Raw genomic sequence first — 57,671 nt, 5'->3', positions numbered from 1 at the left:
TATCGTTGCGTTCGCCTATTTCGTAGGCCACAATTTCGTTATTAAACAGATCCTTTATAGCTGAAAGATATATCCAGCGCTCTCCCACACGATACTGGGTAATGTCCGTTACCCATTTCTGATTCGGTTTTTCTGCACTGAAGTCTCGCTTCAGGCAGTTCTCTGCTACTCGCTGCGCAGGTGCATACGGGCCACTGGAGCGTCGTTTACGACGAATCCTGGATTGAATACCGAGCATTTGCATCAGGCGGAGCACCTTTTTATGGTTCATCCAAGTCCCCTGATCTTGCCAAAGGAACAACTGGAGTTGTCGATAACCATATTTCCCTTCATATCGTTGATAGGTTTGAAGTACTTGGTTCATCGCCTTTGTATCGCGGTCAAATCGTTTACGTTTTATGTAGGCATAAAATCCACTCCGTGACACGCCAAATACATCACAAAGTTTCTGGATATCCCCGTATGCCGCTACTTTTTCTATGATCTGAAATCTTTCTTGTTTGCTTCCTCCTTCCAGATGACCAAGCACTTTTTTAGCAACGCATTCTCCCGTTTCAGTTTTTGGACATAACGGTCTTGGTCCAAGTATTCTTTACGTCGCCCTCGCTGATCCATCAGTCCAAACTCACCTTGTTCCCGATATTTTCTCATCCAGCGCTTCATTCGTCCTGGGTCATGAATTCCCAGATGCTCATTAATCTTTCGATAAGTCCAGCCCTCAACCGTGTGCAGACGAATAGCCTCATTTTTCAACGTCTCCGAATACGTTTTAAACTTTTGTCCCTTAATCGCCATAAAAAATACACCCCCTAGAATTTCATCGGTTAAACCCAGGGGTTTTTCCAATGTCTATTCTAAGGGGTGCACTTCAGGACGCTGTACGGTCTTCTTTTAGTTGTTTTATCGAAACTGATCATCTGTTAACCTGTAATGAAACCTCTGCTTGCAGGGCTGCGCTGCACCTCATAACGAATGGATATGATCTGTCCAAGTGTTTGAGTACGAACCATTTTGAGGAGCGCAGGTGAGGTACCTTTAGGAAATAAGGGGATTCCCTCGCCGAGCACCTTGGGTATGACCGCTACCTCAATTTCATCCAGCAGCTGTGTTTCCATCACGGATTGAACAAGCAGGCCGCCGCCTACAATCCATACATCTCCCTCGGAAGTCTCTTTGAGCCGGGGAATAAGTGTCTCCATATGCTCGGTTGTGAATTGTACATGCGGTGCAGGCGGATGCTCTGAGCGGGAAAGGACATAGGCTGGACGATCTGCGTAAAGGAATTCCTCTGATAAGGTAAGAACCTCCTCGTATGTGGAACGTCCCATAACAACGCTTCCTATTGTCTGATAAAATGCAGCATATCCGTTATCTCCGCCGTCACCTTCAACATCAAAAAGCCAGTCTACAGAACCGTCCAACCGGGCAATATATCCATCCAGGCTCATGGCAATGTAGAGAATTGTTTTTGAAGCATTCACTTGTACATCGCTCCCTTCCTTTGATACCTTTAGGATACCACTTAACTATGACATATCATGTCGTAGTTTGTGTGCTGGCTCAAAAATTAAAGGAAGGAATTGTACTACCACCAACAATGCACTATTTTCACTATAAGCAATGAATCAGCGGACACTACTCTGCAGCGGACTGTCTTTCAATTCATAGATTTTCTGCAGTGTTCGAGCATACTGCTCCTTTGCTTCCGCGGCTTCGGCATGGAGATACCCCTCTATAAGTCTGTATCCAAACACGATCAGAATCATCTCGTACACGCAGTGATCTGCAATGGATGGAGCATCAGCATACTCCGCAAAACCTTGGTAATACGCAGGAATACAGCGCTGATAGTACTCCACCATATGATCAATATCTGTTTCATCTGCGATCAGGCTGGCCAGATCCTCTCCAAGGTAACCCCATCCGGATGTATCCCAATCAATGAGCGCAATTTTCCCATCGGCATAAAATATATTGGTCACCCAGAAATCCCGGTGGTTCAGCACGACGGGCAGCTGCTCGATTCGGGCAAAGATGTTGTCCGAGTTCTCATCTATATCGATTAGCATTTGCCGGACATGCGGCGGGAAATCACAATTTTCGGAACGGATATAATCATACACAAGCGGCCAGGAGCGATAATAAAGATACGTGTTTTTCATCAGATCGACATGGCTCAAGTTGGTCAGATTCTGCAGCACGGCGGGCTGCTCCGCATACAGTTTGCCATGATAGCGACCTAACTCCAGCGCAGCCTGTTCATACATATCATCGGACAGCTCTAAACCAGTCACCCCATCGATGTATTCCAGCCACAGCTGATATCCAGTCTCTTCATCATTCATTTCTGCATAGTAGCAAACGGGCCAGCGAAAAGTATCCGAGAAGGTCGTTCCGAGATCAGACATGTAGAGATCATATTCTCGGCGCCAGGAGTCAGGGTCATTGTAACGTTCCCATTTCGACTGAATCTTCAGCACGATTTGATAGGGCAGGTTCTGACCATCAGCAGTTTCGGCAGTACCCGTAACCAGACTTACATTCCCTACTGTTCCGCCATGAAGCGTGATAGTGTCATATTCTACTGTGATTACATCTTGTTTAAAATATTGCTTTAACACCTGGTACAGCGTTTCCATCGTCATATTCATTGTTTGCGGCCTCCATTTTTCTTCGCTTGTTTACTCCACATGGCGTTTGTTTTATCTTTCGCTCTTTTGTCGATAAGATAGCTCGATCTGTGCTGCACAAACCTGTTCTCCTGCTGCTGCGATTGATACTGCTCCCATCGTTCACGGGTCAGCGAACCGCTGTTCAGTGCGGAGAGAACAGCGCAGCCAGGCTCGGTCTGGTGACGGCAGTCTGAGAATCGGCATTGGGAGAACAGCTCTTCGATATCAGTGAAGCTTGCGCTTATACCTTCTTCAGCATCAAATAGACCCAACTCGCGCATCCCGGGCGTATCAATAACCATCGCTCCGGAGGGCAGCATGAATAGTTGACGATGTGTTGTGGTATGTCTTCCCCGGCTGTCGCCTTCCCGAATTTCCTGAACTTTCATGACATGTTTTTCGAGTAACACATTGAGCAGTGAGGATTTGCCCACGCCGGACATACCGAGAAAAACAACCGTTTGACCAGGTATCAGATAATAAGCTAGTTCGTTCAGCCCCAGACCGGAATGACTGCTGATCACGTGAACAGGTACATCGGGTATGCTTTCTTGAACTGCTGCGAGCATGGGAAAATAATCTGCAGCAAGGTCTGCTTTGGTCAGAATAATGACCGGTTGACCACCGCTTTGTCTGGCTTGTGTCAGGTACCTCAAAATACGATTAAGGTTAAAGTCCTGGTTCAGCGAAGTAAGGATGAATACAGTATCGAAATTGGCGGCTACAACCTGTTCCAGTACCGTTTTGGCGTAGCCGGCAGCGTGGCCTGTGTAATCTGCACGTGAGAACTTGGAGCGGCGGGGGAGCACCTTAATGATCAGAGAATCACCGCTTTCGCTGTACCGCAGCAGGACAAAATCACCGACACACGGAAAATCAGTCCGCATATCCGCATGGTAATAAAACGAGCCTTTCAGTAGAGCTGTGACTTCACCTAGTTCAGTCATGACGGTGAAGCGCTCCCGCTGAGATTCTGTGATTCTGCCAGGCAATAACCCATCTAAATTCTCTTCTGTTTCTATATATCCATAAGCTTTCAAATTCATCATTGGTATACAATTAGCTCCTTTAAAGTTGTTTTTGGACGCAAAAATACCGCAGACAAGCAGCCTCTTAAGAAGCTGCTGTTCTGCGGCATCAGGATGCAAAAAAAGATACGACCTTCATCGTATCTTCAAAACAGCAATATTCACGAAAGGTTACTTTGGATGGCATAACAAATAATACGGGAGTTTTCCCGCCTTTTTCAGATATGCCAGCTATTCAGTTTTAAGAACGGACCACCATATCCATATAAGTAGCTGCCATTAAAAACCTCTCCCTTCGTGTAAGGAACTTGCTTATCACTAAGCTGTCTATACAATAACCTGTATTGGAAAATAATTCAATGTTTAATGATGCGGATTTTTATGAATTCCCTACGGTTACGTTCATCGACCCCTGTTTATTGATGATTTGATGAATCATAACGAGCAGCCGAACCGTAAGATCAGCCCGAAAGTTCAGCCGGTATCCACCTCGCACGCGGTCGACAAACCCAAGTTCAATGCATTCTGTAAGGATCTCATCCAGATGTATGGAGTCTGGAAGCTGCTCCCGCAGCATTTCTTCATCTACTGCATATTCAGGCTTCAGATCATCTATATCTCGCAATAAATGAAGTAAAACAAGGCGGACCTCATCAGACAGCAGGTTCAGCGGGAAGCCTGGCTCGCTGCGTAATGTCTCAACAGCTTCTTCCAAGAACGTCGGTGAGGCAATACAAACAAGGCGATCCTTAGCCCAGGCACCCAGCCCTGCTGGCCCAAGGTGAATATGTACAAGAGACGGATGCCCGTCTGAACGAACTGGCAGTGCAGATGCAGGTCCTTCGGTTAGTGTGATAAGCTGCCCAAGAAATTCAATCCGATCGGTTAATTCCAGCTGGTGGAACGTCTCGCGGATTTGAGGAATAAGCGACGTGAGTCCACCTTCGTGTCCCAATAAATAATCCGTCGAGCAGCCAAACGTTTCGGCTAACTTTACAATCAGTGGCAGATCGGGTAAGGAATCGCCATTCTCCCACTTGGACACTGCTTGTGCGGACACGGATAAATGCCTTCCTAACTCCTCCTGGGTCATACTGCTGGACCTCCGAAGCTTTGCAATTTTGGTGCTCATATGCTGAAGATTGTTCATTAGAGAAAACCTCCTTCGAAATGTTATCTATAGCATAACGTCTGTTTTTCATCTCGTGTATGGAGGTGTAGGTGACACTTCAACCAACCGTTGATATTTCTATATCTCTGGTTGAGTGATGACGGACTTATTTACTGTGTACTGTCTGCTGTCTCGTGTGTTTAAGAACGAGTGTAGATGATAAATTGCCCCTCGCTTGCAGATTCACTGCCTACCCAGCCTACGGGCATACCCTGATTTTTATATACTTCAAACATTGCTTCAAAATAAGGGTGCGGTTCCCTGCACAGCAGCCGGGCTTTGGCAATCTGATAGAGGTCGCCGCTGATTATATCTGCGAGAAGGTTAACGTACGCAGGCTGCAGGCTTAGTTCATCAGCCAGTCCAGCTATTCTTTTCTTCATGATGCCATAAAAGTCATGCGCTTCTTCGTACAGAATAAGTGCTCGTGCAAGAGTTCGCTCTTCCTCACTGGAGGCAGGCGGGATATCTCCGGATGCATCTGCGGTGATGTCCAGCAGAAAATAATAAGGCGGAGCTGCATCTTCATCCTGATAAAACAGCAGGGCTTCTTCTAGATTCGTAAACAGACCCGATTTCTCAGAACCTGCTCCATCTACCGTTGTGTTAGGTGCTGCTGAAGAATAAGGGCCCTTCAGCACATCGCCATGCTCAAGGTAATCAATAACCTCACGTACATCTGCTGGAAAGAGTTCTTTGCTGCTCATCGTTGGCTTCAGCTCCCGATATTTAGTGGTGAATGCTCTATATTTCTACATGGGTGTTGGAGGGCCCTGCTTGCATCTCAAACTTATCTCAGGGCCGATGCCCAGATGGGAATTCGTGAAACAGCCCCGATGTGCTACAATTTTCGTGAGACCTAATTTTATTACCTAAAGCGACATAGGTTAAGGTGGGATGATGATGAATCAACGCAGGCTGGCGATGATGCGCCTCATGGATTCCAGACATAAGTTCACGGCACGTGAATTGGCCGAACGGTTCGAGGTCTCGGTGCGAACGATCCAGCGAGATCTGGATGCGCTGCAGGCACTCGGATTTCCCTTATATACGGAGGTTGGAGTAAACGGGGGATACCGGGTGCTTCCAAACCGGATTTTGCCGCCCCTGCAGCTGACACAGCAGGAAGCACTGGGGCTGTTTATGATGCTTGAATATCTGCAGCAGGTTCCTGATTTTCCGTATGGTTCGGTTCGGGAGCATCTGGCGGAGCAGTACTTCTCCACGCTGCCTTCGGATGTACAGGACCGGATTGCAGGGATGAGAGATCATATTGCATTTATGCAGCATCCAGGTGATCATAGCGAGTTCTTAACATCCGAGCTGTTAACGGCTGCTGTTGAGAAGAAAGGCATTGTATTTATGTATCATGCTAGAAGCGGCTGGAAAAAGGTGAGTGTGTATCCTCTGGGTATCTATTATGAACAGGGATATTGGTACATGCCTGCGCGAAATAATGACCGAGTATTGCTGTACCGCGTGGACCGAATGAAGCAGCTTACCGTGCTCGATCAGACGGATGAATCACTGCCTACGCTAAAGGCATGGCTGAAACAGGCAGCGGATCAGGAGGCGGAAGCAGTTGTTCTGCGATTCACCGAATTCGGTGTTAGAATAGCGGCGTCGGATGTGCTGTTCAGAGCGGTGTCCCATCAGGAGTGGCGCGGAATGGTACCTCGAACAGAGTTTGCCTTTACGGCGCGCAGATTGCTTTCTTATGGTCCCGAGGTGGAAGTGGTGTCTCCGCCAGAGCTGCGGGAACAAGTCCGCAATATGCTGCGGCAAAGTTTACACCAGTATCAAGAAGAATAAAGGATTTCGGCTGTTTATGGGGAAATTATGATTAATGAAAGGGGGGCTACCATGATTCGATTCATAATAAATTTGACGACCCGCTCTATGCAGAGTCTACACGAGGACAACGGCGGTTGTTTGCATAGAGCCAGATTCACTTTTCCGCCATCAATGACGTACTAACGTCAGAAGTTTCTCGTACGGCTCTGCTGCCTTAAAGATTACATTTTTTAAGGAGCGGAGTACGATGAAATATGTTAATGCTGATACTATCCTTCCGGAAGAATTGCTGAGAGAAATACAGCGTCATCTTCCCGGCGGATTAATCTACATCCCGAAGCCCAAGGATACCCACAAGAAATGGGGAGAGAAGTCAGGCGGTCGACAGTTGATTCGGTCGCGAAACAACGAGATTCGCGGGCTTCATCGTGAAGGAATCACGATTGATCAGCTTGCAGCACGTTTTTGTTTATCGATCGACAGCATCAAGAAGATCGTATATTGCAAAGATAAACGGTAAAAGGATAAACAAGTAAGTCACATTCGCTCCCTGGATGTGGCTTTTTGGTGTGCATCCATCGATGGGCCAAAACCATCTTTCGGTTCTCAAATACTAAGTTGGTCAATTAGATCGGCGGGTGCTTATCTCTAAGCTGCCCTATTTCAAGGTCATCCAAAAATTGGACTTATCATTGTGATTATTGGATAATTTAAAGTAATTTGGAGATGAAGGGGGACTTATTTATGGTGCGGAGTTCAGGTTCCATGCTGGCTGTGCTGATCCTTATATCCATCCTCATAATTGGCTGTACCTCAACTGAAACAGCAGAACCTTCCAACCAGACCCCTCCGCCAGTCATGGAGAAACTGAATGATGCTGGCGGGGACAAAGCTGGAGTTGAGGAGCAGCAGCAGGCCTTGGAAATGTCGCTTGATTATAAAACCAAAGAGCTTACGGTGGACGGCAAAGATTATGAAGATACATTAACACCAGAAGGGTTATCAGCCAAAGCGGAATCAATGAGATTATTTCTGACCTCCAGAAATTACGAGTCGTACATAATAAATCGCTATATTAGTTTGCCGCTTCACGCAGCAAGTATCGAAAAAGCGAAGCTGCACCCTGAGAACATACAGGCCAAGATTAAAGATCACAAAAGTGACTGGATCCTTGTAGAATATACACTTGATCTGAAATTTACAGATCAGAAAGGTAAAGAGTACAAGTCCATCCCACTCTCAGGCGATATCACCTTTTTGCAGGATGAGGGAGCATGGCGTATTCAGGATGATACGTACAATATGAAGCCCTTCACAGACATCATTAATAATGCGTTATAATGCGTGCTGTGTAATGTGGAGTTTCTGCATCAAGTCGCCTTTTTGGGACTGGAAATTATGCTTTAATGATCGTGGCATCCGGGGTTTGGATGCGGAAGCAGAAATTGGTGTGAACAGCTGATCAGCATAATCTTGAGCTGAGAAATATGGTCTCAAGCTGAGAAGGCCTCCAATCAGGCGAGTATCACCTGATATAGAGGCTCTTTTCACAGCTATGGTTGGGCCCTTGTCATAAAAATGGGCAGCGTGTGCGGAGAAGTGTAGACGCATTGTATAACATACGGTTTCTATTTGTTTAGGCAACTTAGAAATTCATTCGTGCAAACGTTGCATCACCCTTTGTTGTCGCGCTGCTGGCGGCGTTCACAACATCGAGCTGCAGCACATAATCATAATGCCGAATGTACATTCCAGGCTGGCTGTACGACTGCAGAGAGATTTTGGAGCTGTCGGCCCAGCCGGGGCTGATCAGGAATGTGGCATCTCCTTTGTAAGCGTTGGTATTGGTGAAAGCTTCAAGCACGACATGGTTACTGGCGTCGCGTTTCAGGAAATAACCTGGGTAATTGATCGACTCCAGGGATATACCTATAGAGCTTGCGAGACCCGGTACAGTGCGGAACTGTGCATCTGCAGCAGGCGAAACATTGGCATCAATACGAGCGATATAGTTAGCGTGACGGATTGTTCGATCCGGTACATTGTGTGAAGTGAACTGGCTGTAACCTGCAGCTTCCGGGGTGGATGGACCCAGCATTTTGACTTCATGCAGCGTTGGCGTGTACCAGTTCCCCGGATTGTTCCACAAGACAGCATTGACCATGTTGATTCGCACATAACGGGCGGTGAAATGTACTGCATCTGTGGTAAAGCCATAGGTCAGATTGTTAGTGCGGTCCAAGGTGGAATAATTTACGCCATCGTTACTAATCTCGATTTTATATTTGTAATATCCCTCTGAGCCTTTATACATAAACCACGAAATATCAATCTCCGTAATGGTCTTCGGTGCACCAAAATCAACCTGCCACCACGCAGGCCAGCTGTTGGAGGAAGCCGCCCATGAGGTCTGGTAGCTGCCATCATTGGCAAGAGAAGCAGATGAACCGGAAGCGGTGGAACTGGCGGAAGCTGACTTGCCCTGAGCATGATTGACAAGTGCAGGCAGCGTGACCTGACCGGTAGATGCATCTATACTCCATGTCGTATGCCATTCCAGTGAGGCTGTTCCATTAGCATCATTTAATGTGAGCGGCAGCCAGATATGCTTGTGTTCGCCTAGATTCATTGGATTCCAGCGATCAGCCATATAAATATAAGAGGTGGTGCTGCTCCCCTGAATCGTGGCAATATCATGGATCTGTGAGCCGAAGGCAGAAGGATTGCCATAAGGCGTAAGCGGCGACCATGGTCCGGTCATCGATGTGGCCACAGCGTATGCACCCTGATTTGGATACCAGCCTGCAGCCTGGGAAGTGAAGAGGTAATAGCGGTTTCCTTTTTTCACAACGGCAGGGGCCTCACGGTACGCATTCTCGAACAGCCATCCTTCAAAGGACTGTATCCCCGTATAACTCGAATTCATTTTAAAAATAGCCATCGTATCATTGGCACCCCCATTTTTACGGGAGGCTGTCACCAGATACCCTGTACCGTCCGTGTCCACAAAAACGGTCATGTCACGAGATTCATGATCAAGTGGACGAAAGCTGCCTTCATATGTGAATTTACCATTCGGTGTATTACTTGTGGCTACGGCAACGCGCCCCAGATTGTAATCTGTACCGTTCTCATAGTGTGCCCAGAGCACATACTGCCCTGTCGATGCATTGTAGATGACTTTAGGACGTTCAATCTTGCTGGAGGCCAGTTCGGTCGCGGAGTCTTTGGTCAGGATGGCGTTGCTGAAGGTCCAGTTTTTCAGATCTGTCGAGGTGTAGACGTTCACACTGTCAAACTTGCCCCCCACTGCGTGCTCTCCATACAGATAATACGTGGAGCCTACCTGCAGGATGTTACCGCTGTTCGCATGGATGGGGTTTCCGGCTGTATCAAGCCAATCGGTACCATTGGTAATCGTTACACCCGCCGCACTGGTTCGTTCAGGATGCAGACCAAACAAGGTTAATGTCAGTGTAAAAACCAGAAACCAGACCATCTTTTGTTTTCCCACCACGAACACCTCCATAGAGATTGGAAATAAATATAGCGCTTTCATTTATATTCTAGTTGATTTACAATCTTTGGCAAGTGAACATTTTGATGAGAGATGAACAAAGCAGCAGGCCAGAAGGCAAGAGCAGCAAGAGCGAGGACCCGAATGCAAATGAAGCGGAAATGAAGCCAAGGTAGATCGGATGGCGTATACTTCTGTTAGCGTGTTTTTATTTCAAAATAAATCTGGTACAGGGTGCGGGAGGGCTGGTTGTTATGTTGAATCCCTTGTGGTGTGAGGTAAATTCAATAGAGGACTACTTATCAACGATCGAGAGGCTTCCTTACGGGAAGGACGGGTACTATTTTCGCGGAGAAAACGGGCGTTTTGCCTGTCAGAATTCCTGTTTATTGCGCCACACTTTCTCTCGATTACTTCGCGGTAACCCGCAATACTATGCCAATGTCGTGAATGATTATATGCACGATATGGCGGATGAAGCGGGTGTATGGGAACAGGAGCATGTACTGGCATGGTGTCATCAGGAGGGCCAGCCAACGAACCTGCTGGAGCTGACAACCTCTCCGCTGCAGGCTTTATTCTATGCCAGCTTGTATCGAACGAGTGGAAGCCTGAAGCGAGGCCAGGAGATATATGTATATGGATATGCGAAGACGAATACGGTAGATGCAACCCCTTTGATCCTTGAAAATACAAAAATGTCTTCAACCCGTTATAACCTGCTTGAAGATATGAACGATGATCCCCGGTGGAACCGCATGGTTTGGAGTACCGATACCGACAAAGCTATTCCCAAAGAATCACTGCCGGATTTATCCCAATTCCCCTACTTGACCTATGATGTGCCACCCAGAAATAGAAACTCGCATCAACCGAGCAGTCTGTATTTCTATCAATTGTTCCAGCTGCAGTCTGCATCGGACTCTGAATTGCCCTATGACCTCATAATGCAGCGATATACGCCCGCAGTAGTCTTTAAGGTGACTGAAGCCGATCGGATTCGGCGGGAGCTCCAGCTTCGCTCAGAGGATATACGGATGTGATCTACGTATGCTGAACGAATTGACCCTGCCGAATATGAGAGCAACATTGTGTATGTCGTCTCATGATATAACTGTCCTGTGCCCGTGACGGGTGCTACTTAATTCAGTAGGGGGATAACGTATGAACGAGACATGCAGAAGACTGGAAGGACAATTGGCTCTGGTCACAGGAGCGAGCAGAGGCATTGGACGCAGTATTGCAATCCGTTTGGCACAGGAGGGCGCATATGTGCTTGTGCACTTCGGGACGCGGCAAGCCGAAGCGGAGCAGGTTGTGCGGCATATTACAGATCATGGTGGACAGGCCCAAGCCATTGGAGCTGATTTACGCACGCTGGGTGGCATTCATGAATTATTTTCCAAGGTTGATGATGCTATTCGGAAGCATGGACGTGACGACAGGCTGGACATTCTGGTAAATAACGCGGGGATCGGGCAGATTCTCGATCTGGAGCAGACGACAGAGGCTTCCTTCGACGAAGTGATGAACATAAATGTAAAAGCTCCCCTGTTTGTAACGCAGCAGGCAGTCCCGCGCCTGCGGGATGGAGGGCGAATCATTAATATTTCTTCTTTTGTTACACGGGTGGCTTCTCCAGGGGTATTTGCCTATAGCATGACGAAGGGAGCGGTGGATACCTTCACAAAGCTGCTGGCAAAAGAGCTGGGAAGTCGCCAGATTACGGTCAATGCAATCCAGCCGGGCATTATTAATACCGAGATGAATGCAGGAACACTCACGAACTCGCAAGGACAGGCATATGCAGCAGGCTTGTCTGTTCTGAACCGCTGGGGAGAGCCAGAGGATGTTGCAGATGTGGCTGCATTTCTTGCTTCAGCGGACAGCCGCTGGGTTACCGGGCAGTGTCTTGATGCCAGCGGGGGATCACACCTGTAACATGTGAAGTGTAAGCAAGGATTAGAGAAGGGACCTATCTAGGAGAATTACATTGTAATCGTGGGGCATGCTGTTCGGATGTTCTTCCGGAATAGCACGTAAGAAAAAAGGTGAAATTGCATTGATTATTCAATAACTGTGGCAACAAAAGATCCCCTCTGATTCCATAGTGATGGAGGAGGGGATTTATTCAGCATTCTTGATAATGAATGTACTTGCTTATGAGTATCGCAGGTGCAGACGCTAAGCTAGGTGCGCTAGATAAGTTGGAAACATTCATTTACACGTTAACGGAGAGGACAGAAAAAACCTGGAGAAGCGTAGCGGTCGCCTTTATCACCGGATTTTCCCCTTTGGAAGGGAATCAAAAAAATCTGGGGATAACAGCGATGGGAAGGTTATTCTGTCATCGGAGTGGAAGGTGTAAAACCTTTAGTTCAACTTATATAAATGCGAACACTCAACGATTAGCTGGACGTTATTTGGATGTGTTCAAGAGGGCGTTCTCAATGAATTGCAGCTGCGCCTCCAGAGAGATCGGGTCATTATAGAATGAGCCATCTGCGTTGATGAAATAGACGTGTTTGTTTTTTACAGCAGGAAGTGCCTTCCAGACATTGCTTTCGTATACCACATCAGGGTTACCGTCATCCCATCCCCAGTTGCTTGTGAAAATAAAGTCTCCGGCATATTCAGGCAGCTGCTCCAAGGACAGGCTTGCACCTGCACCTTCCCCGTCAATCAGTTCCTTCTGGATCAGGGAGGGGGCTTTCAGGCCGAATTCTCCATATAGAATCTCCCCGCCTCGTGCACCTTTGTTCCCCCACGCGTAGATTCCTTTGGCATAGGGCTGAAGGATAGATACCGTCTGATCGCCAACGACCGCTTGAATCTGTGGTTTAACTTTGGCAATTTTGGCATTCCACTGGTCTATCCAAGCCTGGGCTTCCTTATCTTTGCCCGTCAGCTTACCGAATTCCAGCAATAATTTCTGGGGATTCGCCGCACCATATTTCAGACTCACGACAGGAGCAATCTGGGACAAGGCTTCATACTGGTTGTCCACCAGATAGTCATACGTGATGATCAGATCGGGTTCCAGATTTAGTATGGCTTCCGCATTACTACCTTCCCCCAGATCGACAATGCCTTCCAGCATGCCTTTATGATAAGGATTTCGCATCGCATCATATGTCGATGCTACCGGCTTGACCCCCAGCACCAGTAAATTACCGATGGCACTGCCCGTCAGATCGACAATTCGCTGTGGATGGGCGGGAATGGTGATCGTTCCTCTGCTATCGGTATAGGTCTGAGTCGCTGTTGTGGCTGTCTCGGCTGCTGGAGCCGGCTTTTGTTGAGATATGCCGGATTCTGCTGTTGTACCTGTTCCGGCGTTGTTCGTGGTAGTTGGTCCGCCGGCACATGCCGAGAGAATCATGGTGAAGCACAAGAGCAATGCCGCTGTGGCGATGGATGATGATCGTTTTGTCTTAACCATGGATAAACCTCCGCTTGGATGTAAATGAGAATCGTAATCAATGAAACTATAGCATTGGGTTCCAGTGGCAACAAGGGCAGATCGGGTACGCACCTTGGGCAAATCCGGTATGAAGCTTCCGTTCTGAGCAATAACTGCCCGGTACTGGGTGGGAGTTACGCCATATACTTTTTTGAAACTGCGGCTCAACGTATGGGCATCTGGGTATCCGACGAGTTCAGCGATCTCCTGAAGTGGCGTGTCTGCGTGTGTTAGCATTCGGGCAGCCTGTTGTATGCGAATAATTGCTAGAAGCCGGATGGGGCTTTCCTTTACACGAGATTTGAACAGTTTGGTCAGATAGCTGATGCTGCAATCGAACAGGTCTGCCAGAGATTGCAGCGTGATGGGTTCCATGTAATGCTGTTCCATATAATGTATCACTTGGGCTGGCAGATCAGGAGGGACGGGGTTGATACCTTGCTGCTTCATCTGTGAGAGAAGGGCGTGAACAAACGAATAGAACAGCGCTCGTGCCTGTAACTGATGGAGTCTGTCCTGTATCGTCCAGTGCTCATACATATCTTCCAGCTTGCGCAGTAGCGAAATGGGATATTCCGGGAGGAACGCACACTGATGCAGGAAGGGACTATCGGGCAGCGGTCGTTTCTTCAGAGGATGAGAAGCGGGTAACATTAGAATAGCTCTGTACAGAATTAAATAATATTCAAACCGCTCTTCTGCGGTAATATTTAATAAAGCTCCCCGGCCTCCTTGAAGGACATGGAATCGTCTCAGAGTATACACGTTGTGGTCTAGCTGTAATGTGGCATGACCATCCAGCACATATACAAATGCATGTGCCGGGAGTTGATAACGTTGCAGGTTCTCTCCTGGCTCCAGCACGGCAAGCCGAATATCCATGACCTGGATTGAAGCATAATTCCACCAATAGATGTGATCGTCTAGTGTAAGGGTCATCTGTACCATCCTCCTACCATGAGGGCATTTCTTATATTATATTGATAATGATTCTCAACGTAAAGAGCAGACAAGGGATAACGGGCCACTGGAGACCTGTTATCCCTTGCTCTATAACTGGTTGATGAGGCACATTCCTACTGGGTATGATCTTTCTATCTGTCACCAGAGTTTGCATATTTACCCTCGTATTGAGATTGCATAGCTGCCTTTGGTCTGATTATGCGATGGGATCTGCCTATTTGCGGCCTTTACGCACCTTGAGCTGCATGCGCTTGATCGTAGTATGCTGCATGACTTCCAGCACGAGAGGACCTTTGCCGTTCAGAATCTCCACATCGGTTACGTTATCCAGAATGGTAATAATTCCGATATCGTCTGCGCTTACGCCCTCAATCTTGGCAATCGTGCCTACAAAATCGACTGCACGAAGTTTCTTCTTCTTGCCTCCGTTGAAGTTCAGCTTCATGATCTGCTGGTTCAACTGCTCACGCTTGTCCTTTTTACGTTCAGGCACAATTTTGAGCCGTTTCTCAAACTCTTCTCTGCGGCGATCGACCGCTTCCTCGGAAGGGGCCTTCATAACCGGGATTTCGAATCCAATATACGATTCAATCTCTGCAAGACGTCTGCCATCCTTTGGGGTTACCAAGGTGAAGGCTCTGCCTGTTTTACCTGCACGGCCCGTACGGCCTGTACGGTGCACATAGCTTTCTTTTTCGAGAGGGATATCATAATTGATTACATGGGTGATGTTCGTGATGTCGATTCCGCGCGCAGCAACGTCAGTGGCGATCAGATAACGGAATTGTCCGCGCCGGAAAGCATTCATTACTTCAATCCGTTCATCCTGCTCCATGCCGCCGTGTATACGATCAGCGGGATAATCGAGGTCAGCCATGACCCGGAACAGTTTATCCACATTATCTTGTGTCCGGCAGAATACAATGCAGCTGTCCGGGTTTTCCGTAATAAGCAAATCCTGCAGCAACGCAGTTTTATTCACTTCCGAAGTGTGAATTACGGCATGTTCGATCGTGGCTGTGGTCAGTCCACTGGCCTTGATCTCGATCTCTACAGGTGTGTTCATATACTGCCGTGACAGCTTCGCTACATCTTCCGGGAACGTTGCGGAGAACAGCATCGTTGTACGCTCTTTCGGGAGAGCCTGAATAATGGCCTGTACTGTCTCGATAAAGCCCATGTTCAGCATCTCGTCTGCTTCATCAATGACCAGATAAGCGATGCGGTCCAGCGGCAGTGTGCCCCGTTCAATATGATCCAGAACCCGGCCTGGTGTACCGACAGCCACATGGGTTCGCTGCTTCAGCTCGGCCTTTTGAATGTGAAAAGGAGATTGTCCATATAGTGCGGTGGCTTTAATCCGCTTAAAGCGCCCGATGTTGGTAATGTCCTCATTGACCTGCAGGGCCAGCTCTCGTGTTGGAGTCAGAATCAGAGCCTGCGGTTTATTTTCGTTCCAGTCCACCAATTCGCAGAGCGGAATGCCGTATGCGGCTGTTTTGCCGCTGCCCGTCTGTGATTTCACCACAAGATCCTGATTCTCCAGTGCGACAGGAATGACCCGGGTCTGAACTTCTGTAGGATTCTCGTAGCCCAGGCTGTCCAGTGCTCGGACAATCTCTTCGCCCAAGCCGTAATCTTTAAAATGCTGCTTACTCATCGTTTACCTCTTTTGCGTTTAGTTTGGAATGCTTACAACTGCGCCCATGATACTGGTCCAGCAGCATCTGTCATCTTCTCTTACTACTTACAAGCATTACACCGTACATGTATCATATACTTGCCTTATTATACCTTATGTACGAGAGATGCATATGGTAATTCACAAATCCAGTGTGCTGGCGGAGTTAAAATGAAAAGAAACTTGGCAGCATGCCGTTCATATGATACAGTGCAGCGTTCCACGTGAAACGTTTTGTATCATTTTCAAGAATGCAGTGTGGGAGGAGATACAAATTTGGATATAAGAATTAAGCGAGTGTGGGTGCAGATTGTATGGTCAGCCTTGCTGCTTATGATGTTTACGGTGACTTTAACAGCCTGCAGCACTGCTGCTTTCAAATCACCTCAAGGGGCAGAGCCGAGCAGGTTATCAGCGGAGCGGATACAGGAACTGCGCGATCAATACCCGGTGTACTCCGGTGTTCCGCCATTAATCAACATGAGGGAAGTAAGCTTTCGTGAGATCATGAATTATGCCGATGCAGTTATTGTGGCCGAGGTGATCGGAGACCACCCCCCTTTTAGCGTAGAATTGACTGCAGAGCCAGGCACTTCTGAAGGAGCACTTGCCGAGAAACAGCGAAATCAGGGATTAAGTCCGGATGAACCGGAATTTACAGCCTATCAGGTAAAAGTGCTTGAAGTTGTAAGCGGAGAAGATGTACCCGAAAATACGTTTCTGTTCTACAATGCGGTGTTTGCAGGTATAGAACCGGAGCTTAAACCGGGAATGAGAATAGTTACTGCGGTGGGCAAAGGTACAGCGGGCGGGCAGATCGGAGGATATTCATTCAGCCGTTCCGGCACATACTATATCGTGGATGAGGACTATGTGCTTGCAGCGTATGAAGGCCAAACAGAGGATGTGCGTGATTTTACGGATCAAACGAATGGCATTCGGCTCGGTGCGATGATGCGTATAATCAAGGATATAGGCCGGGAGGCTGCGTCAAACGATAGGCCGCACCCAAGAGGGCGATGCCATCCCATCGTCACTTGGGTGCATCGCCCTTCATATATCCAGCGGTTACTTTAGAATGCTTACATACTTGCCGTATACGTATGCTGTTCTTCCATCCAGCTTCACTTTGACCCAGCCGTAATCATGGTCTGTACTGATGACATCAAGCATCGTGCCTTTTGGTACGGAAGTGATAACTTTGGCCTTCGATGAAGCGCCTGCACGTACGTTCAGGTAATTAGCAGTAACCTTGGCTTGTTTGGCAGGAGTCTTGTTCCCCGGTTTGCCTGGTTTTACGGTGTCTGGCTTCGATGTTCCTGGCGATGTTTCCGGTTTTGGTGCTGGCTTCGGTTTCTCTGGAGCAGTAGGATTCCCAGGAGCAGGTGCAGCCGCATCGTCTTCACTGCCAGTATCATTACCAGCTGCTGTCTTGCGGGCTTTGTTCAACTGCTGATAGAATGTGCCTTTCGTTGGCACACTTTTGAACTGAGCCGCATCTACCCCTGCTTTGGAGGACAACGCTTCGATCTCTTCTGCAGTGACAGCATCCAAAATATTAATGGAGGCAATGTTGGTGTATTTGCCATCTTCCGTGGTTGGCACAGACAGGATGCCATCATTGATGAGTTCCACAACATCTGCACGTTCCGGTGCAGTCAGGTCAACGCCCGTAATTTTCCAATTGTGCTGTATCTTCGGTTCATATACACCTTTCATCACATCTTTCAAATAAGCAATAGAGAGATTGCGAATGGTGCCTTGAATTTCACCGAACGCTGCAGCGTCCTTGGAAGACCAGAGCTGCTTGAACTTGCGTCCTTCGAGTGCTCCTCCTTTGGCAATCAGCGCTTCCATTCGGTATGCATTCATGCCGAGTTTGAGCGTATCCTCTGCCAGAACCGTTTTTCCGTCACTGTATTTCAAGTCCGTAATCCGGCTGCCATACGGCTTGGTCAGATCAATCTCATACGTTACACCGCCGAAGAAGTCATCGGTGCTGTATTTGGAAGCGCGGCGCTTCGGATCAAAGCTGATGGTGACATCTCCGGGCCGTGTAGAATTAAAGTACCCCGCAGACCATTCCATATAATCTTTCAGATCACGTCCGGTCACTTCATATACGGTAACTTCACCAAAGGTGTATTGATAGTTGAATGCAATATCCTTTTTCTTGATTGGGCCAACGTCCAGCTTTGCTTTGTCATTATCGATCTGATGGGCAACGACATCGGCATCACTGTAATGGAGCATGACTTCGGTGAAAAAATCGGAAAGCGGCGTTTCCTGGATCTGTACGGCAGGTATACCTTTAATTTCATCCGCAGGGACCAGGTTGATTCCTTTCAACTCGGCCACTTCAATGTTGGCATCGGCACGCGCGAACTCGTGGAACGGGTGCAGTGTTTTTTCGAGCGAAGGATCGGAGACCTCATACGTACCATCGGCTTTTTTGACAGCAAGTGCTTTGGCTTCCTTGCTTTTCAGCGCGATCTTGCCGTCCTCTTTGGTAAACTTCAGGTCAATGCGTGACATATGTGTACCGTATTTATTCGGTTCAGAGATCAATACGCCGTTCACCGTCTGGGATTCGATCAGCTGATGCATATGTCCGGCAAAAATAGCAGCCAGCTCCGGGTTGGCATTGGCGATATCCGTTACTCCGGTACCCGGATTACCGTTCTCGTTATCCAGTCCCATATGCATCAGGCCAACCATTACGTCCACTTTGCCTTTCAGCTCGGCAATGGCTTTGCGCGTCTCTTCGACCGGGTCTTTGACAATGACACCATCCAGATGGTCTGTTCCTTTCTCGAACTCGGTGATCATCGGGGTGTTCATGCCGATTACGCCCACTTTGATGCCGTCCCGCTCTATAATGGTATATGCAGGCATGTACCTGTCACCATTTTCTTTGAAAATGTTACCGACAAGCGCCTGACCTTTGAACTGTGAAGAGATTTTCTCCAGCACGTCCAGGCCAAAGTTGAACTCATGATTTCCCATAACCCAGGCATCATAGTTCATCTCGTTCATGGCAACCATCATCGGAGATTTGGGTTGATCATTAAACAGTTCAGCAGAGTTATCCTGAATCATATCTCCCGCATCCAGCAGGATGGTGTTCGGATTCTCGGAGCGAACCTTCTTCACCATCGTATAGAGCTGTGTCATGCTGCCTGCCGGGTTGGGACCGTCTAATGCATAATCCCATGGCATGAACCGGCCATGAATATCAGACGTACCAAGCAGGGTGATTGTTGTTTCCTGATCTGCTGCAGCCGCTTGAGCGCTTTCAGAAGCAAGCGGGGTGAGCAGCAGGGAAGCACCTAACAGAATGGATAAAGACCAGCTGGCGAAACGTTTCAAACGATGTGTGCGCATGTGTAATCTCCCTTGTGTTCTAATGTGTGTGTGTTGTATGTATCATTCCATACTAGAGAAACGTCAACGGAATGTAAACGCTCATGTCATATTTGTGTTCGAAATAGTTGAACGATGAAAAGGAGAAAAGCAATACAAAGTATACTTTCCTAAGTAAATAGTATGATTTATATGTGTATAAAACCAAAATTATCCATTATGATGTCCTTGTAAGCGCTTTATAAAATATACCCAACCAAGGAGGAATATTATGTTGAAGACCAAATGGTTTAAGACGGTAGGTACGCTTGCTCTGGCAGGTGTACTGGCTGCGTCGGTCGCGGTGGGCAGTGTCAGTGCCGGATTGGCCAAAGGTAGTAAATTCCTGGGGAATATTATAGCCAGCCAGGTACCGAACAATTTCAGTCCGTACTGGAACCAGGTAACGCCAGAGAATTCCACGAAGTGGGGGGCGGTAGAAGGTACGCGTAATGTGATGAACTGGGGCCAGGCAGATATGGCTTACAACTATGCAAAAAACAATAAAATGCCTTTCAAATTCCATACCCTTGTTTGGGGAAATCAGGCACCTAACTGGATTAATGGCCTCTCTGCTAATGATCAGAGAGCCGAAGTGCTTCAGTGGATTCGTGCTGCAGGACAGCGGTACTCCCAAGCGGAGTTTGTCGATGTCGTCAATGAACCGCTGCATGCGAAGCCATCTTTCAAAAACGCGATTGGTGGAGATGGACAAACCGGCTGGGATTGGGTGATCTGGTCATTCGAGCAGGCAAGACAAGCCTTCCCGAATTCCAAATTGCTGATCAATGAATACGGCATTATCGGTGATCCTCCGAAAGCAGATCAATATATCCAGATTATCAACATCCTGAAAAGCAGAGGCCTTGTTGATGGCATCGGTATTCAAGCGCACTACTTCAATATGGACAACGTATCTGTGAACACGATGAACACGGTTCTGAACAAACTGCAAGCTACAGGCCTTCCAGTGTATGTATCCGAGCTGGACATGACTGGCGATGACAATACCCAGCTGCAGCGTTACCAACAAAAATTCCCGGTACTGTGGAAGCACCCGGCCGTTAAAGGTGTTACGCTGTGGGGTTACAACGAAAACCAAACTTGGACTAGTGGTTCCCACCTGGTAAGAAGCAACGGAACAGAGCGTCCTGCAATGCAGTGGCTGAAAAACTACCTGGCGAACAATCCTTAAACCTGAGTAGAACCATTTCTACCGCTCAATATCTAAAATCAGTTAATCCCCTTATCCCCCAAGAGCCTGTCCCGTTAGATTCGGGACAGGCTCTTCTTTAGCATACCTATGCAGTAATACAGAACGAGGATTCAGTCCGCTGTAATCACCATACTGTTAAAGGAATCGGCTTCTAACTGCACGTGAATCGTCTGTCCTTCGGCGAACGTCAAGTGAAGATCACGGCGATCCGGGAACGGATTGTTAACTATGATGACGAGACTATTATCCGGGTTGCGGAAGGCAACAGCTTTGCCGCTCCATGCGCCAGAGAGACCCAGCCGGCGAGCACCGTTAACGATATGATGAGCAAAATGTTTCATGACATAATACTCTGGATTACGAGTAATCTCCCTATTCGCAGGATCAACGGTAATCATAGAATTCTGCTCCCAGCCCCAAGTACTGCGTCCTTTCGGCTCCAGCACCATATTCCAGTAAATATAGGCATTAACGCCGTTAGTAAAATAGTGCTGGTACAGGTTATATACATGCTTGGCATAGTTCCACGAGTTATTACCATCCCCGCATTCATTCTCCGTCTGCATGTAGCGAAGCTCCGGGTAACTTGCCGCGGTACGTTGGATGGCATGTTTACCTGCCCATTGATACCCGACCCCTTTGATGTAGGAATAGGCTTTTGGATCACTCAGCACGAGTCCGGCGTATTCATCGAAACCGGTTGTTTTCTTTTTCATCAGTTCTTCCCAAGGATCAGGCGCATTGATCGTACCCAGCCATATTTCGGTGTCCAGACCATGTTTGTCAAAAGCAGGCCCCAGATAATCAGCGATAAATTCGCGCAGCTGCTCGCCTGTCCACATGCAGGAAGGGAACTTCTGATCTGCGATGACTTCATTCTGCACATGTACCTGATGAATTGTAATGCCTGCCTCGCGGTAGGCCTCTACAAACTTCACAAAGTACAGGGCGTAAGCCTCCAGGATCTCCTTTTCCCAGCGCAGTGTGCCGTAGTTATACGCTTTGGGGAACTTCATCCAGGTGGGCGGACTCCAAGGTGATGCGAACAGCTGCAGGTCCGGGTTATAACGCAAGGCTTCCTTAATGTAAGGAATCAGATATTTGAAATCTCGCTCAATGGAAAAATGGTCCATAGCCACATCGCCGTCTACCTCGTTGTGGCTGTACCACTGCTCTGCGTAATCACTTGCGCCAATAGGCAGGCGGCAGATGGTAAACCGATGCTCCCCTTCCGGGTGGAACAGGGAATGCAGCACCTCGTGCCGCTGTTCCTCACTTAAATGAGCGAGAGCCAAATATCCAAGTTCGTTGAAGCAGCCGCCGAACCCTTCGACAAGCTGATGCTGCTCTCCGGTCAGCGCTAAGTTAGCGTTTTCATTTGTAAGTACAGCAGCTAGTTCATTCCATGGATTTGCTGGTGTAGTAGAATATCCATTAAACGTATATGTCATATGATGCTCCTCCTTGTTGGTCCCTCAGCAGCCTTTTTGATTATGTTCAGTATATCAACTTCCATCCTAAAAGCAGATGTGCTAAACCGTGCAATATTTACCCTAATCCAATATAGTCAGCTTCGAACTTGAATGAATGTGGAATGATGAGAACCACGCCATTACGCATACAGCTTCTACAGAGGCTGCAGTGAGTAATTCGCTGCACGGATTACAGGAGATACCCTAATCCCTGAGATGCCGTATTTGCATAAAGAAGAGCACGGGAAAATCCCCGCTGAAGATTCAGGCGGGGATGCAATCATGTTTCTGTGATATACCATTCTGTAATAGGTCATGCAATTGGTCATGGACTAACCTGGGGGAATGGCTGCTGTGAAGATTACCTTTATTGGTCGTAATAAGTAATACCTTTGGGGTTAGGGAGCGGCACGATCGGCACTTTCAGGCTGTGGTTTATTCTCAAAGATCAGAATCGTTTTACTGCGAGCTATATAGCCAACAGTTGTACGAAGCTGCTCCGAAATGAACCGAACGGGTACGTAGGCTTTACCTTCTCTCATCAACAGCGGAGCATCATTCAGGACGGATTTACCGTTAAGGTCCACCTGTTTACTGCCTACGCTCCAGCGAATCGTTTGATCGTCCTGCGTAATTACAGCTTCTCGTGCGCCGCTGTTCCAGGTCACACGAGCGTTCAACTGCTCGGATACAAAACGGAGCGGTACGTACGTCCGGCCCTCATCAATAAAAGGAGCTGCATCCAGTGCGTATGCACGATCACCCACATATGCCGTGGCAGACCCTTCGATCAGGCGTTGAAAACGACCCTGCGGTGTTCGTTTCTGCTCTCTCACATTCATCTGGTTGAGCTGCTGCATCGTGTGACTGCCATTGGTCACATCCAGGTAATTATTCTGTACGGTAAGTCCGGCCGGGACTGTTTCTGTCACAACACCCTGCATACCTGCGGACAGAGAGGTGGATGCCGAGATGTTGTCGACACTTGGCAGCCCTGAACTGCCCAGCGTGAGCGATAAGTCCGCGAGCGGTGTCAGGTCCCAGATGCGGTTGTTGGACAGCTTCAATACGTTCAATTTTGTTAACTTGCGCAGCGGCTCCAGATCATAGATCTGATTGGATTCCGCATTCAGTTCGGTTAAGTTAATCAATGCGGTCAAGCCGCTGAGCTGATGAACCTGATTATTTGAAATATCCAATGTCCGCAGATGGGTCATCTGACTCAGAGGTGTAAGACTGGATATATGGTTGCCTGAAACATTCAGCTCTCGCAGTGTATTTGGCAGATCTGCAAGGACATCGAGTGACGTAATATGATTGTTTGCCACATTCAACTTCTCCAGCTTCTTCTGTTCTGTCAGAGGCGTGAGGTCTGTAATCAAATTGTTGGAGATTTCAAGCCATTGCAGCGAATGCAGCTCTGCCAGAGTATCCAGACTTGCAATCCGGTTACCGCTGGCATGCAGTGTATGTAATCTGGGAAATTCCCGCACTATGTCAATGGATGTTATGGAATTGTTGCTGATATACAGGCGGCCCAGCTGCTGCAGTGCAGCCAGAGGTTCAATGGATGTAATGTAATTATTACGAACGTCAACCTCGCGAAGCTGTGTCAGGTGCTCGAGCGGTGTAAGGTCTGTAATTTCGTTGCCGTACAGACGCAGATGGGTCAGATTTACGGCATGCTCCAGCCCGGACAGATTCTGAATGCCGGCACTGCTCAGATCTACCACGCGAAGCTGCTTCAGATCCGTGGAAGTTAGAGACTGGTCTACAGGGATGTTTAGAATAAGCTTGAGTCCGTCTTCCAGTGCAGGGTCCTTGATGAGATGCTCTTCCGCTTCAGCTGCCGTTTGGGCCATCGCCTGCCCCGCTGCACTTATACTTAACACGCATATGAACAATAACAACGTTATTCTCTTTATTAACATGCCTTCCCTCCAGATCAACATCAATTTATAGTGAGAATCATAATTTTCCGATGGTGACATCCAAACCATAATAAACCAAAATGATAGTATCCAAACTCTATATGAAACTGCGTCAGCAGATCATTAACAGCTCTTTGAATGTGAGTCTGATCGTATAAAGTAAGTGTACATGAATTATCTTTCGCCCAACTTATAGTCATTAACCTGTATTAAGAGAATAGGAACACTAATTTTACAACATGCACCTATGTATACTTTTATTCTATATGATATAGGTCATGCCCTGCACTTTTTCAGTATAACTTTGTCCAAATTAAAGATATTTCCATCATGTCATATTCAATCCCTCTATGAAGAGGGTAAAGATGTACAGATGCCATATGTGGAGAGGAAGATGTGTCGATGAGGAAAGCAATGATTATTAGCAACCCGTCGTCAGGCAAGGAAAAAGCAGAGCAGTACGTATCCAAGGTCCAAACGATTCTGGAATCCAGGCAGTATGCGGTGGTGGTCAATGAAACAGGAGGAGAAGGAGATGCTGCCAACTATGGTTTGAATGCCTGCAAAGATGGGTGCGATGTGGTGATCTCCATTGGTGGAGACGGCACCCTGCATGAAACGATTAACGGCATGCTGGATCAGGAGCATCGCCCTCTGCTGGGTATCGTGCCGCTGGGAACAGTGAATGATTTTGCACGGGCATTACATATATCTCTTGACCCGGATGAAGCCATCGAACAGCTCCGCTCGGAACAGACCCGACTTGTGGATCTCGGCATGGTTAATGGGCAGCTCTTTGCCAATGTCATTGCTGCCGGTTCTCTGGCGGAAGCCCTATTCTCTGTATCGTCAGAGGAAAAGTCGAAGCTTGGATCGTTCGCTTATCTAAAAGAAGGACTGAAGGATCTGGTGAATACACCGCCCAATACCTTGAAGATTGAATATGACGGACAGCTGTGGGAGGGAGAATCACCGCTCTTTCTGGCAGCACTCACCAACTCGGTTGGAGGGTTCGAGAAGCTTTCACCGGATGCAGAGGTAGATGACGGACTCATCCACTGTTTTGTGATTCGGAACATCGGTGTGTTCAACAGCTTGACTTTAGGCACCTCACTGTTCTTCGGCAATCTGAAGGAGCACAAAGATGTGGACTATTTTACAGCCAAAGAAGTAGTTGTCCGTTCAGACGAACCTATTCGTACGAATGTTGATGGAGAGGAAGGCCCTGCTTTACCGATTGATATTCGTGTTCTGCCTGGCTGTATGAAGGTCATCGTGCCGGAAGAAAGATAACAGATTCAAGCCCGCTGATGAGCAGCTCCGGCGAAAACAAATCATTTCTCCATATAAATGTGCGGAAAGTCTATTGAAACCGATTGCAGATATATGTCACAATCATAGACGGAAGACAGGCATGGACATGTATATACGGATCAGTCTATGCAAACAAACTATTTTTGAATATGGAGGGGAAACATCTTGAGAACCATTAAACTGGGCAGCAGTGCACTCGATGTACCTGTAGTTGCTGTAGGTTGTATGCGAATCAATTCATTGGATCGTAAGGACGCGGAGCATTTTGTACGTTCTGCCATGGAAATAGGAGCAAATTTCTTCGATCACGCCGATATTTACGGCACAGGGACATGTGAGGAGATTTTTGCCGATGCTGTGCAGATGAATCCCCAAGTCCGTGAAAATTTGATTCTTCAATCCAAATGCGGAATTCGTAAAGGCATGTTCGATTTCTCCAAAGAGCATATCCTGAATTCGGTAGATGGCATTCTGCAGCGTCTGAGAACGGAATACCTGGATGTACTGCTGCTGCACCGTCCGGATGCACTTGTTGAGCCTGAGGAAGTGGCAGAAGCATTTGATCAGCTGGAACGTGAGGGGAAAGTCCGTCACTTCGGCGTATCAAACCAGAATCCAAATCAGATTGCCTTGTTGAAAAAATACGTTAAACAGCCGCTGGTAGCCAATCAGCTGCAGATGAGTATTACCAATACGACAATGATCGATAGCGGCATCAACGTAAACATGGAGAATGATGCTGCAGTGAACAGAGATGGCAGCATTCTGGATTACTGCCGTCTGCATGACATCACCATTCAACCATGGTCTCCGTTCCAATACGGATTCTTTGAAGGTGTCTTCCTGGGAAATGAGAAGTTCCCGGAATTGAATGCCAAGATTGATGAGATCGCTGCGAAGTATGGTGTGAGCAATACAACGATTGCGATTGCATGGCTGCTTCGTCATCCTGCGCAGATGCAGCCTGTAACAGGCACGATGAACATTGAACGTCTGCAGGATTGTGTGAAAGCGAGCGAAGTCCACCTCACTCGCCCAGAGTGGTATGAAATTTACCGTGCTGCAGGTAATGTACTGCCTTAAATCCAGCACGATGAATGATGCAGCTCCAGTGCATGCACTGCAAATGTGCATGCAAATATACTGTGATGTTTGATTGATCGACACGAGTCTGACGGCTCGTGTTTTTTTTGTTCACTTTAGGTCTTGGAAAAATAACACTTTTTGATATAAAATATAGATACATACTTTTTCGTTTCAAAAGGATTAAAATGTAATTAATACAAATTAGTTGAAATTATTTTATTGAAAAGCATGTACAGATTACATATAATTACTTTTGTGTACTAACAATCTCGTTTTGGTGTTTTTATTTTGGAGGGTGGTGTTCCCTTGGAGCCGACAACCACGATACGTGATCATTTAGAACGTTATCTGAAGCGCGAACAGATGTCGATCAGTCTTTTTTCAGAACTGTCAGGAATTAATTCCGGTACACTCAGCAATATTTTGAATAAAAATAGGCCGATCTCTATGCAGCAGCTGGACCGCATCACATCAGCCATGAAGCTTGCGCCGGGCCATTTCTATGAGATGTATATTGATGAATGCTTTGTGCATGCTGCACCGGATTGGCGGAGATTAGGTCCGTTCCTGCATCGATGTGCCGAACTGGACAAGCTGGACTGCATCGAAGAGGTCGTTCGTCTAATGATGGATAATCTGTCTTATATCCCGCTGTTATTTGAGGTGGCAGAGGAATTCTATCATGAAGGCAAATGGAAACCGGCAACTCTATTATATGAAACGATAGCCGAAAGTGAGAAGATGCAGCATTCCGAGCGGCTTGCCCTCTGTCAGTATCGCTTGTTCAAGCTGGGACTGACAAATGATCAGCAGCGGAATGTCATTATTGCTGCACAATTTGAATATTACGTGGATCGACTGGATGAACGGTATCAGCTGGATGCACTAAATGAGCTGATTAATGCTTTTGCCTCACTCCACAGATGGAGCAAAGTACAGGAGTTATCCGAGAAGCTGCGGGTGAAGGCGACCATTCACTATGAACTGAATGGGCGGAAGAAGGCGGAAGAAACCAAGCGAGCAATCATTTTTTATATCATGTATGCTTATCTGGCTTCAGGAAGTGCCTACTTTCATTTGGATAATTATGAGATGGCGCTTAAATATGTTTCGTTATATTCGGATTCCACTTGGGTGAAAGATCCCGATCATGAAGAAATGGTTGTTATTCAACAATTTCAGGAATGGGCTGAGGGGAACCGTTATATATATCAATTAATGGCTGGACAATTTGAAATCCTGCCTCAATATCTATCCTACATTTCAACGAAAGAGAACGAAATATTTCCTGCGTTATGTGATATTGTAACAGCGGCCAATCGATATGATATGAATATCGATGGTGTGTTAGAGCAGTATGCGCCGCACTTTACTTATCAGGAGCAGCGGAACCGGATCGGGAAAGTCAGCAAACAGATTACAGATGATCGGTACGTCCGTCTTTTGTCTGGATTAGGCAAGTACTATCTGAGACGAGACCAATTTGCGCAGGGTATAAATTTTGTTCTGGACAGCTTGAGATTTTCTATTGAAATTAGCGATGGAAGAGGTATGCTTAGAAGTGTCGGACTGTTTGAGCAGTATAGGGATTATGCGTCCGATGCGGCTATACAGCAATACAAAATCTTGATTGGTGAGGTGCAGAAAATCAATGAAGAAAAAACTGGCTTTGCTGATAGTTACTTGTAGTATACTGGTAGGTGTTTTACCGGTCATTACGGGTCCTTCTCCAACCCCGGGTAATCTCAATCCCCCAATTAACAAAACATTCGATCACGGTTTAGGGACATAAGTCTAAGCCACCTAAGCGCTTCTGATTCTTTCAGAGGCGCTTTTTTGATGTGTCATAGAAGCAGCAGCAGGTGAAAGAGCTCATCTGTCATATCTTCTTCAACCTACTGATTGGCATAATAAGCTAAAATATGACAAAAGGAGGGGAGGCTGTGGATCGTATGGAATTAAAGTCACAGATCGAAGATGCAAGACAGCAGCTGCATCAGGTACATCTGCAATACGGCAGTCTCCTCCATCCTGAAGTGATCCGACAATCTGTAGCGCTTGATGCTCTTCTGAACCAATATAATCGAATCCAGATTAAAAAAATAATGAATTAACAAGGGCCTATTTACAAGGTAGTTATTGTATACTATAGTTAGTTACATGAGTAACTAACCAACTAACCGAAGGTCGAAGAAGATTAGTTAACGAAGTAGGCAGCAGGGCTGTCGAGCTGTTCATCGACGGATGAGGTACACCAATCATTATTATGTATGAAAGTTGGAAACAGATGAAATCGACTTTGGATGAATCTCAGCCTATTTTTCATCAGATCGCTATGATGATCATGGACGATATTGTGGAAGGCAGATTAAGGGTGGAAGAGCAGGTTCCCTCCACCAATGAATTGTCTCGCTTTTACAATATTAATCCCGCTACGGCGCGAAAGGGGCTGCAGGAGTTGGTAGACAAGGGCATTATCTATAAACAGCGGGGTGTAGGAATGTTTGTTGCCAAGGGGGCCAGAGAAACATTGATTGTGGAACGGAAGCAGCGTTTTTACGAAGAATATATCCAGCCTTTACTTGAAGAAGCCAGACGCATTCGTATGGATGAGGACATGATTATTGATCTGATTCGCGGCAAGAAGGATAAGGAGCGTGAAGTATGATTCATATGGAACAGGTAAGTTACAGCTATCAAAAGAACACCCCCCCTATGCTGGACAACGTCACCCTGCATGAGAAGGAACCTGTGATTGGAGCAATCTGGGGAAGGAATGGGGCTGGCAAAACCACATTGATGAGTCTGCTCGCTGGGCACAACCGTCCCGACTATGGGACCGTTCGGATTATGGGCCAGAACCCGTATAATAATCTCAGTGCCCAAGGGCATCTGTGTTATATCCAGGAGAATCATCCGCTCGGCAAAAACTGGACGATCCATGATCTGGTTACCATCGGATCACATTTTCATTCTCAGTGGGATGAGCAGCTTGCCAAGCAGCTTATTGACATATTCGAGCTGCCCTCCAAACAGAGAATCAGCAAATTTTCGAAGGGGATGAAGACAGCCGCGCTAGTGTAACGATTATGGATGAGCCTACAAACGGGCTGGATGCTGACAAAAGGAAACTTTTCTATGAGGCATTACTGGAAACGTATGAAGATCACCCGCGTTTGATTCTCATATCAACACATCACATTGAAGAGGTACAGCCTTTGTGCGAAACCCTGATGGTAGTACATCAAGGAAACATCTTGTACCATCGACCTATGGAGGAGATACGCGAACGTGGGATTCTTCTAACAGGGAATATTCGAGATGTGGAAGAGGTTTCTCAGAGGGCTGATGTTATTGATACTGCCCGGATGGGTACAACTGCCAAAGTGATGATTGATGACGTGTATTCCAAGGATTGGATAGTAAAGGCTCAGCAGCATGGGCTTTCGATCGAAAAAGCATCACTGCAGGATTATCTGGTTCATGTAACCCGGAAGCAGGAGGGAGCGAGAGTATGAATGCAGTAAAAGGGACGAACCGGCTGATTTTAGACGATATGCGATTGTATCTGATTATTTTCACTTCCATAGCTCTTGGACTAACGGCTATCTATATTGCTATTGGCCTCCTGTTTGATGTTAGTTATTCCTCGCAGTTATTCGGACCGATGTATGGGGGGATATGTACTTTTGCCATCGCGGGTCTGGTCACGCTCTATCCGGTAGCTGTGGGCATGGGCAGTACACGGGTTCAATTTATGAAATCATTTTATATTATGGGGACCTGTATGGTTGCTGGTACCATGGTTATACTGCACATGATCTATTTGTTCGTTCATCTGCTGAATGTAAAGGGAGGGCTGCATGTCATATTGTACCAACCGGGCATGCTTTACTCTTCCCATTATCTTGTACTTCCTTATCTATGGATGGATCTGATGCTTGGCTTTTTGGTTCTCGGTCTCTCCGTTTTCTTGACGGTGTGCTGGATCAGGCTTGGTATGCGTAATTTCCTGTTCATGTTTTTTGGTTTGGGTCTGGTGATATCGCTGGTGATTGCATTTGTGGACATGGAGCAATTTACGCTTTGGATCGCCTATCTAAATCGAATGATGCTGTTCACCGTACTCGGATTGATCGGCGCAGCATTTCTACTGTCCACCTATCCCATGATGAAACATGCACCGCTTGTACGGAAAAGCAGCAAGGATTAACGGTGAGCCAGCCCTAATGGCTAACGTCAACAAATTTTTCTAGGCAGGACATGAAGCTTGGTGTTCAATCAATAGAGATGGCTTGCCCATTGATAGTGGTAGTAACACACAGTGGATTAATAACACATAGTAAAAAAGGGAATCAGAAAAACACGAGGGAGATCTTCTCACCTCGTGTTTGCTGTATTTTATTTACGCTTGGGTTTGCGGTTTGAATCCTTCTTCCTGAAGATATTCACCAGCTTCGCTGCGTGTTTCAAAAGCCATCTCCAGCTCATGACCGGCATATACACACCACATATCATTATCATATTTTAGTGTAAGTGTATGTCCATCTTCATTGATCCAGATCCCCCCGCCTGTTGAGAGAGTCATTGGAGATGCAGCGGATTCCTTTAGAGGCGGTACGTTCTCACTCACTTCAACAGCATCTGGGTTATGTGACATTGCTTGGATCGCTGCATCGAGCAGGGTACGCAGATCCGCTTCCGAGTAATCGCGAATATTGACGAACCCTTTCGCATCTGTTTCGTAATCGGGCAGCAGTCCTGCATAGATATAACCATTACCGTTCGGATGAATATGAAGTGCCACAATTTTTTTCTCGTACGCACTGTCTTCGTAGTGAAAATTGACACGCCCCAGAGAAACATCTCTACGCTGCAGCTGGGGATAGGATTCCAGAATTTCAAGCTTTTGTTCAACGTTAAGCATATATGCCTCCTGTTACTGTTAGGTAGTGGGATTATACCATAGGCGGAGGCTGGAAACACCCTCCGTCCTTGAGGGATAGCTCGGTACAAATACACATCTTCATTATGAGCATTATGAGCCTGTTAAAATACGCTGCCCGAGCCCCTTCAAATGCTCCATAACCTGCAGATAAGGATAAGGGCCATAACTTACTCGTGAAGCCCCCAGTGCAGCCAGATGTTTGGGTGAAGGCTCTGAGGAGGTTACCATAACATTGACGGGAAGCGGCGAACGGCTGCACACCTCCTGAATCCAGTGATGATCCTGTAAACCTGGAACGAACAGACCGCTTGCCCCCGCCTCTGCGTAAGCTTTAGCTCGTAAGACGGCTTCGTTGATTAAGGCTTCATTGTGCTGGTCGGGAGCATGCTGCAGAAATAGATCGGTACGTGCATTGATAAAAAGAGGGATGCCGATCTGCGCAGCAGCCTCTCGAGCAGCGGATAATCTCAGACACTGCTCTGTGGTGCTGTACAGACCTTCCCCTCCGGGAAGCTGGTCTTCGATATTAATTCCCACAGCGCCATGATCCATAATTTTTCTGACATTTTGTTTCACTTCTGACACAGACCTGCCATACCCTCCCTCGATATCGATCGTTACAGGCAAATCTACACTTTGTGTGATGCGGGCCAGATTGGCAAGCACCAGTTGGAAGGGTAAAGCTTCTCCATCCTGTTCACCATGAGCCGCGGCAGCGGCCCAGCTGCCGGTAGCAATAGCCTTGGCTCCTGCAGCCCGAATGGTCTGTGCACTTCCAGCATCCCACACATTAACTAATACGAGTGGATTCCCTTTCTGGTGGTATTGATGAAATTGCTCAGCTTTTTCCCGCAGTATATTGATATTCATCTTGATGCTCCTCTTATATGAAATAGATGCAGTTTTCCCTGTGACATGCTGCTTCCTGACATTTATGATCCCTGCTTCTCATGCTGCAGCAGCCAGTTTTTACGTGTCAGTCCTCCCCCATAACCGCCCAGTTCTCCGCTTGAATTAATGACACGGTGACATGGAATAACGATGGCCAACTGATTGGCCCCGTTGGCTTGCGCTACCGCTCGGCAGGCTTTGGGCCTCCCCAGTAGATTGGCAATCCCCTGATAGGATTTGGTTTCTCCGGCTGGGATCGCCAACAATACTTCCCAGACCTGCTTCTGAAATAGTGTTCCTAAACAGAACAACGGTGTGTCGAACGCTGTCCTTTTGCCGTCGAAATATTCATTTAATTCCCGTTCAATGGATAGAATCGGTGCTGTTGTGCCGGGCACGATCGCAGATTTGGTCCGTCTGCGCAGTCGTTCCACTTCACGCTCCAATCCTCTGCGGTCAACAAATTCAAGCAGATAAAGCGCCTGCTCATCCGCCACCGCCATCATAGGGCCAAGAGGAGTATCAATCCAGGCTGCTTTGAGCACCAGTTCTTCATCGACCTGTGTAGGCGCAGCCCCCATAATCCGTGAAAAGGCATCGCGGAACCCGCTGCTGGATTCATATCCTGTGGAGAGCTGACTATCAATGACAGTACGCCCTGAGCGAATATGCTTCAGCGCCAGTCCCATTCGCCGGGCGCGGGCATACTCGACAAAGGTCATGCCGAATCTCTTTTTGAACTGACGGCGAGCTGTTGACTCATCAATGGATAGGGCTTTAAAGTCCTGTCCCTTCCAGCGCTTCTCCGGTTCCTTCTCTACAGCCTCCACTAACATGCGAACCACATCCGAAACGTGATTGGGATGGGATAAAGGGCGGCATCGCTGGCACGGACGAAAGGAGGCAAGCAGGGCTTGCTGGGCTGTTTCGTAGAACTCACAGTTCTCGAATTTCGGTTTTCGCGCCGGGCAGGTAGGACGGCAGAACACACCTGTTGTTTTAACACCGACATAAAATAAGCCTTCATATTCCGAATCTTTTTCGAGCAGTGCCCGGTAGTATCGTTCCTTCAACTCTGCAGAAATCATAAACTGCACGTCCTCACTTCAGTAGAATCATCCTTATTCTTTTATTATAAGACAGGATTGCCGTTGTCATCGCCGAAAATCAGGCATCGATTCTGATCAGGAATATTTTTTGAAAGTATAGGGATTGTTCAGAATTTGTTTAGAATGAAGTGATAACATAGACCTATAAATCAAATTAAAAGATAGTAATTTATGCCTAGTCACATAAAAGAGGTTGTTAAATATTTATGTTGTTAGATGAATTTATATAGGCGAATTAGTCATAGGTTGACGAAAAAGAGAAGATAAAAATCGGAGGTCAAAAATACAGATGAGATATTCCACGTACAAAAGCATTCATCAACCTGAACAGGCTCTGACGGTCAAGCCAGATGTTCTGTATGGGAAACCGCAATCGCATAACCTGCGTTCTCTGCCCAATCAAATAAAACAGAGAGCAATGATTAAGCTGATCATTACCATTAGTGTCTTTATTGCTGGATGCAGTGTTGTATTCACAGCCTCGGCTGGAGATCAGCCGGTCCTGTTAAATAAGAAGATCGTTGTATCATCAGGTGACACGCTGTGGAGTATATCTCTTGCCAATAAGCCGCAGCAGATGGATACCCGGATTTATGTCGAAGCGCTCAAAGATACAAACTCACTCGCTCATGGAAACATTCAGACAGGCCAGGTACTGGATTTGCCGCAATTTCATCATTAATCATAACCCATTTTACAACGTCTGATTCCGATATTCTTTTATGCAAACCCATACAATTTCACTTAAAGAGCAGCAGCAGTTTAATTTCTTTATTACTCATTTACATATTATGGAGCTTCACGAGGGACGATATGGTGTAGTGATGAATAAGATGCACGTTCTAGCTGTGTATGAGCTGCATGCAGGAAGAATGAAGGGAGACGATGGAGAGTATGAATCGGAAGATCGGAAAATCATTACTGTATACAGCTGTGTTATGTATGGTGATTGTCGTCAGCGCCTGCGGCGCCAAAAATAATAAAGAGTCGGTGCAGGAGCATGCATATCCTCAATCGAAACAGCCAGTTGAGGAAGCTGGCCAAGGTTCCATACCTAATGCGGAGGCCAAGAACAATCAGGATCAGAGCAGCACAAAAGAAGAGAGCAGGATGGAGACAAAATCCGGTACGAAGGCATCATCGGAGGAGATCGAGATTGTCATTGATCAGTCAGATAAACCAATGGAAGGCAACAGCTTTGATTTTGCGATCAAGCAGCTGCCCAAGGGGTATTCTTTAACGGAAATGCGCTGGACCTCGAACACTGTAACTATTGTGAATTCGCTCCAGGAAGCAATCGATCATGGTGCGAACGGGGAGGAAGGCTTTTATTTAAGCGGTAATGGACAGTTCTCCGGGTTTATCTATTCCGACGAGATGAAAGGCGAACGCGGAAAGGCCACATTTGTATTTACCAATGAGGAAGGCGGCAAGCTGATGTCCGAGAAGGAGATCCAATTGAAGTAACTGCTGGATTATTGTGCAGAAATAAATTAGAACAGAAAAAGCAGCCATTAGGGCTGCTTTTTTTGATGATGACATGGACATGCATAATCATTTTAGAACCATACTTTACTAGGGGTGCCTTGAAGCCTATAGAAGTGTGTTTTACCGCCTTTTTGTCCTCCATTACGTCAGTTTCGCTTGACGTGCCCCGGCATTTCTCATGAGAACTTTCTATTGGTAACGAAAATGCAGTAAAATCTGTTTCCTTCATCGTTCCCAGACACGCCCTAGTCTTTAGTGACCGTATCTCACATAAATTCAAAGAAATACCGTACAACGTGAAACATGACCGGAGAGGTGTAGGTGAGACTGTCAACCCGGCTGAGATAACTCTTTTTCAGTGCATCAGACTTGTTGTCATCCCCGATCAGCAGATCACGCTTCAGCACGGATACCGTGAGGCTGCCGAAGAATCCGGCGAGGCTGATCAGCGCCCCGATGAACAACGAGAATGGCCAATCAAATGGTGTCAGGTAAGGCGTGATGAAATAGGAAACTGCGGTCGTGACAAGGAATGCGCACACAAATCCTTCCCATGTGATAAAAGGATTCGCCGTGGGCACTACTTTGCGTTTGCCCAAATATAGAGACACCAGATAATGTACCACATCATTAAGCTGTGTTAACACTACAAGGAAGAGTACCAATTTCGATCCATACTCAGGAGAGGCAAATGGAAAATAAGCCAGATGACTGAGCCCGAACACCATCAGCATGAGTCCCCACTGGGTGGAACTGACACTGCGCAGAAACCCGATGGTGCCTTTGTTAATGAGACGCGGCATTGGCAGGACGAGAAATACATAGAGCGGAATAAAGATGATAAACATGCCATACCATCCAATGTAAATCCAGTAGAACTGGACTGGAATCGCAAGATATGCCCATAGAAACAAGCGGCGGTCAGCTTTACGTGTGTTGCGGATCATCGAGAAATACTCTTTAAGCGAAAAAAATGTAAGCACCATAAGGGAGATCAAGGAAACGATCGGATTAAACAGAGTGGCAAGGCAGAAGATAACCAGCATGCCCCACCAGGTTTTGATTTTCGTTCCGATGCCCGAATAATCCTTGTCCGGCTGCAGTTTGGCAGTGATTTTATATACGATATGAATAACAAGTAAAGCTGTGAAGATTAAAGTTAATGTGAATAGGGAGCTGCTCATGTACGAAGATCACCTGCTTATTCAATGTGAGATTCCATTATAGGGTACCTATGTTATTATGAAGGAATAGAGCCAACTTGATAAGGGGAAATATGAGGATGACCGATGAACGTTCGATTTATATTTTGCTGACCAATACAGGGACGCTGTTCACAAGAGTGATTCAGAGCTACACGAAAGCGCCGTACAATCACGCCTCGATCTCGTTTGACCGGGAGTTGACGGAACTATACAGCTTCGGCCGCAAACACCCGAGCAATCCGCTAAACGGCGGGTTCGTCAAGGAGGATATCCAGACGGGAACTTACAGTAAATATCCCAACACCACATGTGTCATATATAAGCTTCAGGTAACGGAGCGTGAAGTAGAAAAAATGAAGCGGGTGCTGCACATTTTCATCCGCAGTCGTCAGAAATATATGTACAATCTGCTGGGCGTCATAGGTATTACACTCAAGGAACCGGTGGAATTCAGCAACTCCTACTTCTGCTCGCAGTTTGTCGCCGAAATGCTGCAGCGCTCAGGGATCAAGCTCTGGAACAAACTCCCGGCGCTCGTAACCCCGGATGATTTTCGCCAATGTGAGCAGCTGCATCTGATCTATGAGGGGAGACTGCGGGAGTATAAGCTGGTAGTAGAGGATGGAAAGGGTCAAACCCAATAAATGTTGATAAAATTTTGGGCTAAGAACAGTAGGTGGAAAGAATTTGTTTAATGGGGGATTTATAATGAACAAGGTGAAAATGTTTTATTCCAATTTAAGTAATTATGTCGATAGGAACCCTTTTATAGGTCTTGTTCTTCTCATATTTTTTGCTGCCAGCGGGGCCTTGCTTATTTATAATTTTGGCAAAGATGTCGGGGAGTTTATCCAATTGATGCAGTCAAGTTAGGTGGCGGAAAATATAAAGAGATCCACTCTATATTTAACTATAGGGTGGATCTTTTTCCTTTTATTATCATTTTCTGTTTAGATTCTGTTTATTGCTGTGTTTTACACTAGGTCTTACGTCGCAGAACAATAAACTTATACAGAAAAACACGAGACAGGGAGGATATAAACGAGATGTATTACAAGAAGTTGGTAAGCTGCTTATTGGTGATGGTTTTAGTACTGCAGGTAGTAGGTGTGGGAGGTATTGCTAATGCTGCATCTACACCTCAGGAACTGTTGAATTGGGAGAGAAGTAACTACGATGAATCCAATGCAGAAACTAAAATAAACAATATCCGCAATTTATTGGAAACAGGGGAGTTACTTCAATTACCTGAAGATTACGCAGGATTGAGTGAAGATCAAAAAAGTGAAATAGCCCGAGGCATGCTCCTGCTGCTTCCACTGGGATATTCATATGAAAATGAGGACCAAGTCGGGTACGTATTTGATTTGGTATACCACCTCATCAAACTTCCAAAACAGATTGAACCAAATAAACTGCAGGAAAACATAAGTCTGGTTTATAGTCTGCTTGCAGAATGGCCTACCTATTTTCCAAACATTGAACAGTCGGAATGGGTCAATGATGGAAACCATTTTCTGAGCTTAACAGGTGCAGATGTGAAAATGTTCGTGAGTAATATTTTATTTTATAACCTCACATTCATAAATTTCCCTTCCACTACGTATTTTGATAGTCAGCTAAACTTTATGAGAACTAAAATATCTTCTTATAAAGAAATAAATAAAGCCATGGATCTTACCAGTATGAAAGAGTCAGTGAATAAATTATATGGAATTTATGGCTTCATTCAGGTTCATATAGATTTCCCTAACAAATCCGAAGTTCTGCCTTATGCGCTTGATATGAGTAAAATGTCGACTATTCAATCAGACGATACTAAAAAAGCTGAACTTGCCCAGTGGATGCTTGATCATAAGGGTGAGGGTTATGAAACGATATCTGACGTTCAAAAAGCGTTTGATGCTTTCTTTGAACCAGGGCTCATCAAGTATAACGAGTTAAAAAAAGTTGCGGATAGAGGCAATTATAATAACTATATTACAGAAGCGATTGAACTGTTGAGTGATGAAAATTTCATAGCCACACCTAATTTTAAACAGCTCTCTGCGGAGGATCAGAAGGCGATCGCTGTATATATGCTGAAATTAGATCCACCTACGAGTGATGGATATGCGAATAAAGAACAGGTGGAGTACCTTGTGCAGTTAGCTCTGAAGGCAGTTCAATTCATCCACAATATAGATGGTCCAAATGAAATAACTTCACTGAATGAGCTGTACACGAAGCAAAATGACCGTAAGCTTTATTTCGATTATCCTGCAGCGGGCAGTATGTTCTATCAGGTTATCGATCTATATCTTCAGTCTTCAAACATTGAAAGAGATATGACAGCAGATATCTTGGAACTGAGATCTAAAAAAGATGATCCTGTGTCACGAGTTCTTTCTTATATCGACAGTGCTGTGAAGGACACCCCTTTAGTCAATGTTAAGGGGCAGACCACCAATGAGATGAAGGACTCAATGGCCAGATTGATCCAACTCCAGTTGGATATTATGGATTACAATAGCAGTAACTCTGGAAGTCCAGTGAAGAGCTTCCCGATAGATGTGAGCAAGATGGACGGAATAAAGACAGATCAAGAAAAGTTAAATGCACTTGCCAATCATATGATAGCGGAGCGTCCATCACCTGAAGGATATGCAAACTTTGAACAAATCCAGACTGCTTTTGACAAATTCTTCACCGACGATAACGGTACGGATTCTTTGTCTGTTTTGAATGCCGCGAAAAGAAGTGGAGACATTCCAGCTATGCGTGCGGCTATGGAAGACCCTAATCTGGGCATTACTCTACCTAATCGATATGGTGCTTTATCTCTACAGGTTAGAAATTTCATTGCAAACTTCCTGATCAAGAATGTAAACAAAGATTTCGATAACAAAGGCCAGGTTCAGTATATGATTGAGCTCGGTTTTCTGGCCCAATCGGTATGGGAGCAAAATCAATTCAGTACGCTGAGAGCGAGGCTTGATCTTCTTGCTCAGCAGCTGGTAGATGGCACCCTTCACTTTAATGATCAGCGTACACAAGGACTGAACAGAATTGGTGATGAATATTTGGAGCGCAGTAAACTGGATCGAGGCGTATTAGCTTACAAATATCTGCACGCTATTGCCTTTGAGAGACTGGAAGGGGAGTTTAAAGGTGATATTGTGAATCCGGATATTGTGCTTGAGCATCTGTCCAAACCTTATACTTCTTTTGGGGAGTCTAACACCATCCCTCTAATGGATGAATGGCTTGAGTCAGCAATGAACGATCAGCTTAAAGGCGAAGCCTTTTTTAACAAATATAAGTTTGATCGTACAGGTGCCCTCGATCTATCCAAAAGAGTAGAGCTCAGCCCGGAATTACGAATGGAATTAGCTGAGTGGGTGCTTGATGATCAACACAGCTATGAGGATATTGGAAATCTGCAGTATGTATTCAACCGATTCTTTAAAGCTCCGAAAGTCCAAGGGGATGACATCAATAACAAAATCATCGGTCTGGATAGTAAGATGGAGATTTCTTTTGATGGCAAATTGAACTGGATTGACCTTGCCTCCGCTCCGATCCTGGACTTTAGCGGCAGCAAGACTGTGTGGGTTCGCTACAAGGCTTTTAGCGATGAACTGCCAAGCCGTGCCGTGAAGATTGTCTTTACAGCAAACGGAGACAGTGGCAACGGCTCTAATCCTAATCCTAACCCTAACCCTGGCAGTAGTAGTGGCGGTAATACAGGTGGAACAAGCGGCAGCACTGGTGGTGGATCATCTTCACCTGCATCGTCTGTACCAGCATCGACAACGAAGCAGGAGCAGTTAGTGGTGGATGTGAACGGCGTTAACGGCATGAACCTGACCAAAACTCCGATCACCCGTACAACGGAAACCAATGGCAAGGTTAAAGATTTGGTGAAAATGACAGAAGCGATTGCCAAGCAGTCGGTCGAAAAAGCAAAACAGTTGGGCACCGATACAGCACGCATCGTCATTCCAGATACCAAAGACGCAGTGTCCGAGACACGTGTCGAAGTTCCGAAAACAGCAGTAAAAGACCTGAGTGATGGCTCGCTCAAACTGGAAATTTCGACGGAGAATGCCGTAATCTCCATTCCAACGAAGTCCATCGCTGGATTCGATCAAGACTTGTACTTCCGCATCGTGCCGCTTAAGAAAGAATCCGAGCGTAAAGAAGTGGAAGAGCGTGCGAAAAAAGAGCAGGTGATTCAGCAGGCTGCTCCGAATGCAAACGTTCGTGTATTGGCTCGTCCGGTAGAGATTGAAACGAACATGCAGAGCCGTGAAGTCACTTTGACACTGCCGCTGGGAAGCAGCCTGCCAACCGAGGCAGCCGCTCGTCAGCAAGCATTGAATAACCTGGCGGTGTACATTGAACACAGCGACGGCAGCAAAGAGTTGGTACGCGGCAAGCTCGTGAAGCTGACGAATAACAGCGAAGGTATCGAGTTTACCGTAACGAAATTCAGTACATTTACACTGGTTGTGGTGGATGGCCTGAATGATGCACAGCAGGTAAATCACCCGTATATTCAAGGCTTCGGTGAAGAATTCCGTCCAGATGCATTCGTTACCCGTGCACAGATGGCCGCGATGCTTGCTCGTAATCTATCGGGTGAAGCAGCAGCTGCTGCTGTGGAAGGTACAAACTTTGCTGACGTAGCTGCGACACATTGGGCTGCAGGCGAGATTCAACAAGCGCAGGCTGTAGGTATCATGAATGGTCTGAATGACACAATATTTGCTCCAGAAGGATCGATTACGCGTGCGCAGATGGCGACAATCGCATACCGCTGGATGCAGCAGCAGCAGACGAATGAAACATCGGCTGCAGGCACGGCCTCCGCGGCATCAGAAGCCGCTTCCTTCACGGACGTGGCAGCAGATCTGTGGGCAGCAGACGCGATTGCCTATGTGCAATCGACAGGCTTGATGACAGGTTACAATGACGGTACATTCAAACCAGACGGCAAGCTGACCCGTGCAGAAGCGGTGAAAGTGCTGAACGTGCTGTTCAAACGTACACCGTTAACGGCAGAAGTACCATCCTTCAGCGATGTACCTGCCGCGCATTGGGCATATGCAGATATTGAGGCAGCAGCACAGAAGTAGTTTTTAACTAAAAAGATGAAAGCAGCAAGCCACCCGTGAGGGTGGTTTTTTGTTTGTCTATTGAAACTGGACAGGTGTAGCGATGTATAGGTCTTGAATAATGTTTTATACAGTACAAATGTTGAAAAATGACGAAAAAGATGAAAAAATAGTTCGTTTTATCCGCTGAAAGCGGTTTTATCACCTAAAATTTCCCCTTTTGTTCAGAATCCGTTCAGAGTTGTGTAATACAATAGGCCTATCTATTTAACAGAAAGATAGATTAATTCATTAGATCGAGTACATCTGAGGAGGATAAAAATGGGCAAGATCCGTAAATCATTTAGTTTATTAGTCGTATCACTCATGCTGCTGCAGGGGGTGCTGGGTGCCGCTGTCCCTGCGGGAGCAACACCGGTTGAGGGCAGCGATACTACCTCTACTACTAGCACGAATCCACCTGTCGATACGGATTCATCTGATTCATCGAGTGATACGTCGACAAGCAATAATAACCAAATATCAGATACTGACAGCAACACGGATCAAAACAGCAGCGGCGGCGGTTCAGATACAGAGGGTACGAATAACAATGAGAACACGGGCAGCACAGGTAACACCGATACGAATACTAACCCTGAGAATAACGAGGGTACTGGCAGCAATAACAGCAGCTCCAGTCCGGATAATAATAACTCGTCCAACGTGGAAGTAAACCTGCTTGACCCGTTAAATTTGGCAAAAAGTAATCAAGATGCTGCAGCAGGGCTGGCTGCGATTCAAGATCCGAATTTGGGATTGAATCTTCCTGCAGACTTTAATATGTGGACAAATGATGAAAAAGAAGCCGTAGCCGAGTTCGTTACTCTCATAAATGGGACTAAGGATTATGTTAGTAAAGAACAAGTGCAGTATATATTAGATATGGCTGTAGAGCCTCGATTCCTCTTTAGTTCAGATAATTTGGAAGATGTCGAAGAAAAAATTTCGATATATTTCGGGAAATTAACTAATCTGCCTATCTTATTCGGTGCAGACGCAGATGAGAGTATTCAAGAATATTATTCCATAGGCAAAAGGTATACCGATTTATCAGCTGTAGATAAGAAGATTTTCACCTATAAAGTGACTTTCAATGCAAAGCGGCAGGGGCTTGCCTCCTATAAAAATCGCGAACAGCTCTCTTCTGAGTTGTCGCCGTATTATGTGGTCAACGATACAAGCAGTTTTATAACCATGCAAAATGTATTGGTAAATCTTCGTTTACTGCAGAAAGAATTTGCACTATATAATAGTGATCCTAATACCAGCGATCCAATGCCTGGGTTTTCACTTAATTTGGATAAGATGGACGCAATTGATTACTTTAAGAAACGGGAACTTGCCCAATGGATGATAGATAAGCGCCCACAAACGGGTTACGGAGACTATCAAGCCATACAAAAAGCGTTTGATCGTTTCTTTAATCCAATTACGGATCCGCTGGAACAGTTGAATGAGGCTCGTGCAAGCGGTACCGAAGCAGAAATCCTTGAAATTATTAAACGCCCAGACTGGATTTATCTTCCAGAAGGGTTTACAAGTCTTCAGCCGAAGGAGCAGTTAGTTGTTGCTCGTGCGGTAATGAAGTTTATATCTTACGGTGATAAGTACGATACAAATGCTCAGGTTCAATATGCTGTGGAGGTTGGATACAAAGGCCTCATGGCATTCCTGCAAACCGATGCAGACTTGTTTAGCCGGCATTTGGATGATTTATATACACATTTGAGTAAGGTGTCTCAATATACGTCTTCTCCTAACTTTATGAATTTTCAAGGACTTGGTAAGAAGTATCTCTCGTTCTCGAAAGTGGATAAAGAGTTATTGTCTAATATCGCTAAGCGTTTTACACATGATGAGGATATCTTTATGAAGGATTCCTATGGTTTCTTCCTTATGCTGCTGATGCAGTATTCACCTATTAACAGCTCGGACGGAACCGAGGGAATGACCAGTGCTTTATTGAAATTGTACACCTTCCAGCAATTGATAGAACAAGAAGTCGTGTCAACCGAGAAGTTTCCTTTGGATTTCAGCAAGATGTCCAGTTTTGCAAATGATGAGGTCAAAATGGGACAGCTCGCTCAACATATGCTTGGCAAGAAACCGGTTGAAGGATATCAGAGTATTGAACAAATTCAAAAGGCATTTAACAGTTACTTCAGTCCCGTAATCACCCCTACGGACCCTAACTCTTCAACAGGAGGTGGCAGCGGTAATGGTGGTAACTCAGGTAGTAGTAGTGGAAGCGTTGGTGGAGGTTCTTCTGCTTCTGCACCAGTAACAACTGCACCAACGACCAAGCAGGAACAGCTGGTGGTGGATGTGAATGGTGTTAACGGCAGCAACCTGACCAAAACTCCGATCACCCGTACAACGGAAACGAGCGGCAAGGTTAAAGATTTGGTGAAAATGACAGAAGCGATTGCCAAGCAGTCGGTCGAAAAAGCAAAACAGCTGGGCACCGATACAGCGCGCATCGTCATTCCAGATACCAAAGACGCAGTGTCCGAGACACGTGTCGAAGTTCCGAAAACGGCAGTAAAAGACCTGAGTGATGGCTCGCTCAAGCTGGAAATTTCGACGGAGAATGCCGTAATCTCCATTCCAACGAAGTCCATCGCTGGATTCGATCAAGACTTATACTTCCGCATCGTGCCGCTTAAGAAAGAATCTGAGCGTAAAGAAGTGGAAGAGCGTGCGAAACAAGAGCAGGTGATTCAGCAGGCTGCTCCGAATGCAAACGTTCGTGTACTGGCTCGTCCGGTAGAGATTGAAACGAACATGCAGAGTCGTGAAGTGACGCTGACACTGCCGCTGGGAAGCAGCCTGCCAACCGAGACAGCCGCCCGTCAGCAAGCATTGAATAACTTGGCGGTGTACATCGAACACAGCGACGGTACCAAAGAATTGGTACGCGGCAAACTCGTGAAGCTGACGAATAGCAGCGAAGGCATCGAGTTTACCGTAACGAAATTCAGTACATTTACACTGGTCGTGGTCGATGGTCTGAACAAGGAATCTAGAGCAAATCACCCGTACATTCAAGGTTTCGGTACAGACTTCCGTCCAGATGCATTCGTTACACGTGCACAGATGGCCGCGATGCTCGCTCGTAATCTGTCGGGTAAAACAGCAGCTGTGGAAGGTACAAACTTTGCAGACGTAGCTGCGGCACATTGGGCAGCAGGCGAGATTCAACAAGCTCAGGCTGCAGGTATTATGAATGGCCTGAATGACAACGTATTTGCTCCAGAAGGGTCGATCACGCGTGCGCAGATGGCGACGATCGCATACCGCTGGATGCAGCAGCAGCAGACGAATGAAACATCGGCTGCAGGTACGGCCTCCGCGGCATCAGGAGCCGCTTCCTTCACGGACGTGGCAGCAGATCTGTGGGCAGCAGACGCGATTGCCTATGTGCAATCTGCAGGTTTGATGACAGGTTACAATGACGGTACATTCAAACCAGATGGCAAGCTGACCCGTGCAGAAGCGGTGAAAGTGCTGAACGTGTTATTCAAACGTACACCGCTGACAGCAGCAGTACCATCCTTTAGCGATGTGCCTGCCGAACATTGGGCATATGCGGATATTGAGGCAGCAGCACAGAAGTAACATTTAATAGCAGTGGCAACTTAGAGCAAACAAAATGAAGGAAGACCATAAGAAGAGCTGCACCGAAGTCATTCATTTGACTAGGGCAGCTCTTTGGTTTATATGCTCGTTATATAATGTAGCAATCTTACATCTCTTCTTTTTCTTATGCAGCCTATAAAAGAGAATGGCATGATAATATAGACAGAGGTTGGGTTTTATCCTTATAGGAGAAACGATGCTGTGGTGTATGGCGTAGGCGGAATTATACATAATTCTCAATTTCAAGCTATGAGTGATAGGATTTTGTTGTAAAGGGGTGACTTCTTCTTGAGGAAGGCAAACTGGGAGATCTACAGTAAAGGAATGCTGCCTATAATCATACTGGTGCTGGCAATCATTATTTTTAATGGATTCCGTTTTTTCATAAAAAGCACCGTTAATCTTGTTGAAGAGTCCTATAGTTTAGGGTATAAATTAGGCGATTTCCTCGAGAAAATTTTTTGAAGACGTTTGAGAAATAACTAACAATGAAGGCTGCATCAGAAATCTAATCTGTACAGCTTCCATTATAGTTATATTTATCATTTAAAAGAAAGTTCCACGTGAAACGTCACGCAAATGCGTCTTTCTGGGTAAAGTTGTAAATGGGTGTGCTGAAGATTTATACTCAAATAGATACACATGGTCCGTCTAATGATGTATACCTATTAATTCACTTATTTACGGAGAGGATGTAGAAGCGGCATGCGAGAACTTCAAGTTGAAACGAAATATGGTATAGTTCAAGGCGAGCTTTTACACGGTGCAAGCGTATGGAAGGGTATTCCTTATGCGAAGCCGCCAGTAGGAGAGCTGCGTTTCCGAGCTCCGGAACAGCCCGATTCATGGGATGGAATCAGACAGGCGACCGAATTCGGACCTGAGAATATACAGCCGCGCCATGATTCAGAATGGATGGGCGGGCAGAAGCCGCCGGAGTCAGAAGACAGTCTATATTTGAACATTTGGGCCCCTGAAAAAGAAAGCAGTCACCCCCTGCCTGTTATGGTCTGGATTCATGGAGGCTCATTTGTAACCGGATCAGGCAGTCTGCCCGTATATGATGGTACACAGCTGGCCGTTCGCGGTGATGTTATTGTCGTGACCATTAATTATCGGCTTGGACCGCTTGGATTCCTCCATATGGCCCCGCTGGGTCACTCCTTCGCATCCAATGCCGGACTGCTGGACCAGGTGGCTGCCCTGCAGTGGGTGAAGGATAATATTGCGGCCTTCGGTGGTGATCCGGAGCAGGTTACAGTGTTTGGTGAGTCGGCAGGCAGTATGAGTATTGCTGCATTAATGGCGATGCCATCAGCCAAGGGGCTGTTCCAGCGTGCCATTATGGAGAGCGGTGCATCGCAGTTTATGCCAGCAGAACAGGCCTCAGCTTTACGAGAAGGTGTATTGAAAGTGCTGGGTGTGGAGCGGAATAATCTGGAGAAGCTGACCAGTATTCCAGTGGAGCAGATCATGGCAGCAGCAGAAACGGTGAAGCAGCAGAGTGGAGCAGGTATGGCTTTGCTGTTCCAACCTGTGCTGGATGGCGAGACGCTGCCTCAGATCCCGCTTCAAGCTGTAAGTGAGGGTTCCGCACAGGATATTCCTGTACTTATCGGCACCACGCTGCATGAGGGGGCGTTATTTATTCAGCCTCATGTACCGTTTTCCGAGGAAATTGATATGGTGCAGGGGGTTGATTTCATGACTCCCGATCTGGAGAACCGTGTCGCCATTGCCAATAGTTATCCGAAAACAGCAGATGGACAGGCCCAAGTCATGACCGATATGTTCTTCTGGCGGTCAGCGCTGCAGTATGCAGCTGCACAGCAGAAGCATGCCCCCGTATGGATGTATCGTTTTGACTGGGTGATGCCTGAGCATCCTCTTCTGCAAAGAGCTATTCACAGCATCGAGATGTTCTTTGTATTTAACACGCTGGATGCCCTGAAATTCATGAAAGCAGAGCCGGATGATGCGGCTAAAGCTCTTGCGCTTAAGGTGCAGGATGCCTGGATTTCCTTTGCCAAGAGTGGAAAGCCTGAGACAGCAGGAATTCAATGGCCTGAATATCGCCAGAATCGGGCAACGCTAATCTTTAATCATGAGATTGAGGTTGTTCATGATCCGGAAGCATCCAAGCGTGAGCTGTTAAACATTAAATGATTTTTTTAAGTGCAGCATCCGATATGTTCAGCATGCCAGTATGTTAAGCCGGTATCTGTAGATACAAAGGTAAATAAAAAGGCGGCGCTTCATCTTATGAAGCACTGCCTTTTTTAAGTGAACGTCGGATCGAGAGGTTTCTTCCTTTTGTTATTTGCGCGAAGCTCGTATGCGGGATACCTCATCGAAGTAGAAGGAACGCTTTCCACCAGAGAACAGCACGACCACCACATGAATCAACAGGACGATATACACGAGGAAATACAGAGTACTTACACCCAGTGAAATCCAGATCAGATAAGAATCAAGTACATCGTTCTGATAATTAGGGTATGCATACTTGCTTGCCAGTTGAATAATGGTTAACAGCAGCCAAGGAGCATAGATAGCGATGAATCGTTTAAATAATGCTCGCGGCTTCGGCATGCCGCTCTGGCGATCTACATAACGGAATCGCAGAACGAAAGATCCTGGTGTAACCCCGCTGCGGACCCAAGGGACAAAGAGCAGAACGATAACCATCGCAGTAGATGTATTTATTACATCTTGTATATCATTGGATAAGGTAAAGATCGATATGAAATTCGCAATAAGCACTACGACAATTCCGTCGATCAGCAGTGCAAGCAGCTGTGGTACAGGATAGACGTGGTTCTGTTCGACAATCTGTTCACTCTTGGCCTGGATACTCGCACGTGACGGGAATAAGGCCAGCAGCAGTGGGGCGGCAAAGAATCCAATCACAGCACCGGATGTGTTCAGCATCAGGTCATCCACATCAAACAGCCTGTAAGGGCAGCTGTAGTAGCCATAAAGACCGGTAAGCTGCGTAATTTCGAAGAACAGGGAAAGTCCAAAACCAGCCACCAGTGCGTGTTTCCAGAAAGCTCTCTTTTGCCAGAAATAGCGAATATATACTCCCAGCGGCATAAGCAGCAGTACGTTAAACATCACCTGCAGGAAGGCCCGGCCCTTGAGCATGTTAATCCAGGTTGATGGCTGTGACCATATGACAGGTGTCTCCCTCATAATATCTTTTACGAACATAAACGGGGACAGATTATAGAATGCATGCGCAGCTGGCCCGGTACAGTTGTTTCGAGTCGTTGGAACCGGCAGGATCACGAGACAGTAAGCAGCCAGCAGGAAAAAAATAAAAGAAAAGCTGACAGCAAACCGTGACCAGCTGAAGAAGCCATCCTTGCGATAACCATAGATCAGCCAAGGCACCAGCAGGAACATGGATGCACTGACAAAGATAATAAATGCAGTCTGAATGGGGAAAACATATGAAGACATAAACGGAAGCTCCTTTGAATAGAAAGTTTTTTATGAAATCGTTTTTTAATTATTAGCAGAACTAAGATCTTTTATCGGTGCTCAACAGGTTATACATAATAGCATTAAGATGAGCTGTTATTCTTTAATCATAATGTTTTTTCCTTAAACTGAAGATCCTGTTCCTTTAAATTTTGTTTAAATATAAGACAAATGAAGAATGCAGTGAGCCATCGTATGGAACATACGCCCGAAATCACGTATACTTGCGAGATAGTGAAAATGCAGAATGGAGAGTTTAATACATATGTCTAATTTGCCTAATTGTCCAAAATGTAATTCGGAGTATACGTACGAGGATGGCCTGCTGCTGGTCTGCCCTGAATGTGCACATGAATGGTCTTTGGAAGCAGATCAAGGGGATGCCGAGGAATCCAAAGTTATCCGTGATGCCAACGGTAATGTGCTGCATGATGGGGATACGGTTACGGTCATTAAAGACCTGAAAGTAAAAGGCAGCTCCCTTGTCGTGAAGCAGGGAACCAAGGTGAAAAATATTCGTCTGATCGACGGAGACCACGATATTGATTGCAAGATCGATAGCTTGGGTGCGATGAAGCTGAAGTCCGAATTTGTAAAAAAAATCTAGACTGACTTCCCAGCACTTCACCGGCTCGTTTGAGTTTTGTATTAACCTATGAAGAACGTTCATTTCTGCATTGTTGTGGAAGGGGGCGTTCTTTTTTTGCTGCGCGGAGTTAGAAGAAATGAACCTTTGAAGCACTGGCTTTGTCTATAGATTTGAAAAGGCTGAAGCAGAGAAAGGAGGGGGAACGTTTGAGCGAGAAGGAATTGTTCGAAATGTACAGCAAGGATGTGTACCGGACATGTTACTACATGCTCCATCATGCTCAGGATGCGGAAGATGTCTGTCACGATGTATTTATTACGGTATTCCGTCAGGATTGGCAGAACGTCGAATACAAGAAAACATGGCTGATGAAAATTACGGTTAATCACTGTCTTAATTATTTGAAAAGAGAACGTACATTCAAGCAGCGGGAAAAAAAGCAGTTTTTGCTTACGCCGCAGCAGATGGTCGATCCGGTGGATACACGGATTGAACAGGTAGAGGAATCGGCGCTGTGGGAACAATGGGTTCAGGAACTGCCCGAGAAGATGCGCTCAGCCATTCTACTGCGTTATATGAATGAATTAAGTCTAGCTGAAATTTCAGAGATTTTAGGAGTTCCGCTGGGCACGGTGAAATCGAGAATTTATAAGGGAGTTCGGATGCTGAGGAAGAAATGGGATCAGGCAGGTAAACAGCAGCAGAAAGGGGAAGTGTACAATGAAAAATACAGAAAATCAGTTGTCTCGTCATCTGAAAAAGGATAAAGATATTCCCTATCCCGATTTTGATGCCATGTGGGATCAGATCGTACAGGATCAGGAGCGCTGTCCTGAACTTCATCATGCTGCAGCGGGAGGCCAAGGAACACGGGGCTTGAGATGGAAAAAGACTGCACTGATCGGAACAGCTGCAGCCGTGCTTATGGCGACCCCCGTATATGCAGCAGTTCATTATAACTGGATTGATCTCCTGGATCACCGGAGTGGTATCCAGACCGCGCTTCAAAATGGACTCGGACAGAAACTGGATAAGTCTGTGACCGTACAAGGAGTAACACTAACGCTGGATACAGCTTTTTCCGATGATAATCGCACGGTTATTTTGTATACCCTGAACCCGGGTACGTACCAAGGCGATACGGTAAGATTCCCTTCCATCGGTCTGCAGGATGAGAGCGGCAAACTGATTGAGGGCAGGTACTACCATGTTCTTGATCAGACCGACGGCCTTTATAAAGGTTACTTTGAGACAGAGTGGACACCATCAGGTAATACAGCCAATGTTAAACTTACAGCAGGTGGAATCCAGGTATTGGCGCCAGCAGAGAAAGAAATTAATCTGGACCTCTCCCGTCAGCAATCACAGGTGTTCGATATTAACCAAGACGGCTTGGGTAAACTTGCAGTGAGTGTATTCCATGAGAAGGGCCATAAGGTGATGCTGTCAACATCTTTGAGTTTAGACCAGCCTGAGGTCCGTGAATATGTCTTTCCTTCTTTAAAAATATACAATCAGGAGAAGCAGATTCTGGAGGAGACGGCACCGGGTATAAGTGGTAAGCCTGGAGCAAACGGTGAGTATATTTCAGAACAATTCTATAATCTTGAAACATTGAAGCAGCAGGCAGCTTCTTATGTACTGGCTTACAGCAGAGAAGAAGGCAAAATGGATCAATCGCTGGATATCGGTATCCAGCTGGATAAAACAGAGATGCTTAGCGGTACGAGTAAAAGAGTACTGAATCTCCCTCTGGATCAGCAATCGGGTGAAACAATGGTTAAGGAAGCCGTTATTACACCAACACAAATCAGGGTGATCCTGGCTCATGATGAATCGTTTGCACGACTGCCTTATCTGAATTACAAACTGGATGTGAATGGCACTGAACTGGACGGTGGAGTATGGCCATCCGAGGATTCAAAGCAGGAAACCGAACTGCGATTCGAAGTAAATCCGGGTCTGAAAATCAATCCAGATACACCAATGACCCTGTATGCCAATCATCAAGTTCAATATATTGAAGGTGAATTCGAGCCGGTCACTCTACCTGCGATTAGTGAGAAACCACAGGTTGTGGATTCAAACCTGGGCGGTTTTACAATCCATTGGACTTATTACCTTAAAGATGGAGATTTGTACGTGGAAAGATATAGTGATGATTCCCATTTCGGGGGGATCAATCAGACCTATATGCAGCAGCAGGGAGAACGAAGTTACGGTGTACCAGCCAAAACCCAGTTCGCCGGCGATGGAAGCAATCAGGGCATCGACCGGTATGAGAAATACACCTCGGATACAGCCGTTGTATATCCGTACATGTACAGTACGGAGGAGCCGGAACGTAAAGCTGCTGTACCATTGACGGCAGAGAAGAAGAATTAAGAAAAGACCGAAAAGACCACTGCAGCAAGGTGAGAACTAGCTTATAGATTTCTTAGATTATGATGAGTTGACAGTAAATATTTAGAAGAACTATACTGGATAGAAATTGAACAGCTGAATGCAATGATCAGGAGTATTAAGGTATACGGCATGGCCCAGAGAACTGTCGATCGGGTGCGAGACAGTCCAGCCTGTTCCCCAACTCACCTGTGAGCAGCAGGATTGAAGAGCAGTTATATGCATGTCTTGGATTGGTTCAGCGAACGAATCAAATTCCGGGACAGGTAGGATGCACTGACTCACGTAGATTCTGACGGGTAACCTCCGTCATCAGGTCCTGAGATGTTATGGATGGAAAGCTTGGTATATTGTTTATATGCTTCTCCTGTCCATGAATCAAGAAGAGTGGTACCGCGAAGGTCAAACCTGTCGCCTCTTAGCTGAGGCGGCAGGTTTTTTGGTTTCTATATGGCCTTAATCCGAGAAAAGGCAGGTGCAGCATCATGGGAAGATCACGTGTGGTAGACTATTATTCTAAATTTGACGAGTGGGGAAGACTGGACAGAGAACCACTGGAGTTCTTGATTAACATCCACTATATCCGGCAGTCACTCCCGGCCTCGGGTCTTGTGCTGGACAATGGGGCAGGGCCAGGAAAGTATGCAGTGGAGCTTGCCAGATTGGGGTATCAAGTTACGCTGTCAGATCTGACTCCTGCATCTGTTGAACTGGCTGAACAGAAGGCAAATGAGATGGGCTTGATGCAGCAGTTTGACGGTTTTCATGTGCTGGATGCGACTTGTCTGAACGGGATTGCGGATGAGACATATGATGCAGCGCTTATGCTGGGGCCGCTGTATCATCTGCAGCACGAGGAAGAGCGGGCGGCAGCAATGCGTGAACTCTATCGGGTAACGAAACCGGGGGGCCTTATATTTGTGGCGTTACAAAGCCGGATGCGCATGAGCATCAATTCATTGCAATCACCGCAGCATTGGAAGCCCAATGACAGTATGGAAGCGATTCGGTCTTTTGTCGAAAAAGGGACGTTTGACCATCAGGATCTGGGACGGTTCACGGGGGCATACTATTTTCATGTGCAGGATGTTGTGCCGTTTATGGAACAGCATGGATTCGAGACCGTGAATCTGATCGGTTCATCCAGTCTGAAAGCAGTGCTGTCAAATGAACAGGAGCAGTATTGGAAGGAACGTGGCGAGGAACAGAAGCTGTTTGAATTCATGGTTAAAGCGGCTGAAGATCCTTCCATTCTGGGCATTTCATCGCATCTGATGTATATTGGGAGAAAACTGCTGCCATCATAGATCCTATAAAGAAAGTGCCCTCTGGAAACAGGGGGTACTTGTGTTTTTGTTCAAAATAGTTCAATATAAAGATAAATAACAAAAGGTGATCTACTTACAATAGGTTAGATGGGCGACGGATCGCTTCATACACAGGGAGGAACATACCATGGAAATCGGAATCAGTACATTTGTGGAGACAAACCCGGATGTAAATACAGGAGAAGTTATCAGCCACGCACAGCGTATTCGTGATGTCGTGGAAGAGATTGTTTTGGCAGATCAGGTAGGTCTGGATGTATACGGCGTAGGGGAGCATCATCGTTCAGATTATGCGGCCTCATCTCCGGCAGTCATTTTGGCGGCAGCGGCCTCACAGACGAAAAATATTCGCCTGACCAGTGCAGTAACTGTGCTGTCATCGGATGATCCGGTGCGTGTATTTCAGGACTTCGCTACATTGGACGGTATTTCAAATGGACGTGCAGAGATTATGGCTGGACGTGGATCGTTTATCGAGTCCTTCCCATTATTCGGATACGATCTGAATGATTATGATGAGTTATTTGATGAGAAACTGGATCTGCTCTTGAAACTGACGGAGTCGGAAAAAGTAACCTGGTCCGGCAAACACCGTCCTTCATTCAACAACCTGGGCATCTACCCGCGCCCTGTGCAGGAGAAGCTTCCGGTCTGGATTGGCAGTGGCGGTAATCAGGAATCGGTCGTTCGTGCAGGTCTGCTCGGATTGCCGCTGGTGCTTGCCATTATTGGGGGACGTCCAAAACAATTCGCACCTTTGGTAGAGCTGTACAAAAAAGCTGCCGCACATGCAGGACATGACGCTTCCAAGCTGACGGTGGCCTCCCACTCCCACGGCTTTATTGCCGATACAACGGATGAAGCCGTGGAGAAATTTTTCCGTCCTGCACAAGCCGTGATGAACCAACTGGGACGTGAACGTGGATGGGGACATTACGGGCGTGAAACATTTGATGCAGCACGCAGCCTGGAAGGTGCGCTGTATGTAGGTGATGTGGATACGGTCGCTGAGAAAATCATCTATCTGCGCAAAGAAGTAGGCATCACCCGCTTCATGCTTCATACTCCGCTCGGCACGCAGCCTCATAACGAGGTTATGCGCGCGATTGAACTGCTCGGCAAAGAAGTTGCGCCAAGGGTTCGTGAAGAGATTGCACGCTGGGAAGCAGAGCAAGCCTAAGTTTTGATTGTTCGGCTCATTAAATAAACAGGAAAGAGGAGCAGCCTGTGCGTATATGGAAATACGCTCGTGGTCTGCTCCTCTTTCGGTTATTTATGAATTCATTAAAAGCAGGCCATAAGCTGTGCTGCAGCCGCATGCACCAAGAGCAATGGTCTGCCATTTCCAGCTGATCCCCTTAAAATCAAACACATATGGAAGCAGCCAGTATAAGCTGACAAGAGTCCAGAAGATGTGGACTGCCGCTGCCGCTGGCAGTTGATCTGTCAAGATGAAGGGTGCGATCAGGCCGCCTACCATTCCGGGGAAAATCTGCTTGACTAACAGGTTCGCATTCCATGAACTTAACAGGAAAAGCATAAACACAACAGCCATCGTACCTGTAACCATCATCTGGCTTTTGTCCCAGATTGGTTGGTGGGAAGGCCTTCGTTTGTGCGTTTGATTCCCAAACCCAATCCCAAAAAAGATAAGGCCAATCACTAATGCTGCTCCTGTTACTGACGCGTATAACGTGTTCAGGATAATTCCGGTTATTCCGATCCATTTCATGACAAACACTGTCATCTGATCACCTTCAAGTTCAACGATTCATCTAAGCTGTATATCCGTGGTGACGTATTTTCCTGCATGGCTCATATTGTACGCCTGTTTCTAGTGCGGCTCAAGGCTGGATTGTTATATCCAACCGAGGAACATTTCTTCTTCCTATTTATTCTCCATTTTCATTTTCCATCCTCGCCACTTTCCGATTCGTATATCTCACGGTGATGTTTCTTCATCTGAATATAATCCTCATCCTTCTTTGCCACTTCCCATTGGGCTTTAAATATGGCTGCGGCCTCAGCTTTCACCTCATCATTCTGATAGGGTAAGATCGAACCATCCTCTTTGGAATATTTACGCCCGCCCTTATGATTCGTGTAACGTCTCGCCCGGGTGTATCCCATCTGTAAGAACTTGCGGGCCATATCCATACCAACAAAATCACCCTTTTTTTTATATTCCAAAAATAGTTCATAGATTTTCTCTGATGACTCTGTCGCAATCTCAGGTGTTTTGAACCGCCAGTAGGGAAGGATTTCGCTTTTGTACGGCTCTACCATGAGCACACCCTGCTCGCCCCGGCCGACGGTATATAATTCAGGCTGCTTGCGCAGATCCAGCTCCTCGTAATTGAGACTGTAATCAAATTTTTTCATCGGGTTTTCCTCCTTGGAAAAGAATCGTTTCCTCCACATAAAATACATGCTGCAGCGTTTCAGGTGTTCTTTTCCTTTTTACCCCGATTCTGATGTAACATGCGCGGTTAATGGGGAACAATAGAAGGAAATGTTCAGGAGGGATGAAACGATGGGGATGTCGGGCAGGTATGTGGTAGTAAACGAGGAGTTGGTGCAGTCCATTCAATCAGGTGAGGTTAGCGTGCTTGATTGTCAGGTTGACCTCGATATCGATAAAACGTGGCAGATGCTGCAGTTCACGCTGAATGGCAGCCTTTTGGATGGGGAACCTCCCCTGGGTTATGTTGTGCCGCTTGCAAGCCAGCAGTATCTGGGGAATTATTCGGATATGGATCTGTTCCTGCTTGACCACAAACAAGTGCTGGAAGCTTATATGGCATTGGAACAGCTGACTCCTGATGATATAAGAGCACGTTTCAGCCTGCAGCGTATGCTTGCCGAAGGGGTCTATCCCGTGATGGAAGGCTGGGATGAAGAAGAGGTTTTTCAGGAGATTGTACAGACGCTGGATCTGGTTCAGGCTTTGTTTCAGGTGACCGTCGAGAATGGGAACAGTATTATTTTTTATGTTTTCTAAACAGCTGCCTTTTGAAAGTCTCTACGGAAATGCTGTTTAGTCCCGGGACAATTGCCGCTGGGTATGTTTGATTCATGCGTCATCGGGTTATTGATACACACAAGGCATCGCCTTGATGATATTCCGCCGAAGAGAGGGAGAGCAGTATGACACAAAATCAGAATGAAGAGAACAAAGCCATTCAGGACGATGAACCGGATCAATTCGAGACACCTGTGACGCCGGCAGACGAAACGAAGGATGAAGCGGCTGCGGAAGCGGAAGGTCAGGAGCAGGAATAATCTGAAAATGTTACATGAAACAGCACGTTTCCACGCGCATGTTATGACATATGAAGGATAGAAGAACCAGAGGGCCGGATGAGTTCCGGCCTATTTGGCCTATTTTTTCACGTATCCGTTTACAACGATTCCTTGTGCCCTCATAATATGAATTGAACCATATTTTGCTAAGGGGGAGATCCCAATCAAGAATCGAAAGTTCTACCAATGGATGGCAGTGCCGCTTGTTCTGCTTATGGTTGTTCTTACAGGATGCCAGGCTGTAGGCGGAGTCGATGTCGGTCAAGCCATGGTCAACAACACCAACCTGAAATCCGGTGAATCCAAACAATCCATACATATTAACATAGAGCCGGATAGTCAATTTGCAACGAGTGAAGATCTTGCAATGATTAAACGAATCAACTCGATTTCACTGAATATCGATCATGCCAAAATGAAAGACACCGAAACGGCATCGGTCAAAGGATCACTGAGCATGGAGGGAACAAAACTGCCTTTCCATCTGACCGTAGACAAGTCGGGGATGACTATTGACGTAGATGGAGCTCAGAAACCGGTTTACATCTCTCTGGATACACTTGGGGGGGCAGAGACGATGCTGCTGCCTCTGGATACGAAAGAGCTGGAGAAACAGATGAAGCAGCTTTCTCCAAAAGTATTAACTTTTGTTATGAAACATCTGTCTAATCCGAAAAACATATCCGTCACACCTGTTCAGGAAGCCGTAAACGGTGAAACCCTGTCTCTTAACAAGCTGCACATGGAGATTAACGGTGAAGAGCTGCTCGCTATGGTTAAGCCGTTCCTGACCAGTATTGCGAAGGATGAGCAGGGTCTCAAGCAGTTAATTGGAGACTTGTATGATGTTCTGTACCCTGTATTCGAAAGTTATATGGGCTTGGAAGGTATGGAAGGTATGGAAGACGATGAAATGACTTCTATCGTTCCGCAATCGAAGGAAGAAGCAGTTAAATCCATATATGGAATGATCCAAGTAAGCTTGGACCGCATGTTGGAGAACTATGACCAGGAACTGAACAACCTGCTTCAGGAGATGCCGGAGCTGAAAACAGTGTTTGGTCCGGAAACCAAACTGAATCTTGACTTATTCATGGACAGCAAGCTGAATATTCGCAAACAAAACATGTCGCTCAAAGTAGCTGTGCCTGCTTCGGAAAATCTGCCGGTGCGTGCTGTGACCCTTCGTTCAGACAGTGAGCTTTGGAATATAGGTGGTGCGGTCACAGTAGATGAAGTGGATACTTCACGCGGTGTAATGGAGCTGACAGAAGGGGAAGTTACCCCGGGTCAGGTGCTTCGCAATTTTGACCCCAATTCGTTTATGTATCAATTACTGAAGAATGAGATGAAGATTACAGCGAAAAGCATTTTCCTCTATCCGGAAGACGAAGAGTATGGGGCAATTACCGTTAAAAACACAACTTTCGT

General features: G+C 46.5%; 49 protein-coding genes (2 of these 49 only partly in view). 29 read left to right on the top strand and 20 right to left on the bottom strand.

Annotation, left to right across the window (positions count from 1 at the left end; all coding sequences use genetic code 11):
- The 7 genes from MKY97_RS28320 to MKY97_RS28290 all read right to left on the bottom strand — a co-directional run.
- On the bottom strand, nt 1–529 hold the 5' portion of the coding sequence (locus tag MKY97_RS28320) for an IS3 family transposase (RefSeq protein ID WP_342553462.1). It extends 356 nt beyond the left edge of the window; the window shows 529 of its 885 coding nt (coding positions 1–529); it begins with the start codon at nt 527–529; the stop codon falls past the left edge of the window.
- Nucleotides 478–795 (bottom strand): transposase, encoded by a 318-nt coding sequence (locus tag MKY97_RS28315; protein ID WP_342553461.1) that lies wholly within the window; start codon nt 793–795, stop codon nt 478–480. The genes MKY97_RS28320 and MKY97_RS28315 overlap by 52 nt, the downstream gene beginning before the upstream one ends.
- Before the next feature lie 125 nt (nt 796–920).
- Nucleotides 921–1,481 (bottom strand): dihydrofolate reductase family protein, encoded by a 561-nt coding sequence (locus MKY97_RS28310; RefSeq protein WP_342553460.1) that lies wholly within the window; start codon nt 1,479–1,481, stop codon nt 921–923.
- Nucleotides 1,482–1,625: 144 nt separating this feature from the next.
- Nucleotides 1,626–2,651 carry a phosphotransferase gene (locus MKY97_RS28305; RefSeq protein WP_342553459.1) on the bottom strand — a complete coding sequence of 342 codons (1,026 nt, stop codon included), beginning with the start codon at nt 2,649–2,651 and terminating at the stop codon, nt 1,626–1,628.
- Nucleotides 2,648–3,721, bottom strand: coding sequence for a ribosome small subunit-dependent GTPase A (gene rsgA, locus MKY97_RS28300; RefSeq protein ID WP_342553458.1), 1,074 nt, complete (start codon nt 3,719–3,721; stop codon nt 2,648–2,650). Before rsgA ends, MKY97_RS28305 begins: the two co-directional genes overlap by 4 nt.
- A 358-nt stretch (nt 3,722–4,079) precedes the next feature.
- Entirely contained in the window at nt 4,080–4,850 is a 771-nt protein-coding gene (locus MKY97_RS28295; protein ID WP_342553457.1) for a helix-turn-helix transcriptional regulator, read from the bottom strand.
- A gap of 161 nt (nt 4,851–5,011) precedes the next feature.
- Nucleotides 5,012–5,578 carry a hypothetical protein gene (locus MKY97_RS28290; RefSeq protein WP_342553456.1) on the bottom strand — a complete coding sequence of 189 codons (567 nt, stop codon included), beginning with the start codon at nt 5,576–5,578 and terminating at the stop codon, nt 5,012–5,014.
- 190 nt (nt 5,579–5,768) lie between these two features.
- Here MKY97_RS28290 and MKY97_RS28285 point away from each other — a divergent pair, with 190 nt between their 5' ends.
- From MKY97_RS28285 to MKY97_RS28275, 3 genes are all read left to right on the top strand, one after another.
- On the top strand, nt 5,769–6,683 hold the full coding sequence (locus MKY97_RS28285) for a YafY family protein (RefSeq protein ID WP_342553455.1): 915 nt from the start codon (nt 5,769–5,771) through the stop codon (nt 6,681–6,683).
- Nucleotides 6,684–6,912: 229 nt separating this feature from the next.
- Complete coding sequence (locus tag MKY97_RS28280) at nt 6,913–7,185, top strand: CD3324 family protein (RefSeq protein WP_342553454.1); 273 nt, start codon at nt 6,913–6,915, stop codon at nt 7,183–7,185.
- Between the two features lie 224 nt (nt 7,186–7,409).
- Entirely contained in the window at nt 7,410–8,006 is a 597-nt protein-coding gene (locus tag MKY97_RS28275) for a hypothetical protein (protein ID WP_342553453.1), read from the top strand.
- 304 nt (nt 8,007–8,310) lie between these two features.
- On the opposite strand, the gene MKY97_RS28270 is transcribed toward MKY97_RS28275, so the two are convergent.
- Nucleotides 8,311–10,179 carry an AbfB domain-containing protein gene (locus MKY97_RS28270; RefSeq protein WP_342553452.1) on the bottom strand — a complete coding sequence of 623 codons (1,869 nt, stop codon included), beginning with the start codon at nt 10,177–10,179 and terminating at the stop codon, nt 8,311–8,313.
- 257 nt (nt 10,180–10,436) lie between these two features.
- Here MKY97_RS28270 and MKY97_RS28265 point away from each other — a divergent pair, with 257 nt between their 5' ends.
- Together MKY97_RS28265 and MKY97_RS28260 are read left to right on the top strand one after the other, a co-directional pair.
- On the top strand, nt 10,437–11,225 hold the full coding sequence (locus tag MKY97_RS28265) for a hypothetical protein (RefSeq protein WP_342553451.1): 789 nt from the start codon (nt 10,437–10,439) through the stop codon (nt 11,223–11,225).
- Nucleotides 11,226–11,346: 121 nt separating this feature from the next.
- The gene (locus tag MKY97_RS28260; RefSeq protein ID WP_342553450.1) at nt 11,347–12,123 is read left to right on the top strand and encodes an SDR family oxidoreductase; all 777 of its coding nucleotides are present in this window, start codon (nt 11,347–11,349) and stop codon (nt 12,121–12,123) included.
- A gap of 478 nt (nt 12,124–12,601) precedes the next feature.
- Here MKY97_RS28260 and MKY97_RS28255 read toward each other — a convergent pair whose 3' ends face one another.
- Both MKY97_RS28255 and MKY97_RS28250 read right to left on the bottom strand, forming a co-directional pair.
- On the bottom strand, nt 12,602–14,584 hold the full coding sequence (locus MKY97_RS28255; RefSeq protein ID WP_342553449.1) for an ABC transporter substrate-binding protein: 1,983 nt from the start codon (nt 14,582–14,584) through the stop codon (nt 12,602–12,604).
- A 238-nt stretch (nt 14,585–14,822) separates the two neighbouring features.
- Complete coding sequence (locus MKY97_RS28250; protein ID WP_342553448.1) at nt 14,823–16,268, bottom strand: DEAD/DEAH box helicase; 1,446 nt, start codon at nt 16,266–16,268, stop codon at nt 14,823–14,825.
- Nucleotides 16,269–16,565: 297 nt separating this feature from the next.
- On the opposite strand from MKY97_RS28250, the gene MKY97_RS28245 reads away from it, so the two are divergent.
- Entirely contained in the window at nt 16,566–17,366 is an 801-nt protein-coding gene (locus tag MKY97_RS28245; RefSeq protein WP_342553447.1) for a hypothetical protein, read from the top strand.
- Here MKY97_RS28245 and MKY97_RS28240 read toward each other — a convergent pair.
- Entirely contained in the window at nt 17,358–19,673 is a 2,316-nt protein-coding gene (locus MKY97_RS28240; protein ID WP_342553446.1) for a 5'-nucleotidase C-terminal domain-containing protein, read from the bottom strand. The two genes, MKY97_RS28245 and MKY97_RS28240, sit on opposite strands and share 9 nt — an antisense overlap.
- A gap of 250 nt (nt 19,674–19,923) precedes the next feature.
- On the opposite strand from MKY97_RS28240, the gene MKY97_RS28235 reads away from it, so the two are divergent.
- A complete protein-coding gene (locus tag MKY97_RS28235; RefSeq protein WP_342553445.1) occupies nt 19,924–20,886 on the top strand; it encodes an endo-1,4-beta-xylanase in 963 nt (320 codons plus the stop codon).
- 131 nt (nt 20,887–21,017) lie between these two features.
- Here the strand turns inward: MKY97_RS28235 and MKY97_RS28230 are convergent, their stop codons facing one another.
- Together MKY97_RS28230 and MKY97_RS28225 are read right to left on the bottom strand one after the other, a co-directional pair.
- On the bottom strand, nt 21,018–22,358 hold the full coding sequence (locus MKY97_RS28230; protein WP_342553444.1) for a glycoside hydrolase family 30 protein: 1,341 nt from the start codon (nt 22,356–22,358) through the stop codon (nt 21,018–21,020).
- Between the two features lie 419 nt (nt 22,359–22,777).
- Entirely contained in the window at nt 22,778–24,310 is a 1,533-nt protein-coding gene (locus tag MKY97_RS28225; protein WP_342553443.1) for a leucine-rich repeat protein, read from the bottom strand.
- Between the two features lie 402 nt (nt 24,311–24,712).
- On the opposite strand from MKY97_RS28225, the gene MKY97_RS28220 reads away from it, so the two are divergent.
- The 8 genes from MKY97_RS28220 (at nt 24,713) to MKY97_RS28185 (ending at nt 30,923) form a co-directional block, all read left to right on the top strand.
- Complete coding sequence (locus MKY97_RS28220; protein WP_342553442.1) at nt 24,713–25,603, top strand: diacylglycerol kinase family protein; 891 nt, start codon at nt 24,713–24,715, stop codon at nt 25,601–25,603.
- Nucleotides 25,604–25,789: 186 nt separating this feature from the next.
- Nucleotides 25,790–26,707 carry an aldo/keto reductase gene (locus tag MKY97_RS28215; RefSeq protein WP_342553441.1) on the top strand — a complete coding sequence of 306 codons (918 nt, stop codon included), beginning with the start codon at nt 25,790–25,792 and terminating at the stop codon, nt 26,705–26,707.
- A 309-nt stretch (nt 26,708–27,016) separates the two neighbouring features.
- The gene (locus tag MKY97_RS28210; protein WP_342553440.1) at nt 27,017–28,399 is read left to right on the top strand and encodes a helix-turn-helix transcriptional regulator; all 1,383 of its coding nucleotides are present in this window, start codon (nt 27,017–27,019) and stop codon (nt 28,397–28,399) included.
- Nucleotides 28,400–28,662: 263 nt separating this feature from the next.
- The gene (locus MKY97_RS28205) at nt 28,663–28,824 is read left to right on the top strand and encodes an aspartyl-phosphate phosphatase Spo0E family protein (RefSeq protein WP_342556481.1); all 162 of its coding nucleotides are present in this window, start codon (nt 28,663–28,665) and stop codon (nt 28,822–28,824) included.
- Between the two features lie 173 nt (nt 28,825–28,997).
- Nucleotides 28,998–29,378 carry a GntR family transcriptional regulator gene (locus MKY97_RS28200; RefSeq protein ID WP_342553439.1) on the top strand — a complete coding sequence of 127 codons (381 nt, stop codon included), beginning with the start codon at nt 28,998–29,000 and terminating at the stop codon, nt 29,376–29,378.
- Complete coding sequence (locus MKY97_RS28195; RefSeq protein WP_342553438.1) at nt 29,375–29,794, top strand: ATP-binding cassette domain-containing protein; 420 nt, start codon at nt 29,375–29,377, stop codon at nt 29,792–29,794. Before MKY97_RS28200 ends, MKY97_RS28195 begins: the two co-directional genes overlap by 4 nt.
- 5 nt (nt 29,795–29,799) lie before the next feature.
- Nucleotides 29,800–30,228 (top strand): multidrug ABC transporter ATP-binding protein, encoded by a 429-nt coding sequence (locus MKY97_RS28190; protein ID WP_342553437.1) that lies wholly within the window; start codon nt 29,800–29,802, stop codon nt 30,226–30,228.
- Nucleotides 30,225–30,923, top strand: a complete 699-nt coding sequence (locus MKY97_RS28185) for a hypothetical protein (RefSeq protein WP_342553436.1) — start codon at nt 30,225–30,227, stop codon at nt 30,921–30,923. The genes MKY97_RS28190 and MKY97_RS28185 overlap by 4 nt, the downstream gene beginning before the upstream one ends.
- Before the next feature lie 192 nt (nt 30,924–31,115).
- Here MKY97_RS28185 and MKY97_RS28180 read toward each other — a convergent pair whose 3' ends face one another.
- The 3 genes from MKY97_RS28180 to MKY97_RS28170 form a co-directional block, all read right to left on the bottom strand.
- Nucleotides 31,116–31,637, bottom strand: a complete 522-nt coding sequence (locus MKY97_RS28180) for a hypothetical protein (protein ID WP_342553435.1) — start codon at nt 31,635–31,637, stop codon at nt 31,116–31,118.
- A 111-nt stretch (nt 31,638–31,748) separates the two neighbouring features.
- Nucleotides 31,749–32,528, bottom strand: a complete 780-nt coding sequence (locus MKY97_RS28175; RefSeq protein ID WP_342553434.1) for an isocitrate lyase/phosphoenolpyruvate mutase family protein — start codon at nt 32,526–32,528, stop codon at nt 31,749–31,751.
- 62 nt (nt 32,529–32,590) lie between these two features.
- Complete coding sequence (locus MKY97_RS28170) at nt 32,591–33,637, bottom strand: trifunctional transcriptional activator/DNA repair protein Ada/methylated-DNA--[protein]-cysteine S-methyltransferase (protein ID WP_342553433.1); 1,047 nt, start codon at nt 33,635–33,637, stop codon at nt 32,591–32,593.
- 310 nt (nt 33,638–33,947) lie between these two features.
- Between MKY97_RS28170 and MKY97_RS28165 the strand changes: the two genes are divergently transcribed.
- The gene (locus MKY97_RS28165) at nt 33,948–34,340 is read left to right on the top strand and encodes a LysM peptidoglycan-binding domain-containing protein (RefSeq protein ID WP_342553432.1); all 393 of its coding nucleotides are present in this window, start codon (nt 33,948–33,950) and stop codon (nt 34,338–34,340) included.
- 212 nt (nt 34,341–34,552) lie between these two features.
- Entirely contained in the window at nt 34,553–35,125 is a 573-nt protein-coding gene (locus MKY97_RS28160; RefSeq protein ID WP_342553431.1) for a hypothetical protein, read from the top strand.
- Between the two features lie 287 nt (nt 35,126–35,412).
- Here the strand turns inward: MKY97_RS28160 and MKY97_RS28155 are convergent, their stop codons facing one another.
- Entirely contained in the window at nt 35,413–36,330 is a 918-nt protein-coding gene (locus tag MKY97_RS28155; RefSeq protein WP_342553430.1) for a phosphatidate cytidylyltransferase, read from the bottom strand.
- Between the two features lie 98 nt (nt 36,331–36,428).
- On the opposite strand from MKY97_RS28155, the gene MKY97_RS28150 reads away from it, so the two are divergent.
- From MKY97_RS28150 to MKY97_RS28135, 4 genes are all read left to right on the top strand, one after another.
- Nucleotides 36,429–36,995 (top strand): hypothetical protein, encoded by a 567-nt coding sequence (locus MKY97_RS28150; RefSeq protein ID WP_342553429.1) that lies wholly within the window; start codon nt 36,429–36,431, stop codon nt 36,993–36,995.
- A gap of 402 nt (nt 36,996–37,397) precedes the next feature.
- Nucleotides 37,398–41,471 carry an S-layer homology domain-containing protein gene (locus MKY97_RS28145; RefSeq protein ID WP_342553428.1) on the top strand — a complete coding sequence of 1,358 codons (4,074 nt, stop codon included), beginning with the start codon at nt 37,398–37,400 and terminating at the stop codon, nt 41,469–41,471.
- A 300-nt stretch (nt 41,472–41,771) separates the two neighbouring features.
- A complete protein-coding gene (locus MKY97_RS28140; protein ID WP_342553427.1) occupies nt 41,772–45,110 on the top strand; it encodes an S-layer homology domain-containing protein in 3,339 nt (1,112 codons plus the stop codon).
- A 726-nt stretch (nt 45,111–45,836) separates the two neighbouring features.
- Entirely contained in the window at nt 45,837–47,297 is a 1,461-nt protein-coding gene (locus MKY97_RS28135) for a carboxylesterase/lipase family protein (RefSeq protein ID WP_342553426.1), read from the top strand.
- Nucleotides 47,298–47,447: 150 nt separating this feature from the next.
- Here the strand turns inward: MKY97_RS28135 and MKY97_RS28130 are convergent, their stop codons facing one another.
- Nucleotides 47,448–48,596 carry a VanZ family protein gene (locus tag MKY97_RS28130; RefSeq protein ID WP_342553425.1) on the bottom strand — a complete coding sequence of 383 codons (1,149 nt, stop codon included), beginning with the start codon at nt 48,594–48,596 and terminating at the stop codon, nt 47,448–47,450.
- Between the two features lie 286 nt (nt 48,597–48,882).
- Between MKY97_RS28130 and MKY97_RS28125 the strand changes: the two genes are divergently transcribed.
- From MKY97_RS28125 to MKY97_RS28105, 5 genes are all read left to right on the top strand, one after another.
- Nucleotides 48,883–49,224 (top strand): zinc ribbon domain-containing protein YjdM, encoded by a 342-nt coding sequence (locus MKY97_RS28125; RefSeq protein ID WP_342553424.1) that lies wholly within the window; start codon nt 48,883–48,885, stop codon nt 49,222–49,224.
- A 188-nt stretch (nt 49,225–49,412) separates the two neighbouring features.
- Nucleotides 49,413–49,973, top strand: a complete 561-nt coding sequence (locus MKY97_RS28120; RefSeq protein ID WP_342553423.1) for an RNA polymerase sigma factor — start codon at nt 49,413–49,415, stop codon at nt 49,971–49,973.
- On the top strand, nt 49,927–51,591 hold the full coding sequence (locus MKY97_RS28115; RefSeq protein WP_342553422.1) for a DUF4179 domain-containing protein: 1,665 nt from the start codon (nt 49,927–49,929) through the stop codon (nt 51,589–51,591). Before MKY97_RS28120 ends, MKY97_RS28115 begins: the two co-directional genes overlap by 47 nt.
- Nucleotides 51,592–52,094: 503 nt before the next feature.
- Nucleotides 52,095–52,916 carry a methyltransferase domain-containing protein gene (locus MKY97_RS28110; protein ID WP_342553421.1) on the top strand — a complete coding sequence of 274 codons (822 nt, stop codon included), beginning with the start codon at nt 52,095–52,097 and terminating at the stop codon, nt 52,914–52,916.
- Nucleotides 52,917–53,064: 148 nt separating this feature from the next.
- Nucleotides 53,065–54,117: an LLM class flavin-dependent oxidoreductase gene (locus MKY97_RS28105; protein WP_342553420.1), complete on the top strand. Its 1,053-nt coding sequence runs from the start codon at nt 53,065–53,067 to the stop codon at nt 54,115–54,117.
- 93 nt (nt 54,118–54,210) lie between these two features.
- On the opposite strand, the gene MKY97_RS28100 is transcribed toward MKY97_RS28105, so the two are convergent.
- Nucleotides 54,211–54,684, bottom strand: coding sequence for a hypothetical protein (locus MKY97_RS28100; protein WP_342553419.1), 474 nt, complete (start codon nt 54,682–54,684; stop codon nt 54,211–54,213).
- A 158-nt stretch (nt 54,685–54,842) separates the two neighbouring features.
- Nucleotides 54,843–55,319 (bottom strand): DUF4385 domain-containing protein, encoded by a 477-nt coding sequence (locus tag MKY97_RS28095; protein WP_342553418.1) that lies wholly within the window; start codon nt 55,317–55,319, stop codon nt 54,843–54,845.
- Nucleotides 55,320–55,470: 151 nt separating this feature from the next.
- On the opposite strand from MKY97_RS28095, the gene MKY97_RS28090 reads away from it, so the two are divergent.
- From MKY97_RS28090 to MKY97_RS28080, 3 genes are all read left to right on the top strand, one after another.
- Nucleotides 55,471–55,938, top strand: a complete 468-nt coding sequence (locus MKY97_RS28090) for a DUF1877 family protein (protein ID WP_342553417.1) — start codon at nt 55,471–55,473, stop codon at nt 55,936–55,938.
- A 146-nt stretch (nt 55,939–56,084) separates the two neighbouring features.
- A complete protein-coding gene (locus MKY97_RS28085) occupies nt 56,085–56,219 on the top strand; it encodes a hypothetical protein (protein ID WP_342553416.1) in 135 nt (44 codons plus the stop codon).
- A gap of 211 nt (nt 56,220–56,430) precedes the next feature.
- Nucleotides 56,431–57,671, top strand: the 5' portion of a protein-coding gene (locus MKY97_RS28080; RefSeq protein ID WP_342553415.1) for a copper amine oxidase N-terminal domain-containing protein. It continues 280 nt past the right edge of the window; 1,241 of the gene's 1,521 nt are visible here — the first part of the coding sequence; the start codon lies at nt 56,431–56,433; the stop codon falls past the right edge of the window.

Source organism: Paenibacillus sp. FSL R7-0652, assembly GCF_038595045.1.
Taxonomy (GTDB): domain Bacteria; phylum Bacillota; class Bacilli; order Paenibacillales; family Paenibacillaceae; genus Paenibacillus.
The sequence above is the reverse complement of the archived record's forward strand: the minus strand, read 5'-3'. Positions and strand labels throughout refer to the sequence as shown.

Bases quoted from the DNA above. Each gene is read 5' to 3' on its own strand.
- MKY97_RS28125 (WP_342553424.1), top strand. From the start codon at position 48,883: ATGTCTAATTTGCCTAATTGTCCAAAATGTAATTCGGAGTATACGTAC.
- MKY97_RS28305 (WP_342553459.1), bottom strand. From the start codon at position 2,651: ATGAATATGACGATGGAAACGCTGTACCAGGTGTTAAAGCAATATTTT.
- MKY97_RS28090 (WP_342553417.1), top strand. From the start codon at position 55,471: ATGGGGATGTCGGGCAGGTATGTGGTAGTAAACGAGGAGTTGGTGCAG.
- MKY97_RS28260 (WP_342553450.1), top strand. From the start codon at position 11,347: ATGAACGAGACATGCAGAAGACTGGAAGGACAATTGGCTCTGGTCACA.
- MKY97_RS28250 (WP_342553448.1), bottom strand. From the start codon at position 16,268: ATGAGTAAGCAGCATTTTAAAGATTACGGCTTGGGCGAAGAGATTGTC.
- MKY97_RS28195 (WP_342553438.1), top strand. From the start codon at position 29,375: ATGATTCATATGGAACAGGTAAGTTACAGCTATCAAAAGAACACCCCC.
- MKY97_RS28265 (WP_342553451.1), top strand. From the start codon at position 10,437: ATGTTGAATCCCTTGTGGTGTGAGGTAAATTCAATAGAGGACTACTTA.
- MKY97_RS28115 (WP_342553422.1), top strand. From the start codon at position 49,927: ATGAAAAATACAGAAAATCAGTTGTCTCGTCATCTGAAAAAGGATAAA.
- MKY97_RS28280 (WP_342553454.1), top strand. From the start codon at position 6,913: ATGAAATATGTTAATGCTGATACTATCCTTCCGGAAGAATTGCTGAGA.
- MKY97_RS28110 (WP_342553421.1), top strand. From the start codon at position 52,095: ATGGGAAGATCACGTGTGGTAGACTATTATTCTAAATTTGACGAGTGG.
- MKY97_RS28285 (WP_342553455.1), top strand. From the start codon at position 5,769: ATGATGATGAATCAACGCAGGCTGGCGATGATGCGCCTCATGGATTCC.
- MKY97_RS28295 (WP_342553457.1), bottom strand. From the start codon at position 4,850: ATGAACAATCTTCAGCATATGAGCACCAAAATTGCAAAGCTTCGGAGG.
- MKY97_RS28140 (WP_342553427.1), top strand. From the start codon at position 41,772: ATGGGCAAGATCCGTAAATCATTTAGTTTATTAGTCGTATCACTCATG.
- MKY97_RS28240 (WP_342553446.1), bottom strand. From the start codon at position 19,673: ATGCGCACACATCGTTTGAAACGTTTCGCCAGCTGGTCTTTATCCATT.
- MKY97_RS28200 (WP_342553439.1), top strand. From the start codon at position 28,998: ATGAAATCGACTTTGGATGAATCTCAGCCTATTTTTCATCAGATCGCT.
- MKY97_RS28235 (WP_342553445.1), top strand. From the start codon at position 19,924: ATGTTGAAGACCAAATGGTTTAAGACGGTAGGTACGCTTGCTCTGGCA.
- MKY97_RS28095 (WP_342553418.1), bottom strand. From the start codon at position 55,319: ATGAAAAAATTTGATTACAGTCTCAATTACGAGGAGCTGGATCTGCGC.
- MKY97_RS28275 (WP_342553453.1), top strand. From the start codon at position 7,410: ATGGTGCGGAGTTCAGGTTCCATGCTGGCTGTGCTGATCCTTATATCC.
- MKY97_RS28100 (WP_342553419.1), bottom strand. From the start codon at position 54,684: ATGACAGTGTTTGTCATGAAATGGATCGGAATAACCGGAATTATCCTG.
- MKY97_RS28085 (WP_342553416.1), top strand. From the start codon at position 56,085: ATGACACAAAATCAGAATGAAGAGAACAAAGCCATTCAGGACGATGAA.
- MKY97_RS28165 (WP_342553432.1), top strand. From the start codon at position 33,948: ATGAGATATTCCACGTACAAAAGCATTCATCAACCTGAACAGGCTCTG.
- MKY97_RS28290 (WP_342553456.1), bottom strand. From the start codon at position 5,578: ATGAGCAGCAAAGAACTCTTTCCAGCAGATGTACGTGAGGTTATTGAT.
- MKY97_RS28205 (WP_342556481.1), top strand. From the start codon at position 28,663: ATGGAATTAAAGTCACAGATCGAAGATGCAAGACAGCAGCTGCATCAG.
- MKY97_RS28190 (WP_342553437.1), top strand. From the start codon at position 29,800: ATGGATGAGCCTACAAACGGGCTGGATGCTGACAAAAGGAAACTTTTC.
- MKY97_RS28225 (WP_342553443.1), bottom strand. From the start codon at position 24,310: ATGTTAATAAAGAGAATAACGTTGTTATTGTTCATATGCGTGTTAAGT.
- MKY97_RS28180 (WP_342553435.1), bottom strand. From the start codon at position 31,637: ATGCTTAACGTTGAACAAAAGCTTGAAATTCTGGAATCCTATCCCCAG.
- MKY97_RS28150 (WP_342553429.1), top strand. From the start codon at position 36,429: ATGACCGATGAACGTTCGATTTATATTTTGCTGACCAATACAGGGACG.
- MKY97_RS28155 (WP_342553430.1), bottom strand. From the start codon at position 36,330: ATGAGCAGCTCCCTATTCACATTAACTTTAATCTTCACAGCTTTACTT.
- rsgA (WP_342553458.1), bottom strand. From the start codon at position 3,721: ATGATGAATTTGAAAGCTTATGGATATATAGAAACAGAAGAGAATTTA.
- MKY97_RS28130 (WP_342553425.1), bottom strand. From the start codon at position 48,596: ATGTCTTCATATGTTTTCCCCATTCAGACTGCATTTATTATCTTTGTC.
- MKY97_RS28220 (WP_342553442.1), top strand. From the start codon at position 24,713: ATGAGGAAAGCAATGATTATTAGCAACCCGTCGTCAGGCAAGGAAAAA.
- MKY97_RS28315 (WP_342553461.1), bottom strand. From the start codon at position 795: ATGGCGATTAAGGGACAAAAGTTTAAAACGTATTCGGAGACGTTGAAA.
- MKY97_RS28135 (WP_342553426.1), top strand. From the start codon at position 45,837: ATGCGAGAACTTCAAGTTGAAACGAAATATGGTATAGTTCAAGGCGAG.
- MKY97_RS28145 (WP_342553428.1), top strand. From the start codon at position 37,398: ATGTATTACAAGAAGTTGGTAAGCTGCTTATTGGTGATGGTTTTAGTA.
- MKY97_RS28170 (WP_342553433.1), bottom strand. From the start codon at position 33,637: ATGATTTCTGCAGAGTTGAAGGAACGATACTACCGGGCACTGCTCGAA.
- MKY97_RS28160 (WP_342553431.1), top strand. From the start codon at position 34,553: ATGAATCGGAAGATCGGAAAATCATTACTGTATACAGCTGTGTTATGT.
- MKY97_RS28175 (WP_342553434.1), bottom strand. From the start codon at position 32,528: ATGAATATCAATATACTGCGGGAAAAAGCTGAGCAATTTCATCAATAC.
- MKY97_RS28230 (WP_342553444.1), bottom strand. From the start codon at position 22,358: ATGACATATACGTTTAATGGATATTCTACTACACCAGCAAATCCATGG.
- MKY97_RS28105 (WP_342553420.1), top strand. From the start codon at position 53,065: ATGGAAATCGGAATCAGTACATTTGTGGAGACAAACCCGGATGTAAAT.
- MKY97_RS28185 (WP_342553436.1), top strand. From the start codon at position 30,225: ATGAATGCAGTAAAAGGGACGAACCGGCTGATTTTAGACGATATGCGA.
- MKY97_RS28255 (WP_342553449.1), bottom strand. From the start codon at position 14,584: ATGACCCTTACACTAGACGATCACATCTATTGGTGGAATTATGCTTCA.